Source organism: Pseudoalteromonas sp. MMG005 (assembly GCF_018101015.1).
Lineage (GTDB): Bacteria > Pseudomonadota > Gammaproteobacteria > Enterobacterales > Alteromonadaceae > Pseudoalteromonas > Pseudoalteromonas aurantia.
Genome location: NZ_JAGJEK010000003.1, coordinates 173,014 through 230,684 on the forward strand (window position 1 = coordinate 173,014; position 57,671 = coordinate 230,684).

Genomic DNA, 57,671 nt, shown 5'->3' on the forward strand with positions numbered 1-57,671 from the left:
CCGTTGGGGATGGAGAATAATTATGAACATGAAATATAGCCTAAGCCTTGGCATCGCACTTGTTTTTCAAACGCCTTATGTATTTGCCGCAGCGACTGAAACCGATACGGTTGATAATCAAGATGGTACGTTCACTTACACCCAGAAAATTAATAAAGACAGTACATCACCTCATTATGTTGCACCAAGTGGGTACGGTTTTAATTATTATTCACACTCAGGGCAAGACTATGGTTGGCAGCACAGTTTCAGTGAAGCATCAAATCCGTTGGTTAAAATACAGAGTGCAATCTTATTGATAAGAGGTTTCGATATTGACTCTGAAGCTTTTCATGGCACCAGCGGTGAATATGACGGTATTAGTGTTGATGGTAATGACCTAAACCCTGGTTTATTACAAGGGACTAATGGCACTTGGTCAGAAACGCCATTTGATGTACCAACATCCTATATTTTGGATGATGGCTTAATGGATGTGTTTTTAGACATTGATATGAACCATAATTATGTTTGGTGGAGAACAACGCTTGACTACAGTCTTTTAACCATTACCTATGCAATAACTGCAAATGATGCACCTTATACACCCACACTGAATGGGTCACCTCAAGGGTGTGCAACCGCAAACAACGATTTTGTTGTGAATGTATCAAATAGTGCAAATGCAGACCCTGATGGGGACGTGGTTAGTTATGAATATCGTTGGTTTGTTGATATAGGCCAAGGTGAAGTGGTAGATGATGAAGTTGCAGGTAAAACGGATCATACGGGTAATACGGTATTATCGTCACAGGTGAGCGCGGGCGAAACGTGGCGTGTACAAGTTATTGCAACTGACAGTAATGGCTTGGTGAGTGACCCTGCATTCTTTACTTGGATGTTAGGTGAAAATGACAGTGATTGTGATGGTATCAATGATAACAATGACGACTATCCAAACGACGGCAAACGCGCAAGTAACAATTATTCGGTAGAGTCAACGCTCGCGTACGAAGATTTATGGCCAGACAAAGGAGATTACGACCTAAATGATTTAGTGATCACTCATCGCTTTAACGTTATAAAAGATGCCAATGGATTGGTTAAGCAAATTGACTTAACCGGCAATATTCAAGCCAGAGGTGCGACACTGGCCAGTGGTTTTGCAATTGCTTTTTCAGGTACCACCAGTGCCAATGTAGAAAGTATTAATGTGGCGATTAACGGCCAATCTGAGGCGGTTACCGCAGAAGCAGGTCACAGCAGTGAGTTAGTGGTCGCGGTCTTAAAAAATACCCATTCAGCAACCAATGATTCGCTAACATATTCATTCTTTAATACCCAAAGTGGAGATGAACGCTCGGTTATTCCAGTAACGATGAGCTTGATTTTTGTTGAACCAGTCAGCCCATTGGCAATTGGTAATGCACCATTTAACCCGTTTATTTATAGAGTGAGTGACCGAGGTCGAGAAGTACATTTGCCAAACTATGCCCCCACAGCGTTAGCAAATACAGGTTTTTTCAAAACCGGTGCTGATAATACTGAAGTAGGGGGGGAGACTTATATGACCCCAGCAGGGCACCCTTGGGCACTTGAAATTTCGACATCTTGGTTGCATCCGATGGAGTCGGTTGACATTATTCAAGCATATCCTGCTATTCAAGACTGGGCTGAAAGCCGCAAGGCAAGGGGCGCAACTTGGTACAGCACACCTGTTTCAGGTAAATGCTGGAAGTGTAACTAGTTAACCTCAGGTTTGGGTAAGGGTTTTTGAATAGAGAATGTTTTGAAAACAAGAGTGAGAAAAATAGCTTTATTGGGAAAATTCGCTTATCCAGAGCTGAGGTTAATTAGCACTTCTTTCAGAAAGCACCGTCATGAGGCGGTGCTTTTTTAAACTGATATGACCTGTTTAAAAGTGATAAATAAATTGTATATTGCCATCGGTGCGTTTTTCATAACCATAAGATTCTTCGCCGTAACCCGCTTCAAGTCGCACAGCCCACCCTGAGTTTAGGTTGCTAGACAAATGGTACTCATAGCTTAGACCAATACCTTGTGTGGTTTGATGATCAAAAAGGCTAATACACAGAAATGTTGAATCAGAGCAGCGTACGTCAGTTTTTCGAGCCCCAACAGCGCCAATGAACGCCCCGTATTTATGTTTACCGTTTAATATTTCTGCGCCCAAACTGAAACCATCATCTAACCCAGCTTTGTAGTTAGCATAATATCGAATATCTGAATTTGTTAGTGAGATGGTTGGTACAACTAGAAATGGATAACCCCCACCCAATGACAAGTCAACAGCTTTAGCCTGAGCGCTATATATAAAAGTTGACACGATTAACGCAGAGTATGCGAGTATTTTTTTATGCATTTGAAATATCCTTTTATTTTAAAATTACATTGGGTACGCAATATACACTACATGCCATGAATGATATCTAATAAAAGGTACAAATTATGTTTTTATTTGTATTTTTTAGCGTTGATATTTACGGTATTCATTTCTGACCTAAATAGACTACGAAACACCTTCAGAGCAACGAGCGACGAATATAGAGAAGCATTGGTTACCTAATTCGTCTTCCTGACGCAGGTCAGAGCCCACGTAACGCACAGGGCTTAAAGTCAGGCACTCTACATTTTGTCTCCCTGACGAAGGTCAGGGCCCATCTCAAGACAAACAACTAAACCGCATAAATTCAGAATTAAACACAGAGCAACGAATAATGAGTGTGTTCACATTTCGTCTTCCTGACGTAGGTCAGGACCCATCTCAAGATAAGCAACTACACCACATAAACTCAGAATCAAACACAGAGCGACTTCAAGTTAGCCACCCATACGCCGTCAGCTACCCAAACTTTGTTTTCCTGACGAAGGTCAGGATCTACGTAACGCACAGGACTCAAAGTCAGGCATTCTACATTTTGTCTCCCTGACGAAGGTCAGGGCCCATTTAAACCAGACTAAACTCAGCTTATTACTGTACTTCGTTTCTCTGACATGGGCCAGAATCAAAGTCTTTCAATTAAATACAGTAATACAAGTCGTCCCATTGCGGGTTAACCTTTTCAATTAAATTAACTTTCCACTGCCGGCGCCAGTTTTTAAGTTGTTTTTCACGGTTAATAGCATGGTACATATCAGCATGCGTTTCAAAATACACTAATTGGGTCACGTTATAACGTTTGGTAAACCCATCGATAAAATGGCATTTATGCTCGTAAATTCGCTTTTTAAGATCTCGAGTCACGCCAATATATAGAGTGCCGTTTGGCTTTGATGCCAGAATATAGGTGGTAGGTTGCATGTATTAGTCCTTTAAAACAACATTAATAAGTCAGACTGAGGTAGATATAACATCCTGTTATACCTACTTATAAAAGTAAATTATTACAGTTATTCAAGATAAATCAAATAAACCCTAAATCATACTCAGAACGACGAATAAGGCGGGCACGTCCTCTTCGTCTACCTGACGCAGGTCAGGATCCACGTGATGTATATGATCGAAACAATAAACTAAACCACATAGACTCTGAAACGAGTTCAGAGCGACGAATAAGGCGGGCAACTCCACTTCGTCTTCCTGACGTAGGTCAGGACCCACGTAACGTACTCGACCCTAAATCAGTCACTCACACTCCGTCTTCCTGACGCAGGTCAGGATCCATGTAACGCATATGATCGAAACAATAAACTAAACCAATAGACTCTGAAACCAGTTCAGAGCGACGAATAAGGCGGGCACCTCCACTTCGTCTTCCTGACGTAGGTCAGGACCCACGTAACGTACTCGACCCTAAATCAGTCACTCACACTCCGTCTTCCTGACGCAGGTCAGGATCCATGTAACGCATATGATCGAAACAATAAACTAAACCAATAGACTCTGAAACCAGTTCAGAGCGACGAATAAGGCGGGCACCTCCACTTCGTCTTCCTGACGCAGGTCAGGACCCACGTAACGTACTCGACTCTAAATCTGTCACTCACACTTCGTCTTCCAGACGTAGGTCAGGGTCCACGTAACGTACTCGACCCTAAATCAGTCACTCACACTCCGTCTTCCTGACGCAGGTCAGGATCCATGTAACGTACTCGACTTTAACCAGCCACTCACACACTGTCTTCCTGACGCAGGTCAGGATCCACGTATCTCACTCGACTTTTACCCAACCACTCATACTCCGTCTCCCTGACGCAGGTCAGGGTCTACAGCTAACCCAACTGAGAAATAGCATAATGTAAAAATAACGTAACCAATAAACCGCTTTATTTGTATGGATTTAATCGCAGAGACTATTCAAGCGCTTATAAATCGTGATAAATTACCAAATATAAAGTAAAAGCTCATGTAAAAGTTGGTCACTTTTGGCATAGCAATACATTAACAAATACGTTTTTAGTCACCAAAAATAAACGGTTGAAGGAAGCAGTACAGCCGTAGCAGCTAATTTATACATCCTTATATAACTTAGCTGTGCAGAACTAACAGGAATTTGAATGCGCTTATATCACGTGGTTTTAAGCGGCCCAGGGCTCAATAAACATGCAAAAACATCAGGTATTGCTACCCACAAGTACTACTGTTGTAAAAGAGCGCCAGTTGATGAAATGTCTATAGAGTGTCGGCTATGACTAATACACCTTCTTTTTCTAATACTCAGAGTTCGAATACAAACAATATGAACACAAGTGCCACCTCAATAAACACGCTTGAGTATTATGCTAACAATGCGCAGGCTTTTGCACAGTCAACACTACACGTTGATATGGGCGAGCTATACAAAGAGTTTTTGCCACTGTTACCACTGCCGCATAACAGCGAGCATGAAAAAATACATATTCTCGATGCAGGTTGCGGCGCAGGGCGCGATGCACTGGCGTTTAAGCAACTCGGCTATAAAGTCACTGCCTTTGATGCCTGCAGTGAGCTGGCCGACATTGCCAGCTTTCATTTACAGCAAAGCGTGTACGTAAAAACCTTTCGACAAGTTAAAGAGCAGGCGCAATATCACGGCATATGGTGTTGCGCCAGCCTCTTACATGTTGCCCATAATGAGCTCCCAGACCGTTTCACCAAACTCGCTAGCGCATTAAAACCCAATGGTATTTTGTACGCTTCATTCAAATACGGCAAGGGTGAGCGCAGCGACGGCAACCGCACATTCAGTGATTTAACCGAAACATGCCTAGAAGATGTACTGGCACAAATACCCAGTTTAAACGTGGTTAAAGTATGGCAAAGCAAAGATCAGCGCCCTGATAGAAGCGAGCAAGTCTGGTTGAATGTGGTGGTGAAAAAGTCACCTTGTGAAGAATCGTCTTATGAGTGATAACCAACAGCAACAGCTTGATTTTATCGCTTACATTCAGCGCTTACTGGTTGAAGGCGACTTCAGTGCCACGTATAAGTTTGCCTTACTCCATGCATTAGCTGACGTATGTGTAGAGCAGCCGCTAATATCTGAAAAAGCAACACTCAAAATAGACTTAGCCACCTTAGCGGATAAGCTCATAGTTCTATATTGGCACCATGCCGTGCCTTTTGCAGCAGATCGAACAGGTGAAAACGCTTTATTAAAGCAAAACAGTGGTGTGCAATCTAAAGTGATCTCGGTGTTGTATGAGTGCCAACAAAGCAACATTCGTAATTTACGTGCTCTAAAGCAAAGCCACTTGTATAAACCAACATTTAATGCCGCCTTAGCCACGCTCAAAACAGGCCCACTGTGGCGTTTACAAATATTGGCAAAACAAGCTGAATGCTTTTTATACCCGCATACCCATAGCACGCAATACATCACCTTAAATGCAGGTATTGCTAGCTGCTTTCGCCGCTTTTATGACTTAGTGGTTTACTTGGCTAAAAATGCGTGGCTGCAAAAAATTCAAAGCATAAAACACAATCAAACATTGATTGGCCCACAAAGCCAACTGCACGACTTTTTATTTGGTTTCGACCGTAACGCACTCAGCAAAGCCAAACCTGTTTTAATAGAGTTACAACAGAGCAAGTGTTTTTACTGCCAAAAGCCTTTGAACAACAAAACCGAAGTTGACCATTTCATTCCGTTTGCCCGCTATGCAAACGACTTAGGCCACAACTTTGTGGCTGCGCACAGCACTTGTAACAACAATAAACGCGACTTTTTAGCCGCGCAGCAACATCGCGAGCGCTGGGAAGAACAAAATCTCGTTATACATAGCCAACATTTAACCCGTGAGCTGAGTGATTACTTTAACTGCGATGCAGATAAATCGCGTTCAGTAAGTGACTGGGCGTATCAAGTAGCGCAGACGAATAGTGCGAAGTTGTGGGTAGGTGTGAATGAGTTTGAAGCTGTTGATTTTAATTATCAGCAACCAAATGTTGAGCTAGGGTGTGTGGCAGAAAGCAAACCGAAATATAGTGTATAGGATTGAGTATTAATCTATAAGTTTACAGGTTGTCCAGAACGTACTCTTTCTATTCTATAGCTGTAACTGGAGTTAGGTATAGCATTGATGGCATGTTCTACCAGCTTTGCTAAAAAGCGTGACAGCCAAGTAGCGGCTTCGGCACTTTCAAGCACACGCTCACCTACGTAAAAGCGTTCTCTGTTGAGGTTTTGCTCGACCACTTGGGTGATGAGCTGCTCGTAAATGCCGATTTGTTCCACGTTTATTTCCTTTACTGCTGTGTTGTGGTTGCTGTAACTCCTTGAAACGAGGTTTAGTTTAATTTATTGGGGGGAGGTTTGGAAGGGATGAAGTTTGAAAAGGATGTTGGGTAGGAGATTAGCCTTGGCTTTGCAGTGTTTGGTTGGCATGGACCCTGACCTACGTCAGGGAGACGAATGGTGGGGGGTTGGGTTAGGGCGTGCTAGGTTGAATGGGCCCTGACCTTCGTCAGGGAGACGAATATGAGACGTTGGGGCCTAAGTTAATAGAAGCGACTGATGTAGCGTTTTAAACTCTTTGTTTCCCTGAATCTATTTCAGGGCCTAGGTTTTGGGGGATTCGAAAATGAGCCGTGATGGTTGGATGGACCCTGACCTGCGTCAGGGAGACGAATATGAGACGTTGGGGCCTAAGTTAATGAAGCGACTGATGTAGCGTTTTAAACTCTTTGTCTCCCTGAATTTATTTCAGGGTCTAGGTTTGAGGGTATTCGAAAATGAACCGTGCTTGGTTGGCATGGACCTTGACCTGCGTCAGGGAGACGAATATGAGACGTTGGGGCCTAAGTTAATAGAAGCGACTGATGTAGCGTTTTAAACTCTTTGTCTCCCTGAATTTATTTCAGGGTCTAGGTTTTGGGGTATTCGAAAATGAACCGTGATGGTTGGCATGGGCCCTGACCTACGTTAGGGAGACGAGTGATGTGGGGGGGGATGTGGAGTTGGGTTTAGCTTTCGAGTGTTTGGTTGGATGGCCCCAGAGCTTCGTCAGGGGGACAAATTCGATGAAGGGTATACGGATTGTCGTTAAGTGTTAAAATACAGATGCTGTTGATTTACCAGACGGCTAGTAAATCAACACTCATAGACTAAGGATAGTTAAATGCAGGGATGGACGCGTTTTATAATGATAACTGTACTGGTTATTACTTTGATTTCTTTATCATATTTTTTTAGTAACAGGCAGTTTTGGTTTAGTTCTTTGCATACACAGCCAGCCGTCACTGATCCAACAAAAATATCTGAGTCTCATGTATCGCAACCCTCCGTAATTTTATCTAAAGAATCGACTTATATTCATAATAACCACAAAATGTTCCGTAAAAGTTGTGAAAAAGCCAACTTAGGAGCTGTAAAATATGAGCAAGTAGATGGTATTTATACTTGGGTTGATGAGCGAGGAATTAAAAATTTTAGTGATAAAAAACCACACTCTGCGGCAGAGCTTTACCAAACTACTAAAAATAATACATTAGACTATTTCGAACTTAACGTGCAAGCCCGAGGGTTGCCTGTTCGGTTTAAAAATCAGCTTTCTGCAAATTTACGGGCCGTTTTTAGAGCTTATGCAACTTTAGTTGGTTTAAAAGTTATGCGTAAGGTGAAGCTAAATCTACATATATTGCCCAATACCAGAGCTTATAACCATGAGGTTAAAAGTTTAGGGGGGGATCCTACCGGAACAACTGGCGTTTACTTTGGTAGTAAAAATACAGCATATATAAAATATGGCACGTTTGAACACACTATTAAGGTGGCAGTTCATGAAGCAGTGCACGCAATTAATGAAGCTGTTATTGGTGATACGCCTAAATGGTTTAATGAGGGGTTGGCTGAATATTTTGAATATACTCATGTACACATGCAAGCCAGTATTATTGAACCGAATAAAAGCTGGGTATCGTTGAATGGGCGTCTGTTAAAGTCGATGATCCAGCCTCGTAAGTTAGTTCATACTAGCCCACATTGGCGTAAGTCGAATTATGCTCAAATGTATAGAAGTAGCTGGGCATTTGTATACTTTTTAGCAAGCGATGTTACCCGTAAGTTATTATTAAGAAAGTATTTACTGGCTGAGCAGAGCAACAAATGTGACACGTTGGGAAATGATAAAGTTTGGACATACTTAACAGCGCGTCAAGGTAACCTAGAGCAAGCGTTTGTACGTTTTACGAAAAGTAAATTAACTGTGCATCGATACTAGGTTAAAAACTTACTCTATTCATACGCGGGATGGGAGCAATAGATGTGATGAGTGCTGCTACTTGATTGGTACCGCCACTAAGATTAATTATACACCTTAACCGTTTCTGAACTGCCGTAGCAAAGCGAATTTTTTGGTATTTAATATTAAATTAGTTCAACTTATTTGTAGACAGCCTTAACCTTGCTGTGTAATTTATAACCTCATTTTGGAAATGATTAAACTAAAAGGAATGTATATACATGAAATTATTACTCAATAAAAAATCACTAAAAACACTCAGTAATAAAGATTTACCAATGGCATTAACACCAGTTGCGGCTGGTGGTGCTGAAGATGTTAATTTTACCTTGTATGCAGGTTGCAATACTCGCCCTTCTGATCCTAGGATCTGTGGTGGTACTGGGCGTACTAAGTAATTTAAACGAGTGGCTAATATGATTAATATTGGCCACGCTTTGTCAATTTAGCACTATTTTAATTATTTCTACTCACCTCGTTTATTACCTACTTTACTCTTATTTTTACTTTACATCATTTACTTGCCAAGTAGCGTGAAAGCTCAGCATTGTCGTTCTGAACGTGTTTCAGAATCTATTGCTTGTGGCGCGCGGGTAATGAGACTTGGGTGACGTGACAAGTATGGATCCTGACCTGCGTCAGGTAGAGGAGTATGGGGGGAGAATGGTGATACAGTTTTGCGTCATGGTTAGTTTTTTATTTGTCTCCCGAATCTATTTAAGGGTCTAGGTTTGAGAGTATTTGATAGTAAAGCGTAAGTAAGTGGCATGGGCCCTGACCTACGTCAGGGAGACGAATATGAGACGTTGGGGCCTAAGTTAATAGAAACGACTGATGTACCGTTTTAAACTCTTTGTCTCCCTGAATTTATTTCAGGGTCTAGGTTTTTCGGTATTCGAAAATGAGCCGTGATGGTTGGCATGGACCCAGACCTTCGTCAGGGAGACGAATATGAGACGTTGGGGCCTAAGTTAATAGAAACGACTGATGTAGCATTTTAAACTCTTTGTCTCCCTGAATTTATTTCAGGGTCTAGGTTTTTCGGTATTCGAAAATGAGCCGTGATGGTTGGCATGGACCCTGACCTTCGTCAGGGAGACGAATGGTGGGGTGTTTTAAACTCTTTGTCTCCCTGAATTTATTTCAGGGTCTAGGTTTGAGGGTATTCGAAAATGAACCGTGATGGTTGGTATGGGCCCTGACCTTCGTCAGGGAGACGAATATGAGACGTTGGGGCCTAAGTTAATAGAAGCGACTGATGTAGCGTTTTAAACTCTTTGTTTCCCTGAATCTATTTCAGGGCCTAGGTTTTGGGGGGTTCGAAAATGAGCCGTGATGGTTGGATGGACCCTGACCTGCGTCGGGGAGACGAGTGATGCGGGGGATTGGGTATGAAGTTGGGTGTGGAGGTTGGTTTTGGAGTGTTTGATTGACATGGGCCCTGACCTGGGTCAGGGAGACGAAATAGGATGGAGTTCTGACTTGCGCTAGGGGGAATATGGTGAGCTTTAAACGCTGTAACCCACGCTTGTTGCACTGAATTTATTTCAGAGTCCATTGTTTCCTAGTTTAGTGATTTATTCCGAAACAGTAAGCGTGCGATAGGTATCGTACGCAAATTGGTCTGTCATGCCGCTGATGAAATCTTGTAACAGTCGGCAGCGGTAGTAAAACTCGTATATAGAATTAGTTGCATGTTCTGGCGGGAGCTCTGCAACACTTTGCTGATAAACCGCGACAAACTTTTTCGATATACGTTTTACGAGTCTTTTTTCTACTGGGTAAGCCCTCCCATTTTCAAGTAAATCAATGAATTGCGTACTTGAGAGATCTAATACTCGTTGATATTCATTGAGTATTCCACTGGTAATTTTGTAACCTTGGAGCTCTAATTGCTCAACTTCTTTATGAGAGAATACGTGCTTTAGTGCCACATTTTTAAGCGTTTGAGTTACACAGTGTTGATAGCCGTTATCTTCTAATAATGCTTCGTTAAAATGGCCGTGGTAAATGGCATCTAGGTTGTCGACAAATCGCTGTGTGGCGTGTGTGACTAACGGGTGTAATAGCTTAACTCTTAAAAAAATAAAAAAATCATTTTCAAAATTAGCAGGGTTAATTTGGGCTTTCTTAAAGGCGCTATCAACTTTATCTTTCATATAGCTACTATCATTAAGGCGCTGTTTTTTGATGATTTGGGTGTACTCATCGATTAACAACCCTTTTAGCTCTAATACAGTGATGATGCCTTTTTCAACCGCATCTTCCATGTCTGCTAAGCAATAAGCTATGTCATCTGCGGCTTCCATTATATAGGCAGCTGGGTGGCGGTTACCGGCTTCAATGTTGAGCTTGTCCCACAATTGCATCACAAATTTATTTTCGCTGTAGTAAAAGCCGACTTTTTTTTGCAAGTAAGATTTATTGTTCGGCACCTGTGATTTTGGAGTGGTTGCTGCACGGGTATATTTCAGAATACTGGCTGTTTGGCTGTAGGTAAGATTGAGGGTTGAAAGGGTGTGTACGATGCGTATTGCTTGGGCATTGCCTTCAAAGCTACATACATCAAGCAAAAGTTGCTCAGTGAGGGTTAATTCACAGCTTTGTGTTGCATTCAATGCAGTATGTGATGATGTGTTGTACTCACTGTGATTTAGTAAATAGCGTTTGAACCAGTCGTTTATTGCGGCTTCGCCAAAATGACCAAATGCAGGGTTGCCAATATCGTGCATAAGGCAAGCCATTTCACATAATGTGACGAGTGCGCTTTCTAAATCTTCCTGTGAATTTGATTGAATATAATGGTGCAAGCCACGCTTTTTTAGCTCTGCAATAATAGACTGAGCAATAAACCGACCATTTTGTTGTACTTCTAATGAATGGGTTAACCGTGATCGTACTGCTGCGTTGCGCTCTAACGGAAATACCTGAGTTTTTTGTTGTAAACGCCGTAGTGCTGCACTGTTGATAATACGGCCTCTGTCACTTTCTAAACTGCTATTGACGTTGCCTCGCGTATTCCCTTGCGTATTGTATGGTCGTAGTGTGTTTATTTTGCTGCTAAAAGTCATGATTTGATTCTGCGCAATTGAAAGTTAAGTATGTAATTTAAAGGCTTGTATATTTTTTGTAAACACAAAAGGCGATTATTCACGCAAAGCTATGACTTTCCCGTTCATTGGTTTGATTAAAAATAATGTCATCCTTAACATTATTTTTTCTAAGCGATTATACGAAGTGTGTTTCCTTTAACTTTAAATACGTAATGCGATTAGCTAAAAAGTTGGTACTGGTAGCGTAGCTTCCCACCTACCCAAGTTTGTAATACCGGTATGTCGCGTATTTTTCTTGCGTCACTAATTGTGAGCGGATCTTCAGCTAAAATAACGTAATCGGCCAGTTTGTTTTTAGCTAAACTGCCCACCCATTCATCAACATGGCATTGCCATGCTGCATCATATGTGATGGCTTTAAGCGCTTGTTCTCGGGTAATGCACTCACTTTCATTTAACACGTGGTGCTTGGAAGATTTTTCCATAATACGGGTTACTGCTTGCTCCATCATGCGTAACGGGCCAGTTGGGCTCACTGATAAATCACTGTGTAAGGTAATTCGGCTATTTAGGTCAAGCATGGTTTTACAGCGGTCGAGCATGTGCGACTTACTCTTGAAGATAACTTTTTCAAAGGCGTAGCCCCAGTAACCAACATGACCAATTAAAAAGCTAGGTGAAATGCCTATTTCTTGCATGCGCTTTGCGCTGTAGTCACTTAATAATGAGCAGTGTTCAATACGATGACGCTTATAAATACCTGATTCGCCAGCAAGTGCGTTTTCATATACATCAAGTGCAATATCAATTGCATGATTACCGTTAGCATGAATTAAAATAGGCCAGCCTTTATTGATAATGGTATTTACCATTTTCTGATAATTTGGTTTGCTATTGTCGGTTTGTTCTGTGGCATCATAGCTATAATTAAAAATACCGTAATTATTAACGGGGTTACAACTGTACTGTTCTGACTGATAACCGGTTAACCCTTGGTTGGATCCATCAGAAACTAACTTAACACCGGCTTGAAACACTTCAGCTAAGCTTTGCTCGGTGATGGGCGTAAAGTCAGTCAATGCTTCTGCATCGGCAACTGATTCGCACAGTTTTGCGTAGCCAACGCGCATATTATGCGGAGTAAATTTTCGATAGAGCTTTAACATTTCACACATCATTGGCTTCATGCCGGCTTCGTACATCATGGTTACGCCGCGTTTATTGGCCGTAGAAAAAATTTCAGCGATGTAGCGAGGTAAGTTTTCTAATGCAGATAAATTTTGAGATTTAGGTATGGCGCTAAAAGCAGGAAATATTTGTGAAAGTTCTTGCAAAGCTCCTTGCTCGGTTATGTTTTTAACAAAGTCGATTTGCTCGTCTGCGGGAAAAAATGGTTTAATTTTCTCTAGGGCTGCGGTGTTTACATAAGCGGTGTGTAACGATGCCGACATTAGAAATATTGGAGTATTGTCGTCTCTTAATTTATCTAATGCAACAACGGTGATATCAGCAAGTTGTGGTGCGCTGTCTTTACATTCCCCTTCATGTTCAAAGGGCATAAGCGCAGGGTCAACGCCAGTACCTAAAATCCAATCTCCCGGCTTTTCAGGCGCAAACTGCTTAACTTGGTTAAGTACGTAATCTAGGCTGTAATCTGGGTTTAAATGCTGACCCGTGAACGCGCCTAAATCAATCCAGCCCATGGTCAGTGCTGTCGGAACAATATGCACATGAGGCTCAATTAAACCTGGTAGGAGTGTTTGATTTTCTTCTAATATAAGGTGATTGTTGGGTTGCATGCCAAGTGCGCGCATTTGGGCGCTTACATCACTTAAATTACCTACCGCGAAGACTTTGCCATTTGCAAAGCCAATCGCTTCAACTTGGTCGGTTGAACCGTTAATCATAGGGCGGATCACGCCGCCAGAATACATGACAAACCCCGCAGGGAGTAAAGATTCAGACGTACCAAGCTGTTTTGCATACTCTTTTATTGATTGAGTAAAGTTGCTCAAAGACTCCTGAGTTTCGTAACTGTTCCAAAGCGGGTTGTGACAAGCGCATTGTGCACAGTCATGATTACAATTGTCGTGATTCATAAGTTACTTCCTTATTATTGATAACAATGGTTTAGCCACTTACCTTTAAATGGCACAGTCATTATCCGGTTTAGATAAATAAAATGTTATTACATCTGCTTACACCAATGATTTATATGCTAAATCGGTTTATTAGCTGTGGTGGTTAAACGTTGAATGGATCCTGACCTACGTCAGGAAGACGAACGAGGAGGGATTGAAATGTAGCAGCACTTTCGTCGTTCTGAACTTGTTTCAGAATCCATTAGGTGAAGGTCGCGGGTGGTGTGACGAGTGGTATGGGTCCTGACCTACGTCAGGAAGACGAACGAGGAGGGCAATAAAGGGTGGCTGAAATGGATCCTGACCTACGTCAGGAAGACGAAAACACTTTCGTCGTTCTGAACTTGTTTCAGAATCCATTAGGTGAAGAGCGCGGGTGGTGTGACGAGTGGTATGGGTCCTGACCTACGTCAGGAAGACGAACGAGGAGGGCATAAAGGGTGGCTGAAATAGGTCCTGACCTGCGTCAGGAAGACGAAGGAGGGAAGACGAACGAGGGAAGACGAAGGAGGGAAGACGAACGAGGGAAGACGAAGGAGGGAAGACGAAGGAGGGAAGACGAAGGAGGGAAGACGAAGGAGGGAAGACGAAGGAGGGAAGACGAAGGAGGGAAGACGAAGGAGGGAAGCTGGCATGGCGTTTCACACCCTCCGTCGTTCTGAACTTGTTTCAGAATCCATTAGGTGAAGATCGCCGGGTGGTGTGACGGTTGCTATGGGTCCTGACCTGCGTCAGGAAGACGAACGAGGAGGGATTGAAATGTAGCAGCCCACTTTCGTCGCTCTGAACTCGTTTCAGAGTCTATGGGTTGTGATGGGGGTTATATGGATCCTGACCTACGTCAGGAAGACGAAACCCTTCGTCGTTCTGAACTTGTTTCAGAATCTTTATTGGTAATGAACACCTATTTTGTGGCCACTTGGTGCTCAGTTGAAGGTGTTGTTGGTTTTGGATCTTTTCGGTATTCCTGCAGTTGGAGTATTTGTCGTTCTAGCATTTGGGTAGGTACTTGATTATACGCCTTTTCTAACCACACAATGGCAAGATCACTGTCTTTTTTAAATAGGCTATATTGTGCGTTATATTTAAAGATAGGGTTGTATAGTAAACCTAGCAGCAGTTTGGCATGCCAATATTTTTCTTGAGCCGCGCGTTCAAGCAATCGTAATGCCTGTTTTGGTTGTTGCTTGATGATGTAATACAAGCCTGCATTAAAATAATTGTAACGACTTACTCCGGTACGAGCACTTTGTAACTCTATGATTTCTTGCTCAGACAATGACATCAATAACTTCGTAATGTGTGAACGTATCATATTAACAGGAATATTATTAGGGTGCTCTAAAGCACGATTGTAATGTGTTAATGCATGATTACGAAGTTCGTTACTGTTGGGCTGTGCTTTAAAGCGAAGATGATACACCGTTGCAATACGAATGTTAGCAATACCAGGCTCATAGGGTTTTATTTTTTCAAAACATGCAATAGCCATTTCGTCATTTTTAAGACCAAAGTGTTTCATACCTCGTCGTAAATAGGGCGACCAAGTTGCTTCGTCAGCACTCAGTGCTTTTTGTGGTAAGCCTTCGCATGCAAAAGCAGGTGTTGAGCACAGCAGCGCAATGAACATTAAGCTGAACAGCCTCATCTACAAGTTCCTGTTATGGGTTTTTATGTTTTTGCAACAGTATTAAAGATGAGCACATTTGGCAATCCGACAAATGTTGATTATTGTAAATGTGTGTAAAGATATTCTTGATTTAATGTTCTAATTAGGTTTTATATTCTGAGGTTTTGGCGTGGCTAACATGAGGTTTTGGTTCAAGAATGAGTTGATATTACGTGCTTAAATATCAACTCATTGAGGGTTGGAAGAATAGGGTTAATTAAGGTGTAAAATTGGCCTTTAGCTGTAAGTTATCAGGATCATCACCTTCAGTATTGGGTACCCACTGCTGTATACATTCAATATTTGCAGCACAGTGATCGGTTAAAGCATGCAAAAAGGCCACAAGATCTTGCTGTTGATCTGAATTTAATATGGGTTTTACAAACCGTGAGCGTTCAAAGCGTCTTAATGCAGCTTGGCTATTCTCTTGAGCTTGGTCGTTTAAGCTGTCACAGTTTGCGTTGTCAGCAAATTGGGGTAACCCACACGCCCCGCCGCGTTGAAAAAACTGTTCAATACTGGTGGCTGGGTCAACATAGTGGGCAACAACCTGATCTAAAGTTTCAAATGACCCTGCATGACCGTAAGGGGCCGTGAGGCTAACATTGAGTAAACTGGGCACTCTAAATGCAAACTGATTACGGCGGGTTGGCTCAATAGCAGCACGACCTATATCACTGTTGTTAGCCTGTGTACCAATACCGAATTGTGGGTAGGCCACATTAACAAAGCCTTCACGGGTGAAACGTGGTCCACCATGGCAGGTATCACATCCGGCCCCACCATCTTCTCTCGATGTAAAATACAGCAATGCACCGCGCTTTTGCTGCTCTGTTAAGGCACTGCTATCGCCATTAACATATCGATGCCAATCGGTGTCAATAAGCACCATGGATTGCTGATACTGGCCAAGTGCCAAAGCGATACTGTTAAAAGTAATTAAATTTTCGGCGGATTCTTGGCTGTTAAATGCGGTTCTAAATTGGGCTAGCCAATCATTGGTAGCAAGGTCACCCGTTTCTGTACCGTAATCGCCAATGCGCTCAGCCAAATGACGCCTCACCTCTTCATTATTGGTTGCCTGTATGAATGCCGTTCCACGCATTTCTTCTACCGAGGTAACCGGAAAACGTGACAGCGCTGCGGTTAAGGTGTCTCCAGCATTGCCATCTGGTGTATTAAAATTAGAGTCAGGGGTGCTTATTTGATCGGTACGGTTTCCTTGTGCATCTTGTACTCGCTCAACACGTCCATCCCAAAATAAAGAGCGACGCATCAGCCCTGTATTAAACACTGTAGGGGCATTACGAGGTATGGTTACCTCGTTATTGATGGCTTTGCGGGCGAGGCCAATGGCATCGTGATCAATGGCATTTGTACCAATACTGAATGAAAGTTGATCGGCACCGCCTAGCTCAGGATGATGGCAGGTGGCACAGGCGACTGTTTTTTCACCCCCGAGCGCTTTTGAGAAAAACAGTTTCATACCCAATTGTGGTATTGGATTGTCTATCCTTGGGGCTTGACGAGTCTGCCTAATTCTTCTATTCAACCTTTTTTCTGTAATGAGTGTATTAAGCATAGTGTCAGTTGTGTTACTGGCTGGAGTATCAACGTTTTCACTGGATGTATTGAGTTGCATAGGCACTATGTTTTGCGGTGTTTTTAGGTGTTCAACAGGCGCTAAGTTTGCGCTGAATACAAATAGATTACTTAATACTAAAGAACTTAAAATCATATTACATCCAGTTATAAATAATGAGCTTTCAGTCACAGTGCCAAGCAAATGTGGAAGAAATGTGAATTATTGTTAAAATTACACTTGTGGTTGGTTTTTTATTCTTATGTAATATCTTAAAGTTCGTTACTTAGTATTGTTATTTGGGAGCGGGTACGACGAGTTGTAAATTTATTGTGTAATTCAACGACGTTGTATGGCTATATAGGGTGTTTTCAGCTGTGAGTTATGGTTGTTTGTTTAAGTCGTTCGTAACCATGCTAAGTAATGTCGCCATAATTACAGCCCACCCAGCGTAAATGAAGTTTTCATAATTATTATATAGAAAGGCCAAGCTTTTGAACGAATAAACACGGTGTAGTACATACTCTAATGCGGTTATTAGTGATGTAATGGTGAAATAAGCATGAGTGACGATCAGCAGTGAGTTATTTCCTCTGTCGTGGTACTAAGGTTTAAATAAAGGAAGCCTAACGATATTGTTTTGATACATGAGCAAGAATATAATTGAAAATGAAATTACAGCTTGTGCAATAAAAATGAGAGAAGAGTGCCACGGTGTTTTGTTACCAAGACTACTTAGAAAATCCATTAGAAATAAAAACGTATAATACTCTATAAGATTCATAAAAAGTAAAATGCTTGTTGATGTGGCAATTACTATGTTTTTTCGTATAACACCAAATGTTAGAAGTAGTACTAAAAGCGAAATATATAACGACATCATGAATTCGGATGAAAGATACGCAATGGCGAATATGACGAACACAGAGTTTTTAATATTCTGAAGCTGTGCTGCGAGTGGCTTTAAATCGATTTTACATATACTCAACCACCTAAAAAGCTGGCTTGTTTTTAGCTCACAAACCCCTTGCTCATAATTGATGACTGTTTTGCGGTCACAGTCTAGCTTTTTGGCCATCTCAGTTTGCGAGATACCAGCATTTTTCCTTATGGATTTTAAGTCGTTTCCATCTAGCACTTATTTTTCTACTTAGGGCCTTAACAATTTAAGTAGTGTATACCTAAATTATGATTTCTACGTGTCGCTTATCTGCTTTTTTAAATCTTTTTCATGGCAGATGACCATTGAGTATAGCGTGGTCGCAATAGCAGCCATTCCTAAGTAAATAAATTTTTCGAAATGATTATAGATAAATGACAAAAACTCTACCTTATATACGTTGTATAGTATGTATTCTGATATTGATAGTAATAAAATGAAACCAGTATAAACATAAATAAATACAAGTAAGTTGTCAAAGGGAGTGCGTTTTATGCCTCCTGAATTAGATATGCAACGAGAAATTTGAACCCTAAAAGTGAATACTAAAAAAGATAATAATGTAAACGCTATTTGAAACCCAAAGTGTAAGCAAGCAGTAATTAGAGTGCTACTAAATAAGGTTTTGGTATATGCATAAAAGTAATCTATAAGTGTGTATTCTAATGTGTATAAAGAAATAACAAATAATGAAATGTGCACAATATTCCATTCTTTTCTGTAAACCCCGTATACAATACATAAGCTGACAATCCCCAAGTAACAATAACTTACTAGGTCAGTTGACATTAATGGGATGGTGAGGAGTAAAAAAATACATTCTTTGAAATTTCGAATTTGGCTGGCGAGTGGCTTTAAATCAATTTTACATAGATTTAACCATCGAAAAAGCTGGCTTGTTTTTGGCTCACAAACCCCTTGCTCATAATTGATGACTGTTTTGCGGTCACAGTCTAGCTTTTTGGCCATCTCAGTTTGCGAGATACCAGCATTTTTCCTTATGGATTTTAAGTCTTTTCCATCAAGCATTTATTTTATCTACTTAGGCCTTTAATAATTACAGGTATTATATAGGGAAAGTAAAATGATTATATTAATAATTGGTGGTTTCTACATTGGAACATGCTTTTAAGAGTTTTTACTCTAAGACTAGAGCTTATTTAGTAAGCTCTAATAAATGATAGATAGCAGCATTAAAATTGTTAAATACTTACTTTTTTTCTATAGCTCTTTTCTGTGCATATTACCATAGAAAGTAGTATGCCCAAAATAACAGCCATCCCAATATACATGAATATTTCATAGTAATTATATACGAAATTGAGGAACTGAAAATTTAGATAGCCTGAGAGTAAGCTGTCAACTACTGCAAGTGCTGATATTAAAGCTATATATAAATATGTAGCGGGCAATACACTATCAAATTCAGTAAGTTTGACCTTTTTTGAATCTGTAAAAATTCTGGATACTTGAACGCGAAAAATTAAAAGTGTAAAAGATATCAAACCGGCAATCAGCTGAACACCAAATGCAATTACTTTGAAGTATGTTTTGTCTTGTACTATTTCACTTACATGGGGAAGTGCAAAATGAAAAATTAAATATTCTATAATATAACTGACAGCTATTATTGTGGCAATGTGAGAAATATTCGGCTCATTTTTATATTTACTGTAAATTATACAAATTGAGATTGTAATAATATACATCGCAGAAGATAAGTGAGGGCTACTAATTACGGTATAAAGTAGCGCTGTAGCAATGATTGTTATTAGTACAATGGTTGAGTTTTTCATGGCTTAACTTTCTTATTAACTATGCTTAAACTGTGTGCTGGGCATGTATTAACTTTGATAATGATTGAAGGTGCTGCTTGTGGCTTGAACGGAATTCCGCCACCCGCAATTACTTTACATTGTTCAATTGATAATGCTTTCATTTTATATATGCCTTTATTGAATAAAGCTTATTCTTCAGAATCCAGCTTATCTCTGATTTTAGCAATTTGACTTGTCAGTGGTTTAATATCAACTCTGCAAATCATTAACCATTTAAACAGTTGCCCCATTTTTGGCTCGCCGACACCAAACTCGTAATTACTGATTGTTTTTCTGTCACAACTCAGCTTTTCTGCCATTTGCGCTTGTGTAATACCGGCCTGTTTCCGCATGGCCTTAAGGTCATCACCATTGATCACGTCCTATCCTTAAATTATCGATGGAAAGGTTATTTTAATTATATTTAACGTAAATATAACATTGCAATCACATAATGTAAACTAGCGTGGATATGATAATATTTATATGCGAATTAGTGAAGGGGTTGTTGGTGTTTTGATAAAATAAATGCGTGGGTATTTATACTGGGTATGGTTCGCAAAGGGAGAGATTGTATGGGTCCTGACCTGCGTCAGGAAGATGAATGAGAGGGTGATAAAGGGTAGTTGAAATGGATCCTGACCTTCGTCAGGAAGACAAATGAGAGGGCAATAAAGGGTAACTGACATGGATCCTACGCTCCAAACCCTTCGTCGTTCTGAACTTGTTTCAGAATCCATTGTGTGAAGACCGTGAGTGGTGTGACGACTGGCATGGGTCCTGACCTACGTCAGGAAGACAACGAGAGTGGTTTGGTACTCGTGTCATACTTTCGTCGTTCTGAAGGTGTTCCTGCGCTCCAAACCCTTCGTCGTTCTGAACCTGTTTCAGAATCCATTGTATGAAGATTGTGGGTGGTGTGACGACTGGCATGGGTCCTGACCTACGTCAGGAAGACGGAGTAGGGATATAAGCGTCTGGGTCCTGACCTTCGTCAGGAAGACGAATGAGAGGGCAATAAAGGGTAGCTGAAATAGGTCCTACGTTCCAAACCCTCGTCGTTCTGAACTTGTTTCAGAATCCATTATGTGAAGATCGTGGGTGGTGTGATGGGGGGCATGGGTCCTGACCTTCGTCAGGAAGACGGTAATAAATTGTAGCTGAAATGGGTCCTGATCTGCGTCAGGAAGACGAATGAGAGGGTGATAAAGGGTAGTTGAAATGGATCTTACGCTCCAAACCCTTCGTCGTTCTGAACTTGTTTCAGAATCCATTATGCGAAGAACGTGGGTGGTGTGATGGGGGGCATGGGTCCTGACCTACGTCAGGAGGACGGAATAGGGATATAAGCGTCTGGGTCCTGATCTACGTCAGGAAGACGAAGTAGGGATATAAGCGTCTGAGTCCTGACCTTCATCAGGAAGACGAACGAGCGGGCGGGTGATAAAGGGTAACTGACATGGATCCTACGCTCCAAACCCTTCGTCGTTCTGAACTTGTTTCAGAATCCATTGTATGAAGATTGTGGGTGGTGTTACGACTGGCATGGGTCCTGACCTTCGTCAGGAAGACGAAATAGGGATATAAGCGTCTGGGTCCTGACCTGCGTCAGGAAGACGAATGAGAGGGCAATAAAGGGTAGCTGAAATAGGTCCTGACCTACGTCAGGAAGACGAACGAGCGGGCGGTAAAGGGTAACTGACATGGATCCTACGCTCCAAACCCTTCGTCGTTCTGAACTTGTTTCAGAATCCATTATGTGAAGAACGTGGGTGGTGTGACGACTGGCATGGGTCCTGACCTACGTCAGGAAGACGAATGAGAGGGCAATAAAGGGTAGCTGAAATAGGTCCTGACCTACGTCAGGAAGACGAACGAGCGGGCGGTAAAGGGTAACTGACATGGATCCTACGCTCCAAACCCTTCGTCGTTCTGAACTTGTTTCAGAATCCATTATGTGAAGAACGTGGGTGGTGTGACGACTGGCATGGGTCCTGAGCTTCGTCAGGAAGACGAAATAGGGGTATAAGCATCGGGGCGCTGATCTACCTCTGGAAGACGAAAGGGTCGTTTCGCATCAATCTAGGTGGTTTTCTAGGCGAATCTGCGCGATTAACCCAATTAATTCACAGTAAATTGTGCTATTTCACAAGTTATTTATATTGTGGGGAGATTTTTTCACATCATTTACTTAATTATGTTTACAGTCGGTTTTCATAGTAAGTAAGGATATGTCATTGATGACTAGTTTGTTACCACTGGATGTGGCATCTGAATCGTTAAATAAATTTGGGTTGCGAGATGTGACTAAGTACTCTATTGCAACGAAAAAAATATACATAAAGCATGTGTTTATAAAAAACCTCGATGCGGATATTGTAAAGCCCAAACTCAGCTATACCGATTTTGAGTTTTTTAGGACGACGAATGCGGTCGACGGGTATTGTTATATTTTGGTGTACGTATTTAACAAGCGCCGTAAGAAGTTTGATATGGCATTTTTCTTAGAAGATGCCGAAGCGATTAAAGGCATTGATATGCTTGAAGCTAAAAAGAGAATGACTGATTTACATACCATATCTCGCAATATACGCGGTGCGTTACTAGGCCAGTTTTAATCGTATGGCCTAGTGCTTATAGTCTTGTCTATTGTGTATCACGTGGGGGCCACTCAGTATAAAGGGTGAATTGTACCCACTGCGACATTATGTCACACCCTTCCTGTGATTATTCGAATTATAATACTCCCATCTTTTTGAAATAATAACAATAATGATATGATCAAGTCTTTACTTGTTTGGCATAGGCGCCTTGCCTTGCTGTGTGTTATTCCCTTTATTGTGTGGGCACTAAGTGGTTTGTTACACCCTGCTATGTCTCACTTTGCCAAAGCTGAACGCTTAAAATCGCCTTTAGTGGTGGTGCCTGATAATGTGTTAGCAACTGCGCTGCCACTTAAGCAGGTTTTAACGGATAATCATATCACTCAATTAAGTCACGCAAGTATTGTTGAATATATCGGCAATTATTATTATCAAGTGATTGTCGCTGGTATCGAGAATAGGCGTACGGTTTATTATTCAACCCGTACAGGTGCAATAAATAGGGCCTTGAATGATGAGCTTTATGCTCGTTATTTGGCACAAACCTGGTCTGGTCAGCTGGCGTTAGAAGTCGCATTAATTAATGAATTTAGCCCTGCATATGCGGAAATAAATCGTATGCTGCCGGTGTATCGTGTCACCTTATCGAATGAAAATAACCTCTATGTTGATACCTTAAGTAAGCGCATTGCGGCACATAATACGCCCTTAAGAGAAAGTTTATCGTTTTGGTTTAAGCAACTTCATACTTTTGAGTTTGTTGGTGGGCGCCATGATTTATGGCGTATTATACCCATGCTGGCTATCTCATTATTACTGTTTGGCACTGCTATTTTTGGCTTGTTGAGTTATAGCTTGCTATGGCGACGTTTAAAAAACAAACGGGTTAATACACCGGTATTACACCGTTCATTCGGTGTGGTTTTAAGTGTATGTATGTTGGGCTTTTCGACTAGCAGTATACATATATTAGTTGATAAGTTTTTCCCCGAGACGTTTAGGGCGTTGTCACCTGGCAACGCTATTTTTACAGCCTCTTTAACCCACGACCCTGTTAATGATTTGCTCCAAGCACAAGGTGACAACTTTCAGTTAGTGGTTATTGGTGAACAAATTTTTACTCAAGTTGTTAAGCAAGTGAAGGTACAACATAAGCCTGTGCTTGATTTTAGTTATTGGCGTGGTGAACGCGTTGATGTGACAAGTGTTGATGTGGCCACCTCACTACTTTCTAGGCAACTCAACGTAGCAGGTGCCGTGTCTCATTGGCAAAAGGTTGATAAATTTGGTCCGACATATGGGTTTATTAATAAGCGTTTGCCAGTTATTCAAGTTAGCTACGCACATATGCCAGATGTACTTTATAGTGTTGAGCCCCACACTGGGTTTATTGCCAGTGTTGATGGCGACTGGCAAACCGCACGGAGTTGGCACTTTGGGTATTTTCATAAATACCATTTTTTAAACCCATTAGGCAGAGGCACGCGTGATATTATAATGACCTTTATATGTATTGGGCTTGTCATTACCGCAGGGTTTGGCGTGCGATTGTATATAGGTCGTCGTTATCGCCAAAAACAAGCTTGTGCGCGCCGGTTATTACATCCTGTAATAACACCAGTAAAAAGTAATTAATTAAAATAACAACTTAGGAATATTTAGCATGAAGCAACGCTTTCGTTATTCGCTTATTTCGTTGTCAATTTTGTCAGCGTGTTCACTGAATGCAATGGCAAACGATGATGATGGCATGGATGAAATAGAGCAAATAACCGTTACCTCAACCCGTACCGCTAAATCGAGTACTGAATTGGCTTTGAGTATAGGCAGTGTATCAGAAGACGTTTTAAACAATGACAATAGCCAGCATTTATCAGAATCGTTGCAAACCATTCCGGGTGTACTATTAAACCAATTGTCGGGCGGTCAGGGGCACAATGCAGCAATTAGAATGCCTATAAACTATGGTGGCTATACGCTCTACCTACAAGATAATGTGCCATTGCAATCTGCGGCTTTTTATAATCACAATGCACTTTGGTGGGCAAGCAGTAATTCATCACTTTCACGCCTAGAGGTAATGAAAGGTGCGGGAACCAGCTTGTATGGGTCAGGTGCTGTTGCAGCAACGGTCAATATATTATCGGCCCCAGTAGATTCAGATAAAAATGAGGTTGGTATCACTTTGGGTGAAAATGGGTACGCACGATATCAAGGCAGTGCGACACATCATTTATCAGATCAAAATGGGGTGAGGGTATCAGGAGCGTACTTGAGTAATGATGGTTGGCGTGACAATAGTCGCGTTGAAAAAACCGAGTTCAACGTGTTGCACGAAGTGAGTGTTGCCGACAAACATTCGTTTAAAACCAGCATAATGGCCTCATCTCTTGATCAACAAATGTTGAACGCCTTGACGGCCGATATGTTTGCACAAGACCCATCGCAATCAGGGTTACCAGCTGAAGTGATAAAAATAGATCCACGGCGCAAAACTGACTACTTTCGTATTAGTTCAGAGTATCAGTATCAAGGAGATGGTGTTTTTGCGTCGATTATTCCTTATGCGCGTTATCGCAGTAACGATTATATCGCAACGTGGCAGCCCAATATGCCGCAAGTTGAGTCAAGCGTAAAAACGATAGGCGTGCTTGCATTAAGCAACTTTACCCACAGTGATGATTTTGAAACCACCATTGGTATTGACTTAGAATATTCGCAAGGTGATGCATTTTCTTTTCAAGCAGCCACCAGAACTACATCGGGTTGGGGGGCGGCAACGTATCCAAAAGGGCATGTATTTTATGATGATAAAACGCGCTTTAAAGGCATAGCACCTTATATTCAGCATGTGGGCTCTATCACGAGCCAGCTGAGTTATTCATTAGGGTTAAGATACGATAGCAATGAATATGAGTTTGAAAACAACTTAGCGGTTTACGATGACGATGGGTTTGGCAATCGCTCGATAGCTGACAGAACAGACACGTTTGACCATATGAGCCCGAAGGCGAGTTTGAACTATCAATTAGATGATTCCAGTAATGTGTATGTGCGTTTTGCGAACGCAATTCGCATTCCAACTGCGTCTGAGCTGTATCATTTAAAAACCAAGGAAACCAGCGCTCAGTTGAGTTCTTTAAGTGAGGAAACGTCAGATACTTACGAAGTGGGTTATAAGGTAAATCTTGACGCGTTCTCGCTAGAGTTGGCGTATTATATTATGGCTGTAGATGATGCCATTGTCACAGCGTATGATGATTTTGGTGCGTCTTATCGGGTAAATGCTGCAAGTGTTGAGCATCAGGGCATAGAGCTTGGTGTGAATTATCAATATTCTGATTCTGTATCGGTTGCGTTTGCATACAGTCAATCGGATCATGAATTTGATCATTATATTGAAGACCAAGGCCGAGTCGATTATAAGTCTAAAGAGAGTAAAGCACACGACTTGTCAGGCAACAGTTTACAAATGGCTCCTGAGTATGTGGCGAATTTAAGGCTTAACTATAATAGCCGTGCTATTGAAGGACTGAATATCATTGCAGAGTTACAAAGCATTGGTGATTACTGGATGGATGCTAAAAATACGCAAAAGTATTCAGGCTATACAGTCGCCAATTTGAAGTTTAACTATGATTTATCTGATGCACTTAAACTGCATGTACGCATTGCAAATGTCACTGATAAAAAATATGCCTTACAAAGTGAATTAAGGTATGGCAAAGAGCGGATTCAACCTGGTACGCCGCGTACCATGTATGCAGGGTTAAATTACTCGTTTTAAAAAGTCGTGTTGGTTTGTTCAACATAGATAAAATGAGGTAGCAATCACACAATGGTATTGAAACAAGGCGCATGTCATAGTATGCGCCTGTTTTTATTAAGCTCGATTGTTAAAGATCATGCCTGAATGGCTAGAACCATTGCTCGCAAATAAACTTTGTACGAGCGTAGAGGTTTGTTTTTTTATGACCAATTGAACATTTTGTAGCTGTTCATCAAGCTGTTCTTTCAATTTAGCTACTTGTGCTGTTTGTTCATCTTTAGACAGCGTTTTATCCGCGCGTACTTCTCCTATCCTTGCTTGCAGTATTCTTATATTGCCGACTATTTTTTCTTGGTCGCTTATGTCCGCTTTCTTACTTTGGTCTGTCACTTTATCTGACTCACCTTGGCTTTTTTCAGCTTCAGTGGCGGTGGATACTGACTTTTTATTGGTGTCTGTTGCCTGAGTGTCTTTAGTGCTACCGTCTTGTGCTGTTTTCGTAGAAGGATTAGTTAAGGTGTTAATGTCTAGATTCGAATATGCTTGTGGTGGTAACGAATTAAAGTTCATACGGTACAATGTCCTTACGCGACAGAAAATTGGCTGAATGTTTATATCAGAACAGAAAGCACTAATCGTACCAATAATAGATATTTGAAACGCTTTAACTGGACGAGGTCAGTTATTTGGGCTCTAAGGGCTTTGGAACCTGAGCTATGTGATGATGACGGAGCCGTGCGAAGTTACTCTTTAATTATGTTAAGACATTATGGTCATTGTTTTTAATAGGTCTTAGAGTCAGTACTGAAATAGGGTAGGGCTACTTTACTCTAGGCAGCGAAACGGTAGCAATCGTCCCTTTTCTATCTTTTCTATTCTTAATTTGTAAATCACCTAAGTGGTTGAATAGTATTTGGCGACTGAAAACTAAACCGATCCCACTTCCTTTTGATTTGGTAGAGAAAAATGGAATGAAAAGGTTGTCAGTATTGATTATACCTGTACCTTCGTCGGTAATATGTATACTGGTATATTTGTCGCTTGTTTGGATCGCCACTGTTATTTTACCAGTGGTTTGAGCCATTGCCTCTTTAGCATTTTTAAGCAAGTTAACTAAAACTTGTTCAAGTTGTTGGGGATCGGCGAAAACGTGATGTACTTCAGGGTTAACAATGTCGATTTGCGTATGAGGGAACAATAATACACACTTTTGAATGAGCTCAGTTAAACAAAAAGGCACTTTTGTGGGAGGAGGTAATTTACTTATTCGTTGGAAATTACTGATGAATGTATTTAGGGAAGCAGAGCGGCTATGTATGACATTAAGCCCTTGCTCCAAGTTTATCATTGATACCTCAGGCTTTGTGACCAATTTTAGTAAAGTAGCACTTATCGACGTAATAGGCGTCAGGCTGTTATTTACCTCATGACTGAGCACTCGATGCAGCCGTTGCCAGCTATCTCTTTCTTTATCGATAAGTAGCCATTGAACGTCACTAATAAAAAATAGATAATTAAGTTGTTGTTCATGAATGTACTTTACGGTGGAAATGCGATAGGTTTTGCTGATCCCACCCACGTTTATGGTGAAACTTTGCGGTTGTGTAGTTATTTTTGTAACCGGTATAGAAGTGTGGGTTAAGTTTAGGCCAACAGAAGTTGTGGAAATATCGAGCAAATCATTCGCGGCAGGGTTCGTAAATGTAATATCGTAATGCTCATTAGAAGCAATAATAGCAACATCGATATGTGAAATGACTTTTTCTAACAGCAGTTGGCTTTCTTTGATTGCAACACTTTGCTGTGCAAGCCGCGTTGATAATGTATTGAGCAGTAGCTTTATTTCTAACATCTCATCATTTTGTGAGTTAATCGCAGAACGCATACTGTAATCCTCATCCACTAAGGCTTCTAATAAGATGGCGATATTACGGGATTGATTGCTGTAATTGGCTTTAATTGTGGACGTAAGTAAAACACACAAAGGCACTATAAATAGTCCCGCTAATGTAATGAGATAACCTGATACGTTCATTAAATATAATAAGAAGCAGAAAGATAGACTCAGTAAAAGTAGCAAGCAGGATGAGATTCTAAGCGCAGTTCGTAATGAGAGAAAGTTAGCCATTTTCAGTTACAGGTTAAATTTTTCAATTCTACGGTAATATCCGCTGCGGCTAAGTCCTAAGGACGTGGCCGTTTTTTTAACATTACCAGAAAAGTACTTTAATCTTTCAATTATCGCTTGGCGTTCTAACTCATCAAGTGTTAGATCAATAGGGAGAGCTTGTGAGTCTGAAAGCGGGCCTTGGCTGGTTTGTATATCTTGTATTATGTGTAAGTGCTGTGCATCAATCACATTGTTTTGACTCATAAAGACAGCTCTTTCTATGCAATGATTGAGCTCTCTAATATTACCAGGCCAATGGTGGTTTTGTAGTTTTTCCATTGCGGCAGATGAAAGGCGGATCGGCGCAAAATCATGTTCATCAATGAGTTTTTCTAACATATTTTCGACCAGTGGCACTATATCTTCTTTTCGCTCACGTAATGACGGAATGTGAAGTTCTATGGTGTTTAGCCGATAAAATAGATCTTGGCGAAACTGACCTTCTGCAATTGCGTTGGCTAAGTTTACGTTCGTTGCACAAATAATTCGTATATCAGCATTATGTATTTGATTATCGCCAACAGGTGTAAACGTTTTTTCTTCAATAACACTTAGGAGCTTTGCTTGTTGAGATAGAGGAGTATTGCCTATTTCATCTAAAAACAAGGTACCATGCTGAGCTAACTCGAAACGACCTTTACGGTTACCAAGTGCACCAGTGAACGCGCCCTTTTTATGGCCAAATAACTCACTTTCAAATACACCATCAGCGACGGCACCCATATTAATAGAAACGAAGGGTTGTTGTGTTCTTTGGGAATGAAGATGAATGTAGCGTGCCAGTAGTGTTTTGCCAGTGCCATTTTCACCCGTCAGCAAAATGCTTGAATTACTCTCTCGAAGTTGTTCTATTTGTGCTAATAGGTTTTTCATCGGTACAGATTGAGCAATGACTTTACAACTCATTGCTTCGAGTTTGTTACGCAGGTGCTGGTTTTCGACAGTGAGCTTTTTACTTAGCTGCTGACTGGAACTTAGGGCCAGTTGTGTTTCAATACTATTTACAAGGTGCTCATTTTGCCACGGCTTTTGAATAAAATCATTGGCCCCTTGCTGTAATGCAGTAATGGCCAGCTCTACAGTTGCCCAACCTGTCATAACAAACACAGGAACATCACTGATATCGCGAATATTTGCTAGTAATGTTAATCCTTCTTGCCCTGATGTGCTGTCTAGTTGGTAATTTAGATCCATTAGGATTAGATCGAAGTGCGATGTTTTAATTATATTTAGCAGTGCAACCGGCGTAGTCACGCTAGAGACAATATAATCATATTCGGCCAACAATAATTCAATTGATGTGATGATATCAAGGTTATCGTCCGCGACAAGGATAGACTTTGTCACTGCCAAACCTTATTACCTAACATAGGTCGGGATACATATAGTGCGCACTTCTTAGTCATTTATGGCAACTCCTTTGACTGTAACACAACAAGATAAATGATTTCTTAATTCTATCTTGATGAATTAAAGACGCTTTTTCAAGTTTATTTAACAAATATGCTGACTAAACTTAAATTTAAGAGAATAGATATGAAAAAGCATATCGGATCAGGCAATTACCATATATAAACAGGTACACTTTGCCGAGTCTATGTTCAGGTGGCTTTTAATAATGGCCTGTATACATAGACCATTATTAAAGAGTACTTATTTGCTGAGTTTTTTGAGCGCTCGGCGAATATCTTTTTGTGTTGAGCGGTCTTCCGCTAAAGCAAGGGCTTGTTGATAGGCTTTTTTAGCCGTGGTCTTATTCTCAATTTCTTTGTTTACCTGAGCATAAACCATTAAGTACTCAATATGTTGCGCGTCTTGTACTTGCTCTTTTTCAAGTAACAAATTAAGCGCTTCTAATGCTAGCTGCTTTTTACCATGTCCTTGTAAAGCTAGATAGGCGGAGGAAATACATGCATCGCGCCAAAGAGGCAGTTGATCAGCTGTTCGCTTAGCTATTTTGCATGTATCAACGAAGAGCTTTTGAGCTTGCTCTTCTTCAGAGAACGTCCATAACAAATTAGCTGCGCGGTGCATGAGTGTTACATCTTGGCTGAATTGATTGCCAATTGTGGTGATTGTGCTCAGCGCCTCAGGTTCATTTTGCGTATTTTGCAGATAGTCCATTAACGCGAGGTAATAATAGCGTTCACTCACTGGTTTTAGCTTATCAACAATTGCTTTTGATTGTTTTTTATCAGAGTCCCAAAACCCACTTTCTATGGCTAAAGCTTTTGATGCGGCGACTAAGTACTTGGGGTTTTCAGGCGCTAACTCAGCAGCAGTAATATAACTTTGGTTCGATTTATCAACAAAGCCAAGTTTATTGAATAAGCTAGACTGTTCTTTAATTTGATACCAAAGTTCGCCAGCGTTATAGTGAACTTTGGCATTGTTTGGATAACGCCTTACTAAGGCTTCTAACATTTTTTCTTTATCATCATTATCTTGGGCTATTGCAACAGCAACGGTTAATATTTTAACTTTAACATCACTACTGTCGAGCTTCGCTAAATCATGCATCAGCGGCTCATATTGGCGAGTATGAAACATCGTTTCAAGCGTCTCGTATTGCGATTGTGAAATGTCAGCGTGTACATTTATTGCAAAAAAAGTGATTATCATGCAGCAAACACGTTTAGTGGTGTTATTAAACATAGTCTTCTCCTTAGATAGTTGAACCTGCACTTTTCGTCTTACCTTTAATCTTCGCAACGAAGCGTTTCGCTAGGTTCTAGCTGAATCGCTTTGCGTGCGGGCACATAGATAGCGCTTGATACTGAAGCTATGATGATCAGCATGACGATGACTGCACTGATAAAATACAGATAAACATCAAGCGCTATCAATTGCCACGTTACAATACTAAGTAGGGTTGACAGTACTAACCCGATCCCAAGACCTTTAATAAGCGGGTTCGCGCCCAACTTTATTAGCCAACGTACAATATTGCTATCATTGGCCCCAAGGGCTCTACGAATACCGATTTCATGTTGACGTTGGGTAATTGAATTGGCAGTCAGACCATAAATACCCGTGACACCAAGCGCGAGCGCAAATAAGCCACATTTGAGGAAAAGCTGAGTGGCTGAATGTGTTAAATCTCTTAACATTGCTAGTAACTCTTCCATACTTTTTAATGCTGTAAGTTTAATTTCTGAATCTACCGTGTACAGTATTTCATAAATGAGTGAACGAGCTTGTGGTTCCGCGCCAACAAATTTATATTCAATATTTACATTGTTACTATCGAGTTGTGTTAGTGGACGATAGAGCGTCATCAGGTTTTTGGGATCACTAATAGGGGTACCTTCAACGCGATCGGAGACGATACCAACAATTGTTGCCCATGTTTTTTCTCCTTCTACTTCATCAGAGATTTTCAGTTGCTTGCCAATAGCAGATCCTTCACGCCAGAAAGTGTCAGCGACGCTTTTACTGATCATCACAACGGGCATGGTAGTTATTTGATCTCTAGTATCAATATAGCGACCTTCGATAATTTCGACACCAGTAAAATTAATGTTTTCAGAGATGCTTCTTATTACCGCTTGTGGTTTATCTTGTTCAAGCTGATAACTGACGCCTTGTTGCATAAAAGTGTTTTTACCGAAGCTGGCGGTAACGACAACATCTGTGATGCTGTTCTGTTGCTGTAATTTAGATGTGATAGTTCGATAAAAAGCATTCCGCGTAGTTTGAGCGTTATAGCGCTCAGGTGTTAACTGAACTTGCGCAGACAAAATATTAGTGGTGTTAAGTCCAATATCTAAATTGATCAATTGGTTAGCAAAAAAGCTCGAAATAATCCCTAAATACATTAATACGGTGACGACTGTAATTTCTGTTGTAAGCAGTACTCTAGTTACTCGGTTGCCTTTACTGCTAGCAGCGCCTCGGGTCCCACCTCGTAATGTTGCGTTAAAGTCTCCTGATGTAACATGTAATGCAGGCAACACTCCGGTCATGATAATGGCGATGATGATAAAAATAATTGTCACCAATATGGTATTGATGTCGAGCCCCCAGTGCCACCAATAAGCGAGACCGTCGGCAAGGTCCATATTTATCCAAAATTGATTGATTTGTTGCAGTGCCCAGCCAGACAACAATAACGCAATTATCCCACCAGTAACACAGATGATGATGCTCTCCCACATCATCTGTACGATAAGCCTTTTTTGTGGTGCGCCAAGCGCAACCCGGATTGAAATCTCTTTAGCGCGTTCATTCATTCTTGCTAGTAATAAGTTACCAACGTTAATTGCGGCAAGTAGAAAGATAAAACCTGTGACAATATTTAAAATGGTAAAAACAATGATGCCATCAGCACCATTTGTTTGCGCGGCTTGAAAGGTGGTAATATAGATATCATCAATAGCAACTTCACTATTTTGACGACGAGCATTATAGGTGTTTTTTGCTAAACGAGACAGTTCGTTATTGGCCATTTGCTCTGATGTAGATGGATTAATGCGGGCATAAATATCGACGTAGACCTGGTCTCGTTTTTGCGTAGTAAAAAGAGGTTGCTGAATAGGAAGCCAGAACCTTGATGCGACGGGAAACCCGTAACCTTCGGGCATGACCCCAATGATCCGTGTAGTTTTGCCATCAACTTTAACAAAAGAATCGATAATATCTTGTTTACCTAAAAATTTACTTTGCCACATGGCATAACTGATCACCGCCACTTTCTCTGAGCTTGGTGAACTATCGTCTGAACGAAAAGCGCGTCCTTTTATTGGTTGTGTACGAGAAAACTGAAACATATTCCATTCAGTAAAGGTGACACTGTGTGATTGAGATTGACCATTGATATCCAATAACACGGAAGTCGAATAATACATACCAAATTCACTCAAGGTGGAAATTCCCGGTCTAATTTCAGCGAAGTCAACTGCATCAAACATACGATCGTAGCCTTGTTCTGTCGCTTGTAGTTTTACAACTGAATGGCCTTCGTCAATGGGGAGGTCTGAGAATACAAAAGTGTGTAAGAACGAGTAACTGAATATGCTAACCGCTAAGCCTCCAGCAAGTACAACTGTTGTTAATAAGCTAAATACAGGGGACTTGGCCAATAAACGGCATGCATACTTTATATCAAGCAAATAATTCATGTTTTACTCCCTAAGCTGCAGAGCTCTTTTCTTTTAACATCTGATCAGACATAATTTTTCCATCAAACATTTCTACCAGTCGGTTTGCTTGACCGGCAGAACGAGGGTCATGGGTGACCATAATTATGGTTGTGCCTTCGCTATGAAGCTTTTTGAGTAAATCTAACACCGCATCGGTATTTTTGGAGTCTAAATTACCCGTTGGTTCATCAGCCAGTATTAGTGAAGGTCGACCCGCTATCGCCCTGGCAATGGCAACGCGTTGTTGTTGACCCCCTGAGAGCTGGCTAGGAAAGTGTTTACGACGATGCTGCATATCGACTTTTTCTAGTGCGAAGTCGATAAGGTCATTAATTTCCTTTTGCTCTACATTATTTCGATAGCTTAACGGTAGAGCGATATTCTCTTCTACGGTCATATCACTTATTAGGTTGAAAGATTGAAACACGAACCCAATATGCTCATTACGTATCGCAGCGCGTTCGTCTCGTGTGATCTGGCTGACATCGTGACCACTTAAGATATACTTTCCTGCTGAGGGGATATCTAATAATCCAATTAAAGACAGTAACGTTGATTTTCCGCAGCCAGAAGGACCCGTTATGGCGATATAGTCCCCAGAATTAACCTCTAAATTAATTTGGTTTAATGCATAAGTCTCAACATCCTCAGTTGCAAACTTTTTTTCAATATTATCTAGCTGAATAATTGTGTTACTTGTCATGAGGCTCTCCTTAATTGAGAATAATTTGCGAATGCTGCTCCCAAGCAGACTGGTCCGAAATAATAATCTTGTCACCGGCATTTAAGCCAGAGATGATTTCTACGGTATTTGTTGATACTTGACCAAACTCGACTTTCACTCTTTGCGCAGTTTTTGCGTCATTATTTACTCTATATACATAAGCTTGGCTATTCTCTGATGCAAAAGCTGGACGCTTCACGTTTAACACATTTTCTTTATCTGCAATAGAAATAGTGCCTTCGACACTAAGGTCGGGTCTGGCTTCGGGCGGTAATTTTCCTTGTAGGCTCACTTCAACTTGCACCGTACCTTCAACGACGTTTGGATCTATTCGTACCACAACGCCGTTTACAGTCGAAGTTCTCGTATCTACTTTGACTGTTTGACCTAGTTGAATGTTTTGTACTTGAAGTTCTTGTACTTTCAGCTCTGCCTTAAAATCATCTAGCTGAGCAATTTTAGCAACGCCATCCCCACTTGCTAGTTGCTGACCTAATTCAAGATCCATTTCTTGTACAACGCCGTCAGAGGTAGCAATAATAGATAGTGCATCCACTTGGCCCTGAACTTGCTGCAGTATTTTGTGCATTTTGTTTAATCGTGCTTTCGCACCTTCTTTATATGCAGCGAGGTTTTCTTCCATTTTTTTGTATTGTTGCGCTTGTAACTTCTGTTGTAATTCAATTTTCTTCATACTCAATTTTGTTTTTGAGTGGTCAAGAGCTGATATTGTTGAGTTTCCTGCTTCGATAAGGGCTTTTTGTGCATCAAGTACTAGCTTGGTTGTATCATATTCACTGTCGGTTTCGAGTAGTGTTGCCTTTAGCTGAAATAACTTCGACTCTAGGGCGACTTGTTCCGCCTTCTTTTCTGCTGTTAAGGCTTCCAGTTCCCATTTAGTTTCTTCTCTTTTTTGCACTAGCTGTGGGTTTTGTAATGTGACTAAAACATCACCTCGTTTTACATTGTCACCAGGCATACGCCAAATTTGTTTAACTCGTCCGTTGATGTCTGTAGAGATCCAATGAATTTCTTTTGGGACCAAGATGCCGTAGCCTCTGACGCTAATGTCGAAATGACCTCTTTGTACATCGGCAAAAAGGAGGCTGCGATTATTTGCAATGTAAGAAGCATTTGAGTAACCACTACTAAGAAAGATATAAAATATAGTTATTGCGGCTATACCGGCAGCAGCTAAATACCATTTTTTCTTGTTAGTTGCTTTCTGGCCTTTTTTATCAATTGTAATATCCATGAACTCTACCGTGAACTGTCTGCTGTGGACTAAACATGGCATTATTCGTGCCAAATTATTTTTATCTAAAAATATATATAAAAATCATAATTTTAAGCTTGGTTTAATGGAACTCATTGATGAAGCACTACTGTGTCGTTTTCGATGCATAACTCTATTTTTGTATCGAAAATGACACATTAATTAGAAAAAGCAATTGTATGTATATTTCTGAAATTGGCTCTTTCTGTTGCTAGTACAATTTCAATTCCTTGACGTTTATCTTCCTCTAATTAATTTGCTGAAGACAACAAAAAGCTTAAAAATGAAGCATTATTCTGTTTTGTTTCATGTTTGTTTGCAAGTGTTATTTTTGGTGTTAATTGGTTGATTTTATGTTTACAAAAGGTTAGATTATTTTTCAGGTTAATTTTTGTCCTGTTTGTTTTTTGCGCTTTTTGGACGTGTTTATTGACCGGAAATTGTTGTAATAAGTAATGGAAATATCGATTTTTAGTTGTTGTCGACCCGTAATTTAAGGAGTCGCAAGCATTGATAATAATTAATAATAACAATAAAAAAAGGATTGACGACTCGTGTTTAAGAGTAAACCTCTCATTTCAAGAGTGATATTTTTCATTTTGATACCATTGGCTGTCGTGGCTGTTTATGGGTTGACCTATTTACAATCGAGCTTGCCACCGGCAGAAGGCACATTGAATGCACCGACATTGGCTCATAGTGTAAAAATACACCGAGATAAACACGGTGTTGTTTATATTAAAGGTAAGCACGATCAAGATGTATTTTTTGCCACGGGTGTCGTACATGCTCAAGATAGGCTGTGGCAGCTAGAGTTACAAAAGCGTATGACTCAAGGTCGTTTAAGTGAAATACTGGGACGCGAAGCACTCGATAGTGATATTTGGATACGAAGCTTAGGCATACACTCAGCGGCAGAGGTAGCGTGGCAAAACTTATCTATACCAGCAAAGCAATCTATTACATCATATGTTGCAGGTATCAATTATTGGATATTACAGCAAGATGTTTACCCGATAGAATTTACTCTACTAAATATTGAACCTCAGCCATGGGACGAGGTTGATACTATTGCTTGGGTAAAAATGTTTGCACTTAACTTAGCAGGTAATATGAATGATGAAATTACCAATTATGTTGCAGCACAATCGTTACCCAGTGAACAATTGACACAATTATTTGCGGATATAGCAGAGAAGCTCAACACTGAAAAGCTTACTTATCTGGATACTGACAAAACCCTACCGATATTAGACAGTATTAATAAACGAAATCAACAGTTACAGCAGCAGTTTAATATAGGTGGTAAATATGTAGGGAGTAATGCGTGGGTTGTAAGTGGTAGTCATACCGAGAGCAACAAAGCCATTTTAGCAAATGACCCACATTTAGGGTTACAAATTCCTTCATTTTGGTACGCAATGGCTCAGCAAGGCGATATTTTATCAAGTAAGGGCATGGCATTGGTTGGTACTCCTTTAATGATTTTTGGGCAAAATGATAAGATCAGTTGGGGTGGTACAAACATGATGGCAGATGTTCAGGACCTCTATTTTGAAACACTTAATATCAATAAAAAAGGGTTGTATAAGTCAGGCGGAGAATGGGTACCGCTGCATGAGCGTATAGAAACGATTGAAGTTAAACCTGATGTCCCAGAGTTACTTAATAAGAAAATTAAACCTGTGAAGATTTATGTAAGGGAAACTGAACGTGGACCTTTGATCAGTGATGTTGAGAAATCAATGATGCATCCAGTGTCATTGCGTTGGACTGGGTTAGATGCTGATGATACTTCTTATGAAGCATTTTTCAGGCTTAACTACGCGAACGATTGGCAAGGTTTTCAAGATGCGCTTGGATTCTTAGTTGCTCCCGCGTTGAATGTACTCTACGCCGACACGCAAGGTAACATAGGTTATGTTGGGGCGGGTCGAGTGCCACGACGCGTAGCAGGTGAAGGACTGTTACCTCTACCAGCAGGTGAAGTGAATACTGATTGGGATGGATACATTCCCTATCAAGATATGCCAAAAATATATAACCCAGACAGTGGTGTTATTGTGTCTGCAAATGACGGTTTACTTGTTGAGGATTATCCATACTTTATTAGCCATGCGTTTGCCCCTAGCTACCGCAGTGAACGTATTAGTACGCTACTTAAAGAAGCGGAACGGCCATTAGTCGTGGACGATATGATTAATATTCAGGGTGATACGGTAGATATAGCGGTGCAACATTTTTTACCTTTATTAAGGGATATTGAAGTAAACACAGAGCGAGAAAAAGCAGCTCTTGGTATCGTAAAAAACTGGAATGGAAATATGTCCGAGGCCAGTCAGGCGCCGAGTATTTTCATTGTGTGGCAGCGTGAGATCCGTAAGCTATTGCTGAAAGACGAATTGGTTGGTTTCTGGAATCAGGGGGGGCAGCGCAGTACGTTGCAAAATATTGCCAATACTGTGCCTTTATCGGTAATCGCTAAGTTACTTCAGCAACCGACATGGTGTAAGACGTCAGAGTCAGAGTCTGAGTCATTAGATGAAAGTTGCCAACAACTTGTCAATAAAGCACTCCAACAAGCACTCAATATATTGGAAAACCAATTAGGTCAGGATATGGATGATTGGCATTGGGGGGCGCTACAACATACGCAATACGCTCATACACCATTTAGTAACGTTAAAGTATTGGATGGCATTTTTGAACGCTTAGTACCTAACGGAGGATCGGTTCATTCAATTAATGTTGCTGATTCTTATTACGACAAATCTCAAGGGTTTGTGCAGGATTTTGGTGCAGGGATGCGACAAATCATTGTCGTGGGAGATCCTAATCAACATTTTTATATGAACTCAACGGGGCAATCTGGTAATCCTGTTAGTCAACATTATGACGACATGGTAATAAAATTCAATCAGTTGCAATTTGAAAGATTTAACCCTGAGCCTGCAAAGCTCAAATATGTTGAGTTAGTTACGAGTCACTAGTCAGAAATTATGTGATTGGGATATGGCGTATGCCATATGGATGACTACTTAATAAGGATAATTATGAAACTGTTTGATGTATTTACGAAAAAAGCACCTAATAAAGTATTTATTGCGATCTTATTAGGTGCTGTAGCCGGTATTGCTTATTCGCTATTGATCCCACTGGTATTAAAAGCATTAGAACCTACCTTGGGGGGATTAGCGACTGACTCGGATAAACTACAGGTCTTTGGCTGGGTGATAAGCAGTGCCAAATTTGCCATCGCATTTTGCATTTTATGTGGACTTATCTTTATTACACGGTCGTTATCACAAGTCCTTCTGACGCATATTGCTTTAGAGGTTACAACTGAAATGCGTAAAGATATGTATTATCGGATCCGAAAAGCTCCCATTTTCTCCCTAGAAAAAGTGGGGTCAGCAAAACTAATTGCAGCATTGACGACAGATGTTCAGCGCATCGTAATGGGGGCAAGAGTGTTGCCTGATTTGCTCACTAATGGTGTTACTTTACTAGGTATGATGATTTTCTTATTTTACTTAAACAGTGATGTCTTTTTCTTCGTTGCTTATTGTATTTTGTTTGGGGTCGTGACGTATCAACTGCCTATGTACGTAAGCCGTATTTATATTACTCGATCTCGTAAGCATGTTGACCATTTACAAGAGGGTATACGCGGCATTATCCAAGGTGCAAAAGAACTAAAGTTAAATAAAGCAAAAAGCGATGATTATTTTGATCATGCACTTTATCAGCAAGAGAGGCAAATTCTTGCATCGGACAAAATTGCGCAGAGTGTACTTCGAGTCGCTGTTAATTATGGTGATATTTTGAGTTTTATGGTCATTGGTATGATCAGCTTTGTGTTCGTCAATTATCACCAAGTTTCCTCGTCGGAGTTAATTGGTGTCGTCATGGTGTTGCTTTATATTGCTGGGCCCGTTTCTGTGATCCTCAATTCAATTCCGCAAATAGCCATCGCTAAAGTATCAGTCAGAAAGGTTAATGCATTATTAAATACCTTACCAGAGGAAACTTGTATTGAGCATGTTCAAGCGATTGATAGTTGGCATCAGATCCGATTTGATAAAGTGAATTTTCAGTATACTGCACATGATGATAGCCCTGGTTTTAAGGTGGGCCCGCTGAGCTTTGAAATTCAAAAAGGTGAGATTGTTTTTATCATAGGTGGTAACGGTTCCGGTAAATCAACATTAAGCAAGTTAATCACTTTGCATTATCAACCCAGTGAAGGTGATATTTACTTCGGTAATACCAAGGTAACGGAAGAAACGTTGGCCAGTTGTCGCGAAGAGTTAACGGCTATTTATTCAGATTATCATTTGTTTAAGCGCCTATTTGGATTGAAAGTTGAGCCTGAACGGATCCAACTATTGCTTGCAGCTTTAGATTTAACTGACAAAGTCAATGTTGTTGATAATGCATTTTCTACGACGTCACTTTCGGATGGACAAAGAAAGCGGTTAGCTTTGTTAGTGAGTGTATTGGAAGATAAGCACTTATATCTTTTCGATGAGTGGGCAGCCGATCAAGACCCCGAGTTTAAAAATGTTTTTTATACCGAGATTTTGCCGCAATTAAAAGCCGAAAATAAAGCTGTGGTCGTTATCAGTCATGACGATAGATACTTTAAAGTTGCTGATAAAATAATTCGAATGGAGCAAGGGCTGCTCTCTATGCAGCAGCCAGTTACAACTGTTCCTTCAACATCACCTGAGCTTGCAGAGCTAAATGGTTAATCGTATTGCGATGATACAAAGAGCTAGGAAAAGAAAGTTATGTATGGACAACAGCATAAGCCAAAAAAACATGTGCCCCTGAGTTTTACGCAAAGTGATATTTATTTAGATCAGCAGCAATATGTTAACCATCCTCTTTATAATGTAGGCGGTTATATTAAGCTCAGTACCGTTGATGAAAAGTGCTTACAGGTTGCGCATGAGCGCTTAGTCAATAATCACGAAATATTTGGCCTGCGTATTTGTAACAGTGAGGCAGGATTATCACAGTATTTTTGTGATAATCGACCATCTAGATTTGAGGTGCTGGACTTTTCTCAACATCAGGAACCACTAAATAGTGCGAAGCGTTGGCTAGAAACTCGATTTTCACTGGCATTCGAATTGAATGAACAGCCGCTCTATAATGCGTACTTAGTTAAAATTAATGAAAACCTCAATTGGTATGTTGCTATTGCACATCATGTCATGATGGATGGCTGGGGGTTTGCAAATTGGGCTAATTTATTGAGCCATTACTATCGTGATGATACTGCTTCATTGCAAGTCGATAGTGGCGAGTGGACTGAGGTTGTTGACAAAGATAGGCGTTATGTAGAGAGCCATAAGTATGATGCCGACAAAGAATTCTGGTTACGACAAGGTATAAAATCGTTGCCTCGTTTATTTAGTCGTACCCATATGGCTATTTGGGGGGAGCAGCAACTGGTTCCGAGCAAACGGACTCAAGTTACGATCAGTGAAGAATTACGGCTGGTATTAACAGCTCGAGCAAAAGCGTGGGACATAAGCATAGCTCAATTAGTATTGGCTGGGGTCAGTATTTATTTTTCGAGAGTTTATCAGCAAAGTGAGCTCAATGTTGGGTTGTCATTTCATAGTCGAAATGGTGCGAAACAAAAGCGTATGTTGGGAGCATTTACAAGTATTAGTCCAGCAACATTGGGTTGTTCAAGTCAGCAAGCGTTACTTGATTTTGTTATATACATAGCAAATGTGCAGAAGAAATGCTTTCGTCATCAACGTTTTCCTTTTGGCCATTTAATCAAAGCACTTGGGGTTTCAGGCAAAGATAACCAGTTGTTTGATATTGCGTTCAATTATTTAAAACTAGATAGTCAGCTTAACTTTGAAGATGGAAAAGAAACGCTAGAGTATGTATCTCATCAGCATGAAGTCACCCCAGTCACAATTACGTACTGGGAGTACGGGGATAAACAATTACCGACATTGATGCTTGATCATAACCTTGCTTATTTTAATGAGAGTGAGGCTGATTTACTGTTGCAACGACTTCTGGTTGTGCTAAAAGACGTCGCGTTACGTGACGACATGACGATGATTTCTGAACTAGAAATTCTGTGTTCGCAAGACTACTCCAAGATAGCAACGTCTACACAAGCATTGGATGAAGCTAACATTAATTCAGATGTATTGCTTCATCATCAGATTTCTCACTATGCGACAGATTACCCTGAGCACACCGCTGTCATTGCTGGAGAGCGCGAGATTAGTTATTCAGAATTAGAATACAATGCAGATGTCATGGCGCAATGCCTGTTAGCAAAGGGAGTATGCAAACAAGATAGAGTGCTGGTGTATCAGCAGCGTGATATTGCGCTAATTGTCGCGATATTGGCGATTGCCAAAGTTGGCGGAGTGTACGTCCCTTGTGATATGGCTGTGCCATTGCCGAGATTGCAAGCAATGGCGGAAGATGCGCGTCCCAAAGTCTGTCTTACCGACACGAATGGCGCATTAAATATAGAAAATGGAGATGGTCTCATTTGTGAGATCATTAACTGTGAACAATTGGATCTTAAGCAATATAATTATAGAGGTGTCAAGGTTGAGGTGTCACCAGATGACTTGATTTACCTCATGTACACCTCAGGATCTACGGGAAAGCCCAAAGGAGTTATGATTGAACACCGGCAGTTATCTTCATTTATTTTACCTTTGCAACAAAAGTATCAGCTTGATGTAGGTAAGCGGTTCTTGCAATTTGCGTCAGTCAGTTTTGATACAGCCATTGAGGAAATATTTGCAGCACTTGTTCATGGCGTAACGCTGGTTTTACGAAGTGAAGCTTGGCTAGGGAGTGCACAAATATTTTGGCACTATTGCGACCAATATCAAATAAATTTGCTAAGTCTGCCGACGGCATTTTGGCACCGGTTAGTTGTTGAACATCAATGTAGAGTACCTCATTGTGTTGAGTTGATAATTCTCGGCGGTGAAGCCTTGGCGACTGATAAAGTGGCTACGTGGTTTGGAGCTGAGCACCGCAATCCACCACTGATAAACTCTTATGGCCCAACAGAAACAACCGTGTCCGCGAGTTGCTTTTACATTGACGACACAGTAGATATACGAGCTGGGATTCCTATCGGCATTGCCGATCCTAATACGCAACTTTATATTCTCAATGACGCTAAACAGCCTGTCCCTTTTGGTGTGCCTGGCGAGATTTATATTGGTGGTAGTAAGGTTGCAAGAGGGTATTGGCAGCGTCCAGATCTTACGGAACAAGCTTTTTTTAGAGACCCTTGGAGTAAACACCCTGATGCTCGTATGTATAAAACGGGAGATATCGGCCGATTTAGAAGCGATGGTAATATCGAGTTTTTGGGCCGAAATAATAGCCAAGTAAAGATACGGGGACACCGAATTGAGCTTGGGGAAATTGAGCACCATATTTGTCAAGTACATGGGGTGGACTCTGCGATTGTTGTACATATAAAGTCACCAGCAGGAGAGTCATACCTACACGCATATATTAAACCCTTGGGAGACTTGGCAGAAAATTTGATACATCAAGTCAAACAAGGGTTAGTTAAGCAGTTACCAAGTTATATGCAACCTGCTGCCTTTAAACTTGTTGTTCAGTGGCCCTTATCAGCTAATGGAAAGGTTGACCGCAAAGCACTGCCTGATATAGAGGTTGACCACAGAGATAAAAATAATACGAAAATGGATGCGAATGAGCTTTTTTTAGCTGAACTTTGGGCGAAGTTACTAGAGCTTCCTGTGTCAGGAATGACACCGAGTAGTGATTTCTTTGCTCTTGGTGGCCACTCGTTACTAGCAATTAACATGCTGTCTGAAATTAAGCGTACTCATCAGATCGACATCAGTTTATCAACGTTATTTTCTGCATCCACTTTAGCGATGTTAGCTGAGCAAATAAGGACTGGCACAGCCTTAGCAACAAATTCAATCATACAAGCAATACCACAGGCTGATTCGTACCCCATGTCACTAGCCCAACTTAGACTTTGGACATTAGATCAGTTACAAGGGGATAGTCGAGCGTATAATATGCTTGCGGCATTTGAATTTTCAGGTTCACTCAACATTACTTGCTTCAATCAAGCGCTTGCGTACATGGTCAAGCGCCATGAAATACTGCGTACTAATATAGTGAAGATAGCACAATCACCAGTACAAGTTTGCCAAGCTCAGCCAAACAGTGATAGTCGCGTGTTAGATTATACCCATTTGAGTATGAATGATTACCGAGTAAAGCAGCAAACGTATATTCAACATCAACAAGATCATAGCTTTGACTTGGAAAAGGATATGCTCCTCATAGCGAGTGTATTAGTACGGCGTAGCCTGTCAGCAGAAATAGCACAAGAGGGAACCTTGGTGATTAAGCTTCACCATATTATTGCTGATGGTTGGTCGGTAGAGGTATTTTGTCGAGAGCTGTCATTGGCTTATCATGCATTCTTGTCATCAAAGGAGCCACCGTTAGCGCCGTTACTTATACAGTATCGGGACTATGCATATTGGCAAGAACAACAAGAAATTAATGGTGAGTTAACTGCACAATATCAGTATTGGCAGCAGCAATTGGCAGACGTGACAAACGTCGAGCACTTAACTGTGTCAAAACGCGAAGCACGACGCGGGCAACAGGGAATATATAGCAGTGTTTTGCCAGACACATTGCAAAAGCCATTAATTAAGAGTTTAAATGATAGCCAGTTAACACCGTTTATGTTTGTTCATGGGGCATTGGCGTTATTACTTTCACGGCACGGAAATTGTAAAGATGTTTTTGTTGGTACTGCTGTTGCAAACCGGCTTGTTGAACAGACGAAATCGTTGATCGGGTTCTTCGTAAACACATTGGTACTTAGAACGACAGTCGCTAATCAACCCGTTATTGACTACTTAGAACATATTAAGTTGGTGAACCAACAGGCTCAGGTAAACCAAGAAGCTGCTTACGAGCAGTTAGTTGAGCGATTAGGGGGAGATAGCGAAAGAAACTTGTTTCAGGTTATGCTCACGCAAATACAAGGATTCGGTCAAGGGAAAGGACCTGAACACTTCGCGCTTGATGGTGTGACATTGTCATTGCAGCAGCCATATTCAAGTCAAGCCAAATACGACTTACAATTAGAGTTCCATTATATGGACGGGGCATTGTCTCTTACTTGGCTATACGACGAGCATTGTTTTGATGACACATATATTAAGACTTTAGATCAGCATTTTTGGCATATACTAACGGGCGTCATAAATCGAGTTGATAGTGATGAAACAATCAATCACTTGCCAATGCTGAGCCAATCAGATCAAGACTATTTAGTTCACACGTTAAATAAACGCACCATCGAATATCCCAAAACGCTCAATGTGAATCAACGCTTTGAGAGTATCGTAGAACAGTTTTCTGAAAATGTAGCACTTGTTTCAGATAACAAAAGCTATCGTTTTGATGATCTTAATAGACGGGCCAACCGTCTCGCTCATTTTTTGCTAGAGCATCATCACATCACCCCTGGAATGTGCATTGGCCTTTGTACTTCACGGAGTCTAGAGATGGTAGTTGCGATGTTAGCGATCCTCAAAGTAGGAGGAGCTTATGTGCCACTTGATGGAAATCAGCCACAGCAGCGTCTTGCCAACATAGTGGCAGATGCGGACCTTAAATTAATTGTAACTGACCAAGTAGATGAGCCACGCTTTACTATGTCACAAGGCTGTGAACTAGTCTTGAATAAGCAATTCTTTCATCAGTTATGTGAGCTGCAATATTCAGATGAGAACTTGTCTTTACCCGGTTCATCAGATCAATTGGCTTATGTAATTTACACTTCAGGGTCGACTGGAAAGCCTAAAGGTGTATTGACACCGCACTTAGGAATAATCCGCTTAGTATGTGATGTCGATTATGTAGAGTTAAATTCGCAAACTAGGACTTTGCACTGCGCAAGTGTTGCATTTGATGCTGCAACGTTTGAAATTTGGGGCCCATTATTAAATGGTGGTTCATGTGTGATGTACACAAGGCCTTTGGTGACTTTAGAATCTATAAATGAATTACTCGTGCAATGGCAAGTTAATACATTATGGTTAACCGCCGGGTTGTTTGCTCAGTGGACACGTCAGCTTCCGCAGAAGCACGCACTTAAACAGGTACTTGCGGGTGGCGATGTATTGGATATTGCTGCGGTTAATCAATTTAAGACCACTTTTCCTAACGTACAGCTCTTAAATGGCTATGGACCAACAGAGAATACGACATTCACGACATGTCATTTAATCACAGAGGCAACATTGGATGCGATTCCAATTGGTCGAGCGTTGGCTGGTGATCATGTTTATATTTTGCAAGGGGAACAACTTGCACCATTCGGTGCTGTTGGCGAATTGTGCGTTGGTGGCGATGGGCTTGCAAAGGGGTACTTAAATGAGCCACAGCTCACGCGTGAACGTTTTGTTGTGAATCCACTTTACCAAAAAGGCAGTTCAACCCCGAAAGTGATTTACCGTACCGGTGACTTAGTACGTTATCAAGCATCTGGCGTCATGGTATTTGTCGGGCGTGCTGATCAGCAGGTTAAGATCCGTGGTTTTAGGATTGAACTGGATGAAATCAGAAATTATGTAAATCAACATGAGGCTATTGCAAGTAGTTTAGTGGTGATACAGGCAAAAGGTGAAGACAAACGTATTGTTGCTTATGTCCAGTTTAAAGGCGTTGTAAAGCACGACAGCTTGGACGAAGTAAAGCGCTTTTTGGCACAACAGCTGCCTAGTTATATGTTACCTCAAATTTGGATAACATTAGAAAGTTGGCCACTTACTCACAATGGTAAAATAGACCATACACAGCTTCCTAGCCCTAATCATGAGCAGAAAAGTACATTACTACCACCAGTAACAACGACAGAAGCAGATATTGCAAAATTATGGGCTGAAACCCTCGATATTGATGTACATGAAATCGGGTGTGACAGCAACTTTTTTGGTCTTGGTGGGCATTCGCTTTCTTTGATAAAAATGGCATCAGTGCTTACTGAGTATTTTAAAGTCGCTATTCCTGCTGCTGAGGTATATCAACAGGCTACTTTGAAGTTATTAGCACAGCTGGTGGATGAACAAATAGCCAATCAGAGTAAAGTGCCGGTTATAGAACATTTAAACAGAGTAGGACCCAGCGTATTATCGTACGCACAGCAGCGGTTGTGGTTTATTGAGCAAATGCAGCCAGGGAGTGAGCACTATGTAATGAGTTCGGCATTGCAGCTTAAAGGGAAGATTGACGCGGCGTACATTGAACAAGCGTTGCAGGCTATCATTGCACGCCATGACATACTTCGCAGTCGTTTTATTACCTGCGATGGAGCGCCACGACAAGAAGTACTGGAGAGTTCAGTATTTACGTTACGTCAGCATGATTTAACGCACAAGGATGCAAAAACACAAGAAGCACACCTGACTATATTACGAGAGAGTGAAGCTCGTCGGGGGTTTGACTTACAAGCAGGAGGGCTGATCAGAGCAAGCCTCGTTCAATGTGAAGCAGAGGCGGCGGTCTTGCTCATTAGCATGCATCATATTATTGCAGATGGTTGGTCGGTCGAGGTATTGCATCAAGAATTTACTGAATACTATCAAGCACTGCGCGGTGTAACAAAAGCCACATTAGCACCTTTATCAATTCAATATGCTGATTATGCGCAGTGGCAACAGCAATACCAAGACAAACAGGCTTTGCAAGCGAGTTTGGATTACTGGTTGGCACAACTAGAAAATTTGCCGCAACGGCATGATTTGCCTTGTGATGCACCGCGAACGGTTGAACAATCGCTACTTTGTCAGCAACATACGATCGACATCAGTGCCTACCAAGCCCAAAAACTCACTGATTTTGCTCAACAGCAGAATATGACTTTATTCATGTTACTCCATGGTGCGCTCGGCATTTTACTGAGTCGTCATAGTAATAATAATGATATTGTTATTGGTAGCCCTGTGGCTAACCGCCTATCTCCCCAGTTAGCTCCTCTTATTGGTTGCTTTATTAATAACCTCGTGCTGCGACTCAATTGTGAGGGCACGCAGTCTATTGCAGAGTACTTTAACCAAGTTAAACGGGTTAACCAGGACGCCCAGGCACATCAGGCAACCCCATTTGAATGGTTAGTTGAGCAACTGCAAAGTGAGCGCAATCAAGCGCATGCACCGTTATTTCAAATTATGCTAAACCTACACAGTCAGCGAAAAACATCTTTAGATCTGGCGAACGTGGAGGTGAGTGAATGTGAACCCGATACGCTATACAGTGAATATGATCTGACTTTTAATGTGTTCTGGGAAGAGCAAGGGCTAGTTGTTAATTTAATTTATAACACGGCACGCTTTAGTGTGGAGCGTATCGCGACATTAGCTAGGCACTTTACTCATATACTTGATAAGTTAGTGGCCATGCCAGCCCAGATGAAACTTGGTCAGTTGGCATTATTGAATACAACGGAGCAAGCGCATGTTATCGCGCAAGGGCAAGGACCTAAACAAGAAATCCCTGCACAGTCTGTATTGGCGTTGTTGCGTGATACAGGGGCGCAATACTCAGCTGTAACCGCAGTACGTTGCCTTGAGCAGACAATAGATTATCAAGCATTGTACAGACAGGCTCAACAAATTGCTTATGGATTACAGCAAGCGGGAGTTGAAGCGGGTGATCTTGTTGGAGTTTGCCTATTACGTTCGACGGCGTTGTTGCCAGCTCTATTAGGTGTATGGCAAGTCGGTGCCGCTTATGTACCACTTGATCCAGATTACCCAAGGGCCCGTTTAGCGCATATGATACATGATAGTGAGCTTTCATTGGTTCTCAGTGAGCCGGCATTGTATGAACGTTTACCAGCGGAAGCATCATTATATGATATTGCGCAATGTCAGCAGTACCCGGAAGCGTTAGTGCAGTCATGCGTTGATGTGAGCGCTGCAACGGCATGTGCTTATGTGATTTATACCTCAGGGTCCACAGGTTTGCCTAAAGGTGTTGCTGTAAGTCATCATAATGTAGTGAACTTCTTAACAGCGATGGCAGCACAGTTACGCTGTGGAAGTGAGACGCAATTGTTGGCGGTGACGCCCATCAGTTTCGATATTCATGTATTGGAGTTGTATCTTCCTTTGTTAGTCGGTGGGACGGTTCACTTAGCCGATAATGCGATGCGTCAGGATGCGGTAGCGTTAGTGGCACGCCTAAATCAAGGCGATATTACCATGATGCAAGCAACGCCAGCAGGATGGAAAATGTTGCTTTCAGAGGGGCGTTGGCAGCCTACGTCACAGTTGCACATATTGTGTGGGGGGGAAGCGCTTGATAGCAGTTTGAGTATGGCGTTACAGGGACAAGGTCACACGGTGTGGAATTTATATGGTCCCACAGAGACGACTGTATGGTCTGCAGCACAGTGTGTATCAGGCGAGGTTGTGAATATTGGACAACCGATAGCGAATACACAGTTTTATATCCTTAATGACAGTTATCAACTCCAGCCGAAAGGCAGTATCGGTGAATTATACATTGGTGGTGATGGGGTCAGTTGCGGTTATCTAGGTCAAGATGTGCTGACAGCAGAGCGTTTTATTGATGGGATTTCGTTAGGGAATAATGAGGGACCATTATATCGCACAGGCGATTTAGCGCGTCAGGCAGATAATGGAGCGTTTGATATTGTCGGTCGCGTAGATCAGCAAGTTAAGGTGCGTGGTCATCGTATTGAGTTGAGTGAGATTGAGCAGCAACTGTTGTCATTGGTAGCAATTGAAGAAGCAGTGGTTCAAGTTATAGGAGAGAATGAACAAAGCCGTTTAGTGGCTTATGTGGTGACGACTCAATCACCTTCATACTGTTATAGCTATGTGCAAGAAGAATTAGGGACACACTTACCAAGTTATATGATCCCTCAGCAAGTGGTGGTGTTGCCACAGCTACCCTTGACTCCTAATGGCAAGGTTGATCGTAAATCACTGCCGACACCAAATAGCCAGAAGCGCATACGAGTCGCGCCGAAAACAGTCAATGAGTGTAAGTTGGTACAGATATGTGCACAATTATTATCATTGTCAGAGGATGAAATTAGCTTAGATCAGCATTTCTTTGAATTGGGTGGGCATTCGTTGTTGAGTGTGAAGCTACAAGCAGAGATCAGAACGGAGTTTGGGGTTGAGCTGGCACTCAGTGATATTTTTAGTCAGCATAATTTACACAGTTTAGTGGTAGACATAGAGTCACAAGAACAAACGGAACAAGTGGTGATCAGCCCCAGAGAGGGCAACGAACCCAGCGTATTATCGTACGCACAGCAGCGGTTGTGGTTTATTGAGCAAATGCAGCCAGGGAGTGAGCACTATGTAATGAGTTCGGCATTGCAGCTTAAAGGGAAGATTGACGCGGCGTACATTGAAAAAGCGTTGCAGGCTATCATTGCACGGCATGACATACTTCGCAGTCGTTTTATTACCTGCGATGGAGCGCCACGACAAGAAGTACTGGAGAGTTCAGTATTTACGTTACGTCAGCATGATTTAACGCACAAGGATGCAAAAACACAAGAAGCACACCTGACTATATTACGAGAGAGTGAAGCTCGTCGGGGGTTTGACTTACAAGCAGGAGGGCTGATCAGAGCAAGCCTCGTTCAATGTGAAGCAGAGGCGGCGGTCTTGCTCATTAGCATGCATCATATTATTGCAGATGGTTGGTCGGTCGAGGTATTGCATCAAGAATTTACTGAATACTATCAAGCACTGCGCGGTGTAACAAAAGCCACATTAGCACCTTTATCAATTCAATATGCTGATTATGCGCAGTGGCAACAGCAATACCAAGACAAACAGGCTTTGCAAGCGAGTTTGGATTACTGGTTGGCACAACTAGAAAATTTGCCGCAACGGCATGATTTGCCTTGTGATGCACCGCGAACGGTTGAACAATCGCTACTTTGTCAGCAACATACGATCGACATCAGTGCCTACCAAGCCCAAAAACTCACTGATTTTGCTCAACAGCAGAATATGACTTTATTCATGTTACTCCATGGTGCGCTCGGCATTTTACTGAGTCGTCATAGTAATAATAATGATATTGTTATTGGTAGCCCTGTGGCTAACCGCCTATCTCCCCAGTTAGCTCCTCTTATTGGTTGCTTTATTAATAACCTCGTGCTGCGACTCAATTGTGAGGGCACGCAGTCTATTGCAGAGTACTTTAACCAAGTTAAACGGGTTAACCAGGACGCCCAGGCACATCAGGCAACCCCATTTGAATGGTTAGTTGAGCAACTGCAAAGTGAGCGCAATCAAGCGCATGCACCGTTATTTCAAATTATGCTAAACCTACACAGTCAGCGAAAAACATCTTTAGATCTGGCGAACGTGGAGGTGAGTGAATGTGAACCCGATACGCTATACAGTGAATATGATCTGACTTTTAATGTGTTCTGGGAAGAGCAAGGGCTAGTTGTTAATTTAATTTATAACACGGCACGCTTTAGTGTGGAGCGTATCGCGACATTAGCTAGGCACTTTACTCATATACTTGATAAGTTAGTGGCCATGCCAGCCCAGATGAAACTTGGTCAGTTGGCATTATTGAATACAACGGAGCAAGCGCATGTTATCGCGCAAGGGCAAGGACCTAAACAAGAAATCCCTGCACAGTCTGTATTGGCGTTGTTGCGTGATACAGGGGCGCAATACTCAGCTGTAACCGCAGTACGTTGCCTTGAGCAGACAATAGATTATCAAGCATTGTACAGACAGGCTCAACAAATTGCTTATGGATTACAGCAAGCGGGAGTTGAAGCGGGTGATCTTGTTGGAGTTTGCCTATTACGTTCGACGGCGTTGTTGCCAGCTCTATTAGGTGTATGGCAAGTCGGTGCCGCTTATGTACCACTTGATCCAGATTACCCAAGGGCCCGTTTAGCGCATATGATACATGATAGTGAGCTTTCATTGGTTCTCAGTGAGCCGGCATTGTATGAACGTTTACCAGCGGAAGCATCATTATATGATATTGCGCAATGTCAGCAGTACCCGGAAGCGTTAGTGCAGTCATGCGTTGATGTGAGCGCTGCAACGGCATGTGCTTATGTGATTTATACCTCAGGGTCCACAGGTTTGCCTAAAGGTGTTGCTGTAAGTCATCATAATGTAGTGAACTTCTTAACAGCGATGGCAGCACAGTTACGCTGTGGAAGTGAGACGCAATTGTTGGCGGTGACGCCCATCAGTTTCGATATTCATGTATTGGAGTTGTATCTTCCTTTGTTAGTCGGTGGGACGGTTCACTTAGCCGATAATGCGATGCGTCAGGATGCGGTAGCGTTAGTGGCACGCCTAAATCAAGGCGATATTACCATGATGCAAGCAACGCCAGCAGGATGGAAAATGTTGCTTTCAGAGGGGCGTTGGCAGCCTACGTCACAGTTGCACATATTGTGTGGGGGGGAAGCGCTTGATAGCAGTTTGAGTATGGCGTTACAGGGACAAGGTCACACGGTGTGGAATTTATATGGTCCCACAGAGACGACTGTATGGTCTGCAGCACAGTGTGTATCAGGCGAGGTTGTGAATATTGGACAACCGATAGCGAATACACAGTTTTATATCCTTAATGACAGTTATCAACTCCAGCCGAAAGGCAGTATCGGTGAATTATACATTGGTGGTGATGGGGTCAGTTGCGGTTATCTAGGTCAAGATGTGCTGACAGCAGAGCGTTTTATTGATGGGATTTCGTTAGGGAATAATGAGGGACCATTATATCGCACAGGCGATTTAGCGCGTCAGGCAGATAATGGAGCGTTTGATATTGTCGGTCGCGTAGATCAGCAAGTTAAGGTGCGTGGTCATCGTATTGAGTTGAGTGAGATTGAGCAGCAACTGTTGTCATTGGTAGCAATTGAAGAAGCAGTGGTTCAAGTTATAGGAGAGAATGAACAAAGCCGTTTAGTGGCTTATGTGGTGACGACTCAATCACCTTCATACTGTTATAGCTATGTGCAAGAAGAATTAGGGACACACTTACCAAGTTATATGATCCCTCAGCAAGTGGTGGTGTTGCCACAGCTACCCTTGACTCCTAATGGCAAGGTTGATCGTAAATCACTGCCGACACCAAATAGCCAGAAGCGCATACGAGTCGCGCCGAAAACAGTCAATGAGTGTAAGTTGGTACAGATATGTGCACAATTATTATCATTGTCAGAGGATGAAATTAGCTTAGATCAGCATTTCTTTGAATTGGGTGGGCATTCGTTGTTGAGTGTGAAGCTACAAGCAGAGATCAGAACGGAGTTTGGGGTTGAGCTGGCACTCAGTGATATTTTTAGTCAGCATAATTTACACAGTTTAGTGGTAGACATAGAGTCACAAGAACAAACGGAACAAGTGGTGATCAGCCCCAGAGAGGGCAACGAACCCAGCGTATTATCGTACGCACAGCAGCGGTTGTGGTTTATTGAGCAAATGCAGCCAGGGAGTGAGCACTATGTAATGAGTTCGGCATTGCAGCTTAAAGGGAAGATTGACGCGGCGTACATTGAAAAAGCGTTGCAGGCTATCATTGCACGGCATGACATACTTCGCAGTCGTTTTATTACCTGCGATGGAGCGCCACGACAAGAAGTACTGGAGAGTTCAGTATTTACGTTACGTCAGCATGATTTAACGCACAAGGATGCAAAAACACAAGAAGCACACCTGACTATATTACGAGAGAGTGAAGCTCGTCGGGGGTTTGACTTACAAGCAGGAGGGCTGATCAGAGCAAGCCTCGTTCAATGTGAAGCAGAGGCGGCGGTCTTGCTCATTAGCATGCATCATATTATTGCAGATGGTTGGTCGGTCGAGGTATTGCATCAAGAATTTACTGAATACTATCAAGCACTGCGCGGTGTAACAAAAGCCACATTAGCACCTTTATCAATTCAATATGCTGATTATGCGCAGTGGCAACAGCAATACCAAGACAAACAGGCTTTGCAAGCGAGTTTGGATTACTGGTTGGCACAACTAGAAAATTTGCCGCAACGGCATGATTTGCCTTGTGATGCACCGCGAACGGTTGAACAATCGCTACTTTGTCAGCAACATACGATCGACATCAGTGCCTACCAAGCCCAAAAACTCACTGATTTTGCTCAACAGCAGAATATGACTTTATTCATGTTACTCCATGGTGCGCTCGGCATTTTACTGAGTCGTCATAGTAATAATAATGATATTGTTATTGGTAGCCCTGTGGCTAACCGCCTATCTCCCCAGTTAGCTCCTCTTATTGGTTGCTTTATTAATAACCTCGTGCTGCGACTCAATTGTGAGGGCACGCAGTCTATTGCAGAGTACTTTAACCAAGTTAAACGGGTTAACCAGGACGCCCAGGCACATCAGGCAACCCCATTTGAATGGTTAGTTGAGCAACTGCAAAGTGAGCGCAATCAAGCGCATGCACCGTTATTTCAAATTATGCTAAACCTACACAGTCAGCGAAAAACATCTTTAGATCTGGCGAACGTGGAGGTGAGTGAATGTGAACCCGATACGCTATACAGTGAATATGATCTGACTTTTAATGTGTTCTGGGAAGAGCAAGGGCTAGTTGTTAATTTAATTTATAACACGGCACGCTTTAGTGTGGAGCGTATCGCGACATTAGCTAGGCACTTTACTCATATACTTGATAAGTTAGTGGCCATGCCAGCCCAGATGAAACTTGGTCAGTTGGCATTATTGAATACAACGGAGCAAGCGCATGTTATCGCGCAAGGGCAAGGACCTAAACAAGAAATCCCTGCACAGTCTGTATTGGCGTTGTTGCGTGATACAGGGGCGCAATACTCAGCTGTAACCGCAGTACGTTGCCTTGAGCAGACAATAGATTATCAAGCATTGTACAGACAGGCTCAACAAATTGCTTATGGATTACAGCAAGCGGGAGTTGAAGCGGGTGATCTTGTTGGAGTTTGCCTATTACGTTCGACGGCGTTGTTGCCAGCTCTATTAGGTGTATGGCAAGTCGGTGCCGCTTATGTACCACTTGATCCAGATTACCCAAGGGCCCGTTTAGCGCATATGATACATGATAGTGAGCTTTCATTGGTTCTCAGTGAGCCGGCATTGTATGAACGTTTACCAGCGGAAGCATCATTATATGATATTGCGCAATGTCAGCAGTACCCGGAAGCGTTAGTGCAGTCATGCGTTGATGTGAGCGCTGCAACGGCATGTGCTTATGTGATTTATACCTCAGGGTCCACAGGTTTGCCTAAAGGTGTTGCTGTAAGTCATCATAATGTAGTGAACTTCTTAACAGCGATGGCAGCACAGTTACGCTGTGGAAGTGAGACGCAATTGTTGGCGGTGACGCCCATCAGTTTCGATATTCATGTATTGGAGTTGTATCTTCCTTTGTTAGTCGGTGGGACGGTTCACTTAGCCGATAATGCGATGCGTCAGGATGCGGTAGCGTTAGTGGCACGCCTAAATCAAGGCGATATTACCATGATGCAAGCAACGCCAGCAGGATGGAAAATGTTGCTTTCAGAGGGGCGTTGGCAGCCTACGTCACAGTTGCACATATTGTGTGGGGGGGAAGCGCTTGATAGCAGTTTGAGTATGGCGTTACAGGGACAAGGTCACACGGTGTGGAATTTATATGGTCCCACAGAGACGACTGTATGGTCTGCAGCACAGTGTGTATCAGGCGAGGTTGTGAATATTGGACAACCGATAGCGAATACACAGTTTTATATCCTTAATGACAGTTATCAACTCCAGCCGAAAGGCAGTATCGGTGAATTATACATTGGTGGTGATGGGGTCAGTTGCGGTTATCTAGGTCAAGATGTGCTGACAGCAGAGCGTTTTATTGATGGGATTTCGTTAGGGAATAATGAGGGACCATTATATCGCACAGGCGATTTAGCGCGTCAGGCAGATAATGGAGCGTTTGATATTGTCGGTCGCGTAGATCAGCAAGTTAAGGTGCGTGGTCATCGTATTGAGTTGAGTGAGATTGAGCAGCAACTGTTGTCATTGGTAGCAATTGAAGAAGCAGTGGTTCAAGTTATAGGAGAGAATGAACAAAGCCGTTTAGTGGCTTATGTGGTGACGACTCAATCACCTTCATACTGTTATAGCTATGTGCAAGAAGAATTAGGGACACACTTACCAAGTTATATGATCCCTCAGCAAGTGGTGGTGTTGCCACAGCTACCCTTGACTCCTAATGGCAAGGTTGATCGTAAATCACTGCCGACACCAAATAGCCAGAAGCGCATACGAGTCGCGCCGAAAACAGTCAATGAGTGTAAGTTGGTACAGATATGTGCACAATTATTATCATTGTCAGAGGATGAAATTAGCTTAGATCAGCATTTCTTTGAATTGGGTGGGCATTCGTTGTTGAGTGTGAAGCTACAAGCAGAGATCAGAACGGAGTTTGGGGTTGAGCTGGCACTCAGTGATATTTTTAGTCAGCATAATTTACACAGTTTAGTGGTAGACATAGAGTCACAAGAACAAACGGAACAAGTGGTGATCAGCCCCAGAGAGGGCAACGAACCCAGCGTATTATCGTACGCACAGCAGCGGTTGTGGTTTATTGAGCAAATGCAGCCAGGGAGTGAGCACTATGTAATGAGTTCGGCATTGCAGCTTAAAGGGAAGATTGACGCGGCGTACATTGAAAAAGCGTTGCAGGCTATCATTGCACGGCATGACATACTTCGCAGTCGTTTTATTACCTGCGATGGAGCGCCACGACAAGAAGTACTGGAGAGTTCAGTATTTACGTTACGTCAGCATGATTTAACGCACAAGGATGCAAAAACACAAGAAGCACACCTGACTATATTACGAGAGAGTGAAGCTCGTCGGGGGTTTGACTTACAAGCAGGAGGGCTGATCAGAGCAAGCCTCGTTCAATGTGAAGCAGAGGCGGCGGTCTTGCTCATTAGCATGCATCATATTATTGCAGATGGTTGGTCGGTCGAGGTATTGCATCAAGAATTTACTGAATACTATCAAGCACTGCGCAGTGCAACAAAAGCCACATTAGCGCCTTTATCAATTCAATATGCTGATTATGCGCAGTGGCAACAGCAATACCAAGACAAACAAGCTTTGCAAGCGAGTTTGGATTACTGGAGCGAAACCTTGAAGGTCCGGGGTGAAGACCTCAAACTACCTACAGACGTCGCTCGGTCTGCGAAAGTTGCAGGTACTACTAGTAGAGAGCACTTTACTCTAGAACCCTCAATGTACTTTGATTTAAAACAAACAGCTCAAAGGCACGGAGTAACTTTAAATATGTTACTAAGCGCCGCCTGGGCAATATTACTGAGTAAACTCAGTGATAACGAAACGATACAGATCGGTATCCCAGTTGCAGGTAGAGATAACCGTGCATGTTTTGATTTAATCGGACTGTTTGTCAATACGGTTGTACTTAAAGTAGACGTAACGCCAACATTGACGCTATCTGAACTGTTTTCTCAAGTTAGCGATACCAGTACAAAAGCATTTGCACACCAAAATGCGCCATTAGAGCAAGTAATTGAGCGTTTAAACCCAGACCGTAATTTAAATCAACACCCAGTATTTCAAACTCTGGTTGCATTACATTATGCTTACGAAGCTACTCAATTGCCTGATTTACACATCACCGAATTGGCAAGAACAGGGGGGCGATCTGAGTTTGATATTTCCTTGATAGTCGATGAAACACACACAGGCCTTAATTGTACAATTGAATTTTTAGATGAGTTATACGCCAGCTGTGCTGTGAAGCAGTGGCGGGATTATTTTCTTAATGTACTGGAATATTGTACAGAGGACGCGAATGTCACACTGGCAGAATTGTCATTGCTGTCGCCTGCGCAAGAACAGCATGTATTATCAACGTATCACAGGCCTGTACAAAATAATCTAGCTCCTTTACTTCATGAGCAGTTAACATGTATTGCTTTACGTTACCCTGAACGCATTGCCTTAATTGAGGGTGAGCGCGCATTAAGCTATGACTGGCTAGAGACAAAATCAAACCAGC

The 57,671-nt window shown here is 41.8% G+C and carries 32 protein-coding genes (2 of these 32 only partly in view); 13 read left to right on the forward strand and 19 right to left on the reverse strand.

Translation table 11 applies throughout. The annotated features are described in order from the left end of the window. A protein-coding gene (locus J8M01_RS04175; RefSeq protein WP_211057118.1) for a hypothetical protein crosses the window boundary here: on the forward strand, positions 1-20 show its 3' portion. Its footprint begins 529 nt before the window's first position; 20 of the gene's 549 nt are visible here — the last part of the coding sequence; the start codon falls outside the window, past its left edge; it ends in the stop codon at positions 18-20. Positions 21-22: 2 nt separating this feature from the next. After that, on the forward strand, positions 23-1,726 hold the full coding sequence (locus tag J8M01_RS04180) for an LruC domain-containing protein (RefSeq protein ID WP_211057119.1): 1,704 nt from the start codon (positions 23-25) through the stop codon (positions 1,724-1,726). A 168-nt stretch (positions 1,727-1,894) separates the two neighbouring features. On the opposite strand, the gene J8M01_RS04185 is transcribed toward J8M01_RS04180, so the two are convergent. Both J8M01_RS04185 and J8M01_RS04190 read right to left on the reverse strand, forming a co-directional pair. Next, positions 1,895-2,362, reverse strand: a complete 468-nt coding sequence (locus tag J8M01_RS04185) for a hypothetical protein (protein ID WP_211057120.1) — start codon at positions 2,360-2,362, stop codon at positions 1,895-1,897. A gap of 657 nt (positions 2,363-3,019) precedes the next feature. After that, positions 3,020-3,301, reverse strand: a complete 282-nt coding sequence (locus tag J8M01_RS04190; RefSeq protein WP_211057121.1) for a GIY-YIG nuclease family protein — start codon at positions 3,299-3,301, stop codon at positions 3,020-3,022. Positions 3,302-4,679: 1,378 nt separating this feature from the next. Between J8M01_RS04190 and J8M01_RS04195 the strand changes: the two genes are divergently transcribed. Next, on the forward strand, positions 4,680-5,330 hold the full coding sequence (locus J8M01_RS04195; RefSeq protein ID WP_211057149.1) for a class I SAM-dependent methyltransferase: 651 nt from the start codon (positions 4,680-4,682) through the stop codon (positions 5,328-5,330). Next, the gene (locus tag J8M01_RS04200) at positions 5,323-6,414 is read left to right on the forward strand and encodes an HNH endonuclease (RefSeq protein ID WP_211057122.1); all 1,092 of its coding nucleotides are present in this window, start codon (positions 5,323-5,325) and stop codon (positions 6,412-6,414) included. The genes J8M01_RS04195 and J8M01_RS04200 overlap by 8 nt, the downstream gene beginning before the upstream one ends. A 14-nt stretch (positions 6,415-6,428) precedes the next feature. Here J8M01_RS04200 and J8M01_RS04205 read toward each other — a convergent pair whose 3' ends face one another. Beyond that, complete coding sequence (locus tag J8M01_RS04205; RefSeq protein ID WP_211057150.1) at positions 6,429-6,656, reverse strand: hypothetical protein; 228 nt, start codon at positions 6,654-6,656, stop codon at positions 6,429-6,431. An 883-nt stretch (positions 6,657-7,539) separates the two neighbouring features. On the opposite strand from J8M01_RS04205, the gene J8M01_RS04210 reads away from it, so the two are divergent. Together J8M01_RS04210 and J8M01_RS04215 are read left to right on the forward strand one after the other, a co-directional pair. Continuing rightward, positions 7,540-8,640, forward strand: a complete 1,101-nt coding sequence (locus tag J8M01_RS04210; protein ID WP_211057123.1) for a DUF1570 domain-containing protein — start codon at positions 7,540-7,542, stop codon at positions 8,638-8,640. A gap of 242 nt (positions 8,641-8,882) precedes the next feature. Further along, positions 8,883-9,059 carry a hypothetical protein gene (locus J8M01_RS04215; protein WP_211051723.1) on the forward strand — a complete coding sequence of 59 codons (177 nt, stop codon included), beginning with the start codon at positions 8,883-8,885 and terminating at the stop codon, positions 9,057-9,059. A gap of 1,179 nt (positions 9,060-10,238) precedes the next feature. Here J8M01_RS04215 and dgt read toward each other — a convergent pair. The 9 genes from dgt to J8M01_RS04260 all read right to left on the reverse strand — a co-directional run bounded on the left by dgt (position 10,239) and on the right by J8M01_RS04260 (position 20,243). Further along, on the reverse strand, positions 10,239-11,732 hold the full coding sequence (gene dgt, locus J8M01_RS04220) for a dGTPase (RefSeq protein WP_210998548.1): 1,494 nt from the start codon (positions 11,730-11,732) through the stop codon (positions 10,239-10,241). Between the two features lie 200 nt (positions 11,733-11,932). Then, complete coding sequence (locus J8M01_RS04225) at positions 11,933-13,813, reverse strand: amidohydrolase (protein WP_211057124.1); 1,881 nt, start codon at positions 13,811-13,813, stop codon at positions 11,933-11,935. A gap of 946 nt (positions 13,814-14,759) precedes the next feature. Next, positions 14,760-15,503: a hypothetical protein gene (locus J8M01_RS04230; protein WP_211057125.1), complete on the reverse strand. Its 744-nt coding sequence runs from the start codon at positions 15,501-15,503 to the stop codon at positions 14,760-14,762. A gap of 238 nt (positions 15,504-15,741) precedes the next feature. Beyond that, the gene (locus J8M01_RS04235) at positions 15,742-17,262 is read right to left on the reverse strand and encodes a cytochrome c peroxidase (protein ID WP_211057126.1); all 1,521 of its coding nucleotides are present in this window, start codon (positions 17,260-17,262) and stop codon (positions 15,742-15,744) included. A gap of 448 nt (positions 17,263-17,710) precedes the next feature. After that, positions 17,711-18,244 carry a helix-turn-helix transcriptional regulator gene (locus J8M01_RS04240; protein WP_211057127.1) on the reverse strand — a complete coding sequence of 178 codons (534 nt, stop codon included), beginning with the start codon at positions 18,242-18,244 and terminating at the stop codon, positions 17,711-17,713. Positions 18,245-18,301: 57 nt separating this feature from the next. Continuing rightward, positions 18,302-19,075 (reverse strand): helix-turn-helix transcriptional regulator, encoded by a 774-nt coding sequence (locus tag J8M01_RS04245; protein ID WP_211057128.1) that lies wholly within the window; start codon positions 19,073-19,075, stop codon positions 18,302-18,304. 173 nt (positions 19,076-19,248) lie between these two features. After that, positions 19,249-19,842, reverse strand: a complete 594-nt coding sequence (locus J8M01_RS04250; protein ID WP_211057129.1) for a hypothetical protein — start codon at positions 19,840-19,842, stop codon at positions 19,249-19,251. Next, the gene (locus tag J8M01_RS04255) at positions 19,839-19,985 is read right to left on the reverse strand and encodes a hypothetical protein (protein ID WP_211057130.1); all 147 of its coding nucleotides are present in this window, start codon (positions 19,983-19,985) and stop codon (positions 19,839-19,841) included. The genes J8M01_RS04250 and J8M01_RS04255 overlap by 4 nt, the downstream gene beginning before the upstream one ends. Before the next feature lie 27 nt (positions 19,986-20,012). Continuing rightward, entirely contained in the window at positions 20,013-20,243 is a 231-nt protein-coding gene (locus tag J8M01_RS04260; protein ID WP_192509988.1) for a helix-turn-helix transcriptional regulator, read from the reverse strand. Positions 20,244-20,606: 363 nt separating this feature from the next. Between J8M01_RS04260 and J8M01_RS04265 the strand changes: the two genes are divergently transcribed. From J8M01_RS04265 to J8M01_RS04280, 4 genes are all read left to right on the forward strand, one after another. Further along, positions 20,607-20,768 (forward strand): hypothetical protein, encoded by a 162-nt coding sequence (locus J8M01_RS04265; RefSeq protein WP_211057131.1) that lies wholly within the window; start codon positions 20,607-20,609, stop codon positions 20,766-20,768. Between the two features lie 1,335 nt (positions 20,769-22,103). Further along, a complete protein-coding gene (locus J8M01_RS04270; protein WP_210998470.1) occupies positions 22,104-22,481 on the forward strand; it encodes a hypothetical protein in 378 nt (125 codons plus the stop codon). A 159-nt stretch (positions 22,482-22,640) separates the two neighbouring features. Beyond that, on the forward strand, positions 22,641-24,101 hold the full coding sequence (locus J8M01_RS04275) for a PepSY domain-containing protein (RefSeq protein ID WP_211057132.1): 1,461 nt from the start codon (positions 22,641-22,643) through the stop codon (positions 24,099-24,101). Positions 24,102-24,129: 28 nt separating this feature from the next. Then, on the forward strand, positions 24,130-26,253 hold the full coding sequence (locus J8M01_RS04280) for a TonB-dependent receptor (protein ID WP_211057133.1): 2,124 nt from the start codon (positions 24,130-24,132) through the stop codon (positions 26,251-26,253). A 96-nt stretch (positions 26,254-26,349) separates the two neighbouring features. Here the strand turns inward: J8M01_RS04280 and J8M01_RS04285 are convergent, their stop codons facing one another. The 7 genes from J8M01_RS04285 to J8M01_RS04315 all read right to left on the reverse strand — a co-directional run bounded on the left by J8M01_RS04285 (position 26,350) and on the right by J8M01_RS04315 (position 35,525). After that, positions 26,350-26,805, reverse strand: coding sequence for a hypothetical protein (locus J8M01_RS04285; protein WP_211049985.1), 456 nt, complete (start codon positions 26,803-26,805; stop codon positions 26,350-26,352). Positions 26,806-27,055: 250 nt separating this feature from the next. Beyond that, positions 27,056-28,270 (reverse strand): ATP-binding protein, encoded by a 1,215-nt coding sequence (locus tag J8M01_RS04290; RefSeq protein ID WP_211057134.1) that lies wholly within the window; start codon positions 28,268-28,270, stop codon positions 27,056-27,058. Positions 28,271-28,369: 99 nt separating this feature from the next. Further along, the gene (locus tag J8M01_RS04295) at positions 28,370-29,752 is read right to left on the reverse strand and encodes a sigma-54 dependent transcriptional regulator (RefSeq protein WP_211057135.1); all 1,383 of its coding nucleotides are present in this window, start codon (positions 29,750-29,752) and stop codon (positions 28,370-28,372) included. A 306-nt stretch (positions 29,753-30,058) separates the two neighbouring features. After that, positions 30,059-31,060, reverse strand: a complete 1,002-nt coding sequence (locus tag J8M01_RS04300) for a hypothetical protein (RefSeq protein WP_211057136.1) — start codon at positions 31,058-31,060, stop codon at positions 30,059-30,061. A 44-nt stretch (positions 31,061-31,104) separates the two neighbouring features. Then, the gene (locus tag J8M01_RS04305) at positions 31,105-33,525 is read right to left on the reverse strand and encodes an FtsX-like permease family protein (RefSeq protein ID WP_211057137.1); all 2,421 of its coding nucleotides are present in this window, start codon (positions 33,523-33,525) and stop codon (positions 31,105-31,107) included. Positions 33,526-33,535: 10 nt separating this feature from the next. Beyond that, on the reverse strand, positions 33,536-34,249 hold the full coding sequence (locus J8M01_RS04310) for an ABC transporter ATP-binding protein (RefSeq protein WP_211057138.1): 714 nt from the start codon (positions 34,247-34,249) through the stop codon (positions 33,536-33,538). A 10-nt stretch (positions 34,250-34,259) separates the two neighbouring features. Next, complete coding sequence (locus J8M01_RS04315; RefSeq protein WP_211049991.1) at positions 34,260-35,525, reverse strand: HlyD family efflux transporter periplasmic adaptor subunit; 1,266 nt, start codon at positions 35,523-35,525, stop codon at positions 34,260-34,262. Between the two features lie 575 nt (positions 35,526-36,100). Here J8M01_RS04315 and J8M01_RS04320 point away from each other — a divergent pair. The 3 genes from J8M01_RS04320 to J8M01_RS04330 form a co-directional block, all read left to right on the forward strand. Then, positions 36,101-38,536, forward strand: a complete 2,436-nt coding sequence (locus J8M01_RS04320; protein WP_211057139.1) for a penicillin acylase family protein — start codon at positions 36,101-36,103, stop codon at positions 38,534-38,536. A 63-nt stretch (positions 38,537-38,599) separates the two neighbouring features. Beyond that, the gene (locus J8M01_RS04325) at positions 38,600-40,300 is read left to right on the forward strand and encodes a cyclic peptide export ABC transporter (RefSeq protein ID WP_211057140.1); all 1,701 of its coding nucleotides are present in this window, start codon (positions 38,600-38,602) and stop codon (positions 40,298-40,300) included. Positions 40,301-40,339: 39 nt separating this feature from the next. Continuing rightward, positions 40,340-57,671, forward strand: partial view of a non-ribosomal peptide synthase/polyketide synthase gene (locus tag J8M01_RS04330; protein ID WP_211057141.1) — the 5' portion only. The gene runs 1,715 nt beyond the window's last position; the window shows 17,332 of its 19,047 coding nt (coding positions 1-17,332); its start codon is at positions 40,340-40,342; its stop codon lies off the right edge, out of view.

Excerpts from the sequence above, each read along its gene's own strand:
- J8M01_RS04180 (WP_211057119.1), top strand. The coding sequence starts at position 23 with ATGAACATGAAATATAGCCTAAGCCTTGGCATCGCACTTGTTTTTCAA.
- J8M01_RS04185 (WP_211057120.1), bottom strand. The coding sequence starts at position 2,362 with ATGCATAAAAAAATACTCGCATACTCTGCGTTAATCGTGTCAACTTTT.
- J8M01_RS04190 (WP_211057121.1), bottom strand. The coding sequence starts at position 3,301 with ATGCAACCTACCACCTATATTCTGGCATCAAAGCCAAACGGCACTCTA.
- J8M01_RS04195 (WP_211057149.1), top strand. The coding sequence starts at position 4,680 with ATGAACACAAGTGCCACCTCAATAAACACGCTTGAGTATTATGCTAAC.
- J8M01_RS04200 (WP_211057122.1), top strand. The coding sequence starts at position 5,323 with ATGAGTGATAACCAACAGCAACAGCTTGATTTTATCGCTTACATTCAG.
- J8M01_RS04210 (WP_211057123.1), top strand. The coding sequence starts at position 7,540 with ATGCAGGGATGGACGCGTTTTATAATGATAACTGTACTGGTTATTACT.
- J8M01_RS04215 (WP_211051723.1), top strand. The coding sequence starts at position 8,883 with ATGAAATTATTACTCAATAAAAAATCACTAAAAACACTCAGTAATAAA.
- dgt (WP_210998548.1), bottom strand. The coding sequence starts at position 11,732 with ATGACTTTTAGCAGCAAAATAAACACACTACGACCATACAATACGCAA.
- J8M01_RS04225 (WP_211057124.1), bottom strand. The coding sequence starts at position 13,813 with ATGAATCACGACAATTGTAATCATGACTGTGCACAATGCGCTTGTCAC.
- J8M01_RS04230 (WP_211057125.1), bottom strand. The coding sequence starts at position 15,503 with ATGAGGCTGTTCAGCTTAATGTTCATTGCGCTGCTGTGCTCAACACCT.
- J8M01_RS04235 (WP_211057126.1), bottom strand. The coding sequence starts at position 17,262 with ATGATTTTAAGTTCTTTAGTATTAAGTAATCTATTTGTATTCAGCGCA.
- J8M01_RS04245 (WP_211057128.1), bottom strand. The coding sequence starts at position 19,075 with ATGCTTGATGGAAAAGACTTAAAATCCATAAGGAAAAATGCTGGTATC.
- J8M01_RS04250 (WP_211057129.1), bottom strand. The coding sequence starts at position 19,842 with ATGAAAAACTCAACCATTGTACTAATAACAATCATTGCTACAGCGCTA.
- J8M01_RS04255 (WP_211057130.1), bottom strand. The coding sequence starts at position 19,985 with ATGAAAGCATTATCAATTGAACAATGTAAAGTAATTGCGGGTGGCGGA.
- J8M01_RS04270 (WP_210998470.1), top strand. The coding sequence starts at position 22,104 with ATGACTAGTTTGTTACCACTGGATGTGGCATCTGAATCGTTAAATAAA.
- J8M01_RS04275 (WP_211057132.1), top strand. The coding sequence starts at position 22,641 with ATGATCAAGTCTTTACTTGTTTGGCATAGGCGCCTTGCCTTGCTGTGT.
- J8M01_RS04280 (WP_211057133.1), top strand. The coding sequence starts at position 24,130 with ATGAAGCAACGCTTTCGTTATTCGCTTATTTCGTTGTCAATTTTGTCA.
- J8M01_RS04285 (WP_211049985.1), bottom strand. The coding sequence starts at position 26,805 with ATGAACTTTAATTCGTTACCACCACAAGCATATTCGAATCTAGACATT.
- J8M01_RS04290 (WP_211057134.1), bottom strand. The coding sequence starts at position 28,270 with ATGAACGTATCAGGTTATCTCATTACATTAGCGGGACTATTTATAGTG.
- J8M01_RS04300 (WP_211057136.1), bottom strand. The coding sequence starts at position 31,060 with ATGTTTAATAACACCACTAAACGTGTTTGCTGCATGATAATCACTTTT.
- J8M01_RS04305 (WP_211057137.1), bottom strand. The coding sequence starts at position 33,525 with ATGAATTATTTGCTTGATATAAAGTATGCATGCCGTTTATTGGCCAAG.
- J8M01_RS04310 (WP_211057138.1), bottom strand. The coding sequence starts at position 34,249 with ATGACAAGTAACACAATTATTCAGCTAGATAATATTGAAAAAAAGTTT.
- J8M01_RS04315 (WP_211049991.1), bottom strand. The coding sequence starts at position 35,525 with ATGGATATTACAATTGATAAAAAAGGCCAGAAAGCAACTAACAAGAAA.
- J8M01_RS04325 (WP_211057140.1), top strand. The coding sequence starts at position 38,600 with ATGAAACTGTTTGATGTATTTACGAAAAAAGCACCTAATAAAGTATTT.